General features: G+C 42.0%; 49 protein-coding genes (1 of these 49 only partly in view). 21 read left to right on the top strand and 28 right to left on the bottom strand.

Going from position 1 to position 57,671, the window contains the following annotated elements; genetic code table 11:
* Positions 1 to 26, top strand: partial view of a type I glyceraldehyde-3-phosphate dehydrogenase gene (locus FRX45_RS19140; RefSeq protein ID WP_152270087.1) — the final stretch only. It extends 964 nt beyond the left edge of the window; only the last 26 of its 990 coding nucleotides appear in the window; its start codon lies off the left edge, out of view; it ends in the stop codon at positions 24 to 26.
* A gap of 73 nt (positions 27 to 99) precedes the next feature.
* On the opposite strand, the gene FRX45_RS19135 is transcribed toward FRX45_RS19140, so the two are convergent.
* Positions 100 to 501 (bottom strand): cupin domain-containing protein, encoded by a 402-nt coding sequence (locus FRX45_RS19135; RefSeq protein WP_152270086.1) that lies wholly within the window; start codon positions 499 to 501, stop codon positions 100 to 102.
* 303 nt (positions 502 to 804) lie between these two features.
* Here FRX45_RS19135 and tkt point away from each other — a divergent pair, with 303 nt between their 5' ends.
* The 8 genes from tkt to FRX45_RS19095 all read left to right on the top strand — a co-directional run bounded on the left by tkt (position 805) and on the right by FRX45_RS19095 (position 7,309).
* The gene (gene tkt, locus FRX45_RS19130; RefSeq protein ID WP_152270085.1) at positions 805 to 2,808 is read left to right on the top strand and encodes a transketolase; all 2,004 of its coding nucleotides are present in this window, start codon (positions 805 to 807) and stop codon (positions 2,806 to 2,808) included.
* A 36-nt stretch (positions 2,809 to 2,844) separates the two neighbouring features.
* Complete coding sequence (locus FRX45_RS19125; RefSeq protein WP_152270084.1) at positions 2,845 to 3,312, top strand: universal stress protein; 468 nt, start codon at positions 2,845 to 2,847, stop codon at positions 3,310 to 3,312.
* A 46-nt stretch (positions 3,313 to 3,358) separates the two neighbouring features.
* Positions 3,359 to 4,045, top strand: a complete 687-nt coding sequence (locus tag FRX45_RS19120; protein WP_152270083.1) for an FAD-binding oxidoreductase — start codon at positions 3,359 to 3,361, stop codon at positions 4,043 to 4,045.
* A 23-nt stretch (positions 4,046 to 4,068) separates the two neighbouring features.
* Positions 4,069 to 4,500, top strand: coding sequence for a nucleoside deaminase (locus FRX45_RS19115; RefSeq protein WP_152270082.1), 432 nt, complete (start codon positions 4,069 to 4,071; stop codon positions 4,498 to 4,500).
* Between the two features lie 71 nt (positions 4,501 to 4,571).
* Positions 4,572 to 5,123 carry a DUF488 domain-containing protein gene (locus FRX45_RS19110; protein WP_152270081.1) on the top strand — a complete coding sequence of 184 codons (552 nt, stop codon included), beginning with the start codon at positions 4,572 to 4,574 and terminating at the stop codon, positions 5,121 to 5,123.
* A gap of 224 nt (positions 5,124 to 5,347) precedes the next feature.
* A complete protein-coding gene (locus FRX45_RS19105; protein WP_226805459.1) occupies positions 5,348 to 5,950 on the top strand; it encodes a uracil-DNA glycosylase family protein in 603 nt (200 codons plus the stop codon).
* A gap of 70 nt (positions 5,951 to 6,020) precedes the next feature.
* Positions 6,021 to 6,872, top strand: coding sequence for an isocitrate lyase/PEP mutase family protein (locus FRX45_RS19100; protein ID WP_152270080.1), 852 nt, complete (start codon positions 6,021 to 6,023; stop codon positions 6,870 to 6,872).
* Positions 6,869 to 7,309: a carboxymuconolactone decarboxylase family protein gene (locus tag FRX45_RS19095; RefSeq protein ID WP_152270079.1), complete on the top strand. Its 441-nt coding sequence runs from the start codon at positions 6,869 to 6,871 to the stop codon at positions 7,307 to 7,309. The genes FRX45_RS19100 and FRX45_RS19095 overlap by 4 nt, the downstream gene beginning before the upstream one ends.
* 413 nt (positions 7,310 to 7,722) lie before the next feature.
* Here the strand turns inward: FRX45_RS19095 and FRX45_RS19090 are convergent, their stop codons facing one another.
* From FRX45_RS19090 to FRX45_RS18970, 26 genes are all read right to left on the bottom strand, one after another.
* On the bottom strand, positions 7,723 to 8,877 hold the full coding sequence (locus tag FRX45_RS19090; protein ID WP_152270078.1) for an alpha-hydroxy acid oxidase: 1,155 nt from the start codon (positions 8,875 to 8,877) through the stop codon (positions 7,723 to 7,725).
* 288 nt (positions 8,878 to 9,165) lie between these two features.
* The gene (locus tag FRX45_RS19085; RefSeq protein WP_152270077.1) at positions 9,166 to 11,580 is read right to left on the bottom strand and encodes a glycoside hydrolase family 95 protein; all 2,415 of its coding nucleotides are present in this window, start codon (positions 11,578 to 11,580) and stop codon (positions 9,166 to 9,168) included.
* A gap of 308 nt (positions 11,581 to 11,888) precedes the next feature.
* A complete protein-coding gene (locus FRX45_RS19080) occupies positions 11,889 to 13,397 on the bottom strand; it encodes an ATP-binding protein (RefSeq protein WP_152270076.1) in 1,509 nt (502 codons plus the stop codon).
* Entirely contained in the window at positions 13,394 to 14,431 is a 1,038-nt protein-coding gene (locus tag FRX45_RS19075; RefSeq protein ID WP_152270075.1) for an eCIS core domain-containing protein, read from the bottom strand. Before FRX45_RS19075 ends, FRX45_RS19080 begins: the two co-directional genes overlap by 4 nt.
* A gap of 69 nt (positions 14,432 to 14,500) precedes the next feature.
* Complete coding sequence (locus FRX45_RS19070; RefSeq protein ID WP_152270074.1) at positions 14,501 to 15,274, bottom strand: ParA family protein; 774 nt, start codon at positions 15,272 to 15,274, stop codon at positions 14,501 to 14,503.
* A gap of 9 nt (positions 15,275 to 15,283) precedes the next feature.
* Positions 15,284 to 15,703 carry a hypothetical protein gene (locus FRX45_RS19065; protein WP_152270073.1) on the bottom strand — a complete coding sequence of 140 codons (420 nt, stop codon included), beginning with the start codon at positions 15,701 to 15,703 and terminating at the stop codon, positions 15,284 to 15,286.
* A gap of 60 nt (positions 15,704 to 15,763) precedes the next feature.
* A complete protein-coding gene (locus FRX45_RS19060; protein WP_152270072.1) occupies positions 15,764 to 17,128 on the bottom strand; it encodes a vanadium-dependent haloperoxidase in 1,365 nt (454 codons plus the stop codon).
* Positions 17,129 to 17,282: 154 nt separating this feature from the next.
* Complete coding sequence (locus tag FRX45_RS19055) at positions 17,283 to 18,524, bottom strand: hypothetical protein (RefSeq protein ID WP_152270071.1); 1,242 nt, start codon at positions 18,522 to 18,524, stop codon at positions 17,283 to 17,285.
* 7 nt (positions 18,525 to 18,531) lie between these two features.
* Positions 18,532 to 20,547 carry an eCIS core domain-containing protein gene (locus FRX45_RS19050; RefSeq protein ID WP_152270070.1) on the bottom strand — a complete coding sequence of 672 codons (2,016 nt, stop codon included), beginning with the start codon at positions 20,545 to 20,547 and terminating at the stop codon, positions 18,532 to 18,534.
* Positions 20,548 to 20,560: 13 nt separating this feature from the next.
* A complete protein-coding gene (locus FRX45_RS19045) occupies positions 20,561 to 21,244 on the bottom strand; it encodes a hypothetical protein (protein WP_152270069.1) in 684 nt (227 codons plus the stop codon).
* A gap of 141 nt (positions 21,245 to 21,385) precedes the next feature.
* On the bottom strand, positions 21,386 to 23,395 hold the full coding sequence (locus tag FRX45_RS19040; protein WP_152270068.1) for an eCIS core domain-containing protein: 2,010 nt from the start codon (positions 23,393 to 23,395) through the stop codon (positions 21,386 to 21,388).
* 161 nt (positions 23,396 to 23,556) lie between these two features.
* Positions 23,557 to 24,849 (bottom strand): contractile injection system tape measure protein, encoded by a 1,293-nt coding sequence (locus tag FRX45_RS19035; RefSeq protein ID WP_152270067.1) that lies wholly within the window; start codon positions 24,847 to 24,849, stop codon positions 23,557 to 23,559.
* Positions 24,850 to 24,855: 6 nt separating this feature from the next.
* Complete coding sequence (locus FRX45_RS19030) at positions 24,856 to 31,464, bottom strand: hypothetical protein (protein WP_152270066.1); 6,609 nt, start codon at positions 31,462 to 31,464, stop codon at positions 24,856 to 24,858.
* Between the two features lie 9 nt (positions 31,465 to 31,473).
* A complete protein-coding gene (locus tag FRX45_RS19025) occupies positions 31,474 to 36,327 on the bottom strand; it encodes a hypothetical protein (protein ID WP_152270065.1) in 4,854 nt (1,617 codons plus the stop codon).
* A gap of 24 nt (positions 36,328 to 36,351) precedes the next feature.
* Positions 36,352 to 36,777, bottom strand: coding sequence for a GPW/gp25 family protein (locus FRX45_RS19020; protein WP_152270064.1), 426 nt, complete (start codon positions 36,775 to 36,777; stop codon positions 36,352 to 36,354).
* Between the two features lie 55 nt (positions 36,778 to 36,832).
* Positions 36,833 to 37,123, bottom strand: coding sequence for a PAAR domain-containing protein (locus tag FRX45_RS19015; RefSeq protein ID WP_152270063.1), 291 nt, complete (start codon positions 37,121 to 37,123; stop codon positions 36,833 to 36,835).
* Positions 37,124 to 37,240: 117 nt separating this feature from the next.
* The gene (gene vgrG / locus FRX45_RS19010; protein WP_152270062.1) at positions 37,241 to 39,016 is read right to left on the bottom strand and encodes a type VI secretion system tip protein VgrG; all 1,776 of its coding nucleotides are present in this window, start codon (positions 39,014 to 39,016) and stop codon (positions 37,241 to 37,243) included.
* Entirely contained in the window at positions 39,016 to 39,723 is a 708-nt protein-coding gene (locus tag FRX45_RS19005) for a CIS tube protein (RefSeq protein WP_152270061.1), read from the bottom strand. The genes vgrG and FRX45_RS19005 overlap by 1 nt, the downstream gene beginning before the upstream one ends.
* 2 nt (positions 39,724 to 39,725) lie before the next feature.
* Complete coding sequence (locus tag FRX45_RS23360; protein WP_193311776.1) at positions 39,726 to 39,896, bottom strand: DUF5908 family protein; 171 nt, start codon at positions 39,894 to 39,896, stop codon at positions 39,726 to 39,728.
* A 6-nt stretch (positions 39,897 to 39,902) separates the two neighbouring features.
* Positions 39,903 to 40,376 carry a phage tail protein gene (locus tag FRX45_RS19000; protein WP_152270060.1) on the bottom strand — a complete coding sequence of 158 codons (474 nt, stop codon included), beginning with the start codon at positions 40,374 to 40,376 and terminating at the stop codon, positions 39,903 to 39,905.
* Positions 40,377 to 40,378: 2 nt separating this feature from the next.
* Positions 40,379 to 40,846, bottom strand: a complete 468-nt coding sequence (locus FRX45_RS18995) for a phage tail protein (protein WP_152270059.1) — start codon at positions 40,844 to 40,846, stop codon at positions 40,379 to 40,381.
* A gap of 39 nt (positions 40,847 to 40,885) precedes the next feature.
* Positions 40,886 to 41,857: a hypothetical protein gene (locus FRX45_RS18990; RefSeq protein ID WP_152270058.1), complete on the bottom strand. Its 972-nt coding sequence runs from the start codon at positions 41,855 to 41,857 to the stop codon at positions 40,886 to 40,888.
* A gap of 40 nt (positions 41,858 to 41,897) precedes the next feature.
* Positions 41,898 to 42,911, bottom strand: coding sequence for a hypothetical protein (locus FRX45_RS18985; RefSeq protein ID WP_152270057.1), 1,014 nt, complete (start codon positions 42,909 to 42,911; stop codon positions 41,898 to 41,900).
* A 50-nt stretch (positions 42,912 to 42,961) separates the two neighbouring features.
* Positions 42,962 to 44,356, bottom strand: coding sequence for a phage tail sheath C-terminal domain-containing protein (locus tag FRX45_RS18980; protein WP_152270056.1), 1,395 nt, complete (start codon positions 44,354 to 44,356; stop codon positions 42,962 to 42,964).
* A 54-nt stretch (positions 44,357 to 44,410) separates the two neighbouring features.
* Entirely contained in the window at positions 44,411 to 45,757 is a 1,347-nt protein-coding gene (locus tag FRX45_RS18975) for a hypothetical protein (RefSeq protein WP_152270055.1), read from the bottom strand.
* On the bottom strand, positions 45,757 to 46,386 hold the full coding sequence (locus tag FRX45_RS18970) for a DUF4255 domain-containing protein (RefSeq protein ID WP_152270054.1): 630 nt from the start codon (positions 46,384 to 46,386) through the stop codon (positions 45,757 to 45,759). Before FRX45_RS18970 ends, FRX45_RS18975 begins: the two co-directional genes overlap by 1 nt.
* Positions 46,387 to 47,274: 888 nt before the next feature.
* Between FRX45_RS18970 and FRX45_RS18965 the strand changes: the two genes are divergently transcribed.
* The 9 genes from FRX45_RS18965 to FRX45_RS18925 all read left to right on the top strand — a co-directional run bounded on the left by FRX45_RS18965 (position 47,275) and on the right by FRX45_RS18925 (position 54,144).
* A complete protein-coding gene (locus FRX45_RS18965) occupies positions 47,275 to 48,105 on the top strand; it encodes an ABC transporter ATP-binding protein (protein WP_152270053.1) in 831 nt (276 codons plus the stop codon).
* A 13-nt stretch (positions 48,106 to 48,118) separates the two neighbouring features.
* The gene (locus FRX45_RS18960) at positions 48,119 to 48,892 is read left to right on the top strand and encodes a hypothetical protein (protein WP_152270052.1); all 774 of its coding nucleotides are present in this window, start codon (positions 48,119 to 48,121) and stop codon (positions 48,890 to 48,892) included.
* Positions 48,893 to 48,919: 27 nt separating this feature from the next.
* On the top strand, positions 48,920 to 49,291 hold the full coding sequence (locus FRX45_RS18955) for a GntR family transcriptional regulator (protein WP_152270051.1): 372 nt from the start codon (positions 48,920 to 48,922) through the stop codon (positions 49,289 to 49,291).
* A 14-nt stretch (positions 49,292 to 49,305) separates the two neighbouring features.
* Positions 49,306 to 49,977, top strand: a complete 672-nt coding sequence (locus FRX45_RS18950) for a GIN domain-containing protein (protein ID WP_152270050.1) — start codon at positions 49,306 to 49,308, stop codon at positions 49,975 to 49,977.
* Positions 49,978 to 49,996: 19 nt separating this feature from the next.
* On the top strand, positions 49,997 to 50,176 hold the full coding sequence (locus FRX45_RS18945) for a hypothetical protein (RefSeq protein ID WP_152270049.1): 180 nt from the start codon (positions 49,997 to 49,999) through the stop codon (positions 50,174 to 50,176).
* A 170-nt stretch (positions 50,177 to 50,346) separates the two neighbouring features.
* On the top strand, positions 50,347 to 51,609 hold the full coding sequence (locus tag FRX45_RS18940) for a replication-associated recombination protein A (RefSeq protein WP_152270048.1): 1,263 nt from the start codon (positions 50,347 to 50,349) through the stop codon (positions 51,607 to 51,609).
* 137 nt (positions 51,610 to 51,746) lie between these two features.
* Entirely contained in the window at positions 51,747 to 52,193 is a 447-nt protein-coding gene (locus FRX45_RS18935; RefSeq protein ID WP_152270047.1) for a GNAT family N-acetyltransferase, read from the top strand.
* A 134-nt stretch (positions 52,194 to 52,327) separates the two neighbouring features.
* The gene (locus FRX45_RS18930) at positions 52,328 to 53,311 is read left to right on the top strand and encodes a hypothetical protein (protein WP_152270046.1); all 984 of its coding nucleotides are present in this window, start codon (positions 52,328 to 52,330) and stop codon (positions 53,309 to 53,311) included.
* Positions 53,312 to 53,622: 311 nt separating this feature from the next.
* Positions 53,623 to 54,144: an acyl-CoA thioesterase gene (locus tag FRX45_RS18925; protein WP_152270045.1), complete on the top strand. Its 522-nt coding sequence runs from the start codon at positions 53,623 to 53,625 to the stop codon at positions 54,142 to 54,144.
* A 9-nt stretch (positions 54,145 to 54,153) separates the two neighbouring features.
* On the opposite strand, the gene FRX45_RS18920 is transcribed toward FRX45_RS18925, so the two are convergent.
* The gene (locus FRX45_RS18920; RefSeq protein WP_152270044.1) at positions 54,154 to 54,888 is read right to left on the bottom strand and encodes a lysophospholipid acyltransferase family protein; all 735 of its coding nucleotides are present in this window, start codon (positions 54,886 to 54,888) and stop codon (positions 54,154 to 54,156) included.
* A 131-nt stretch (positions 54,889 to 55,019) separates the two neighbouring features.
* Here FRX45_RS18920 and FRX45_RS18915 point away from each other — a divergent pair, with 131 nt between their 5' ends.
* The 3 genes from FRX45_RS18915 to FRX45_RS18905 all read left to right on the top strand — a co-directional run bounded on the left by FRX45_RS18915 (position 55,020) and on the right by FRX45_RS18905 (position 57,667).
* Positions 55,020 to 55,751, top strand: coding sequence for an SIMPL domain-containing protein (locus tag FRX45_RS18915; protein WP_152270043.1), 732 nt, complete (start codon positions 55,020 to 55,022; stop codon positions 55,749 to 55,751).
* A 180-nt stretch (positions 55,752 to 55,931) separates the two neighbouring features.
* A complete protein-coding gene (gene hxpB, locus FRX45_RS18910) occupies positions 55,932 to 56,591 on the top strand; it encodes a hexitol phosphatase HxpB (protein ID WP_193311775.1) in 660 nt (219 codons plus the stop codon).
* Positions 56,592 to 57,091: 500 nt separating this feature from the next.
* Positions 57,092 to 57,667 (top strand): DUF937 domain-containing protein, encoded by a 576-nt coding sequence (locus FRX45_RS18905; protein ID WP_152270041.1) that lies wholly within the window; start codon positions 57,092 to 57,094, stop codon positions 57,665 to 57,667.
* Positions 57,668 to 57,671 lie beyond the last annotated feature (4 nt).

Raw genomic sequence — 57,671 nt, 5'->3', positions numbered from 1 at the left:
TGATCCGGCAGATCCAGGCTTTATAAAACCGTTTTATCCGCCTGCTTTGATATTATGGACCACCGTAACATTAACCGTGCTGTCTTTCACAGAAGAACTTTATTTTGCAAGAGAAGTAGTGAGCGTTAATAAGAACACCGATTCTTTTAATGCTGTTACACTATGCGGTAAACCTTTATGCAGCGCTATCATCTGTTCTTTTTTCAGTATTACCGATTGTTCATCAGCAGTAAAATTAATTTCTCCTTCAAGTACCTGCACACTAATAATTCCAGCGGCGGTGTGCTTTGCCATAACCGCACCTTCATGCAGGGCAACCAGCACCATTCTTAATCCATCGGTTTTGTATACCGTTATAGCATTACGGTCACTGTTATCCCATGCAGCTTCCTTTTTTATTTGTGTGATAAAACGGCCAATATCAATGTTTACCAATGGCGCATCAAGCACCCTTTCGCCTTCAGGCCTCATATCTGTTGAATCATTGTATTTATCTTCCATAATCTATTAATTTAAATTATCCTATAAATATAAGCTTTTCACTGTCTGCATATACCCCTTTTATAAACGTCTTGTCACTTACCTGTCATTATTCCCGCATTGATGCCTGTATAAAGCAAAAACCAATCCTCTTTTAAAAAATTATTTCTATCCTAAAAAGCAGGCCTCTATTATATTTCACAGGCAATACTCCCAGCTCAGCGAAGCATGCTTTAATGTTAGTATGCGTAATAAGTGGTAACTTTCAGAACAATTACCCCTATACTACACTCCCTTTTTTGAGGACTCTTAAATTCAAATAACATGGAGTTAATAGAACAGTCAGCCATTAATACCGTACGGGTATCATCTGCCGATGCAGTACAGAAAGCCAATTCCGGCCATCCCGGCACCCCCATGGGACTTGCACCCGCTGCGCATGTACTTTGGTCGCACATCATGCATTACAACCCGCAAAATCCGGAATGGCCAAACCGCGACCGCTTCATATTATCCTGCGGCCATGCGTGTATGTTACAATATAGTTTTTTGTACTTAACGGGTTATGCGCTGAGCATGGATGATATAAAAAATTTCAGGCAGTTACACAGCAAAACTGCCGGCCATCCTGAATATGGTTTATGCCCCGGCATTGAAGCTACTACAGGCCCGCTGGGACAAGGCTTTGCCAACGGCGTAGGTATGGCCATTGCACAGCAATACCTTGTATCGCGCTATAATAAACCAGGTTTTGAATTATTTGATTATAGCATTTATTCCATTTGCAGCGATGGTGATATTATGGAAGGAGTGGCTTCAGAAGCGGCTTCAATTGCTGGCCATCTGCAGTTAGGACAGCTTGTTTATTTGTATGATGACAATCACATCACCATAGAAGGAGAAACATCACTGGCTTTTAATGAAGATGTAGCCGAACGCTTCCGCGCATATGGCTGGCATGTGCAATCGGTAGCGGATGGAAATGATATTGAAGCTATTGCCACTGCCATTGAGAATGCAAAGAAAGAAAAGCATCGCCCTTCACTCATTAAAGTAAGAACTCATATTGCTTTTGGCAGCCCCAATAAAGTGGATACCGCTTCGGCGCATGGTTCGCCTTTGGGAGAAGATGAGCTTAAACTGGTAAAAGAAAATTTTGGATTCGATCCTGGTAAAAATTTTGCAGTGGCAGACGATGTATTAACTTTTTACAGGGAAAAAGGCAAAGCAGGCATACAAAAAGAAAAGGACTGGAATGCCTTATATCAAAAATACAAAATACAACATCCTGCCGACGCCGCCGAATACGAATTATTCAGCAGTGGAAGCTTACCCATGGGATGGGACAATGATCTTCCCGTTTTTAAACCCGGTGAAAAAGGCATAGCCACCCGCAAAGCATCAGGCAAAATGCTGAATGCCATTGCCGCAAAATTACCTATGCTCATTGGGGGTTCCGCAGACCTGGCTCCCTCTACTGATACCAATTTAGAGGGATTTCAATCGTTCAGCAGCGATAATCATGGCGGAAGGAATTTCCATTTTGGTATCAGGGAACATGCAATGGGAGCCATTTTAAACGGGATGGCACTCACAAAAGGAATCATTCCCTATGGCGCAACCTTTCTTATTTTTTCCGATTATATGCGGCCGCCGGTTCGCCTTGCTGCCATCATGAAAATAAGACCCATCTTTATTTACACACATGACAGTATAGGGCTCGGTGAAGACGGCACAACGCATCAGCCGGTGGAACAATTGATTGGCCTAAGGTCTGTTCCCAATGTAATGGTAATACGCCCGGCAGACGCTAATGAAACCGTGCAGGCCTGGCGCGTGGCGTTGCAGCATGCAGGCGGGCCCGTTGCCATCATTTTAACCCGGCAGGATGTGCCGGTAATTGATCAGGACAAATACACCAAAGCATCAGCACTGGAAAAAGGCGCTTATATTTTATCTGATTGCGAAGGCGAACCACAGCTTATTTTAATGGGAACCGGTAGTGAAGTGCATCTGCTGCTGGAAGCACAGAAAAAACTACAGCAGGAATCTATCAATGTGCGTGTGGTAAGCTTCCCCTGCTGGGAATTGTTTGATAAACAAAATGAAACGTACAAACAAAATATTTTCCCTAAGCATATCCGTAAAAGACTGGCTGTAGAAGCGGGTTCGCCCATTGGATGGTGCAAATATGTTACCGATGAAGGTGATGTAATAGGCATTACCCAATTTGGTGAATCAGCGCCCGGAAAAGAGATAATGAAAGAATACGGTTTTTCTGTGGCCAATGTGATAGCAAAAGCAAAAGCACTTCTGCAGCAGCATTAACTGGTGCAGTACTTTAAAATAAATTAAATAAACAGTATGAAAAAAGTATTAATTGCGCTGGACTATAATTCCACCGCTCAAAAAGTTGCAGAACAGGGGTATGCCTTAGCAAAATCCATGAATGCGCAGATAACCCTGTTGCATGTTATTTCTGATGCGGCGTATTATTCTTCCGATATTTATTCACCGCTAATGGGATATGACAGCTTTACTGATATCAAGTTCATTGAAACGGCTTCTGTTGAGGAATTAAGAGAGGCTGCATTAGACTACCTTGATAAATCACAGCAGCACTTAAATGATACCACTATTCAAACTGCAGTAAAAGAAGGCGACTTCGGGGAGCAGATATTAGAAACGGCTACAGAAATCAATGCAGATATCATTGTTATGGGTACGCATAGCAGGCGGGGATTAGAAAAAATACTGGTAGGAAGCGTAGCGGAAAAAGTGTTACGTCACAGTACGATACCTTTGTTTATTATTCCAACAAAAAACATTTGAAGAAAAAGAAAAATAAAATCAACCCTACATTTTTAAAACCGTTTTTATGCAAGACTATCCGAACGAAGAGCATATTGTAAAAATCCTGGGATCTGAATTTGTAACACACAATGTAAAGCGGTTTAAGCTGAGTAAACCCAATAACTATGCATTTCAGCCGGGGCAGGCAACCGATATAGTCATCAATCACCCGGACTGGAAAGCAGAAAGAAGACCATTTACTTTTACCAGTTTGAACGATTGGGATCATCTTGAATTTACAATCAAGATCTACGATGACCATAATGGCGTTACCAATGCCCTGGGGAAATTAAAGACAGGTGACGAACTGGTACTCCACGATGTTTGGGGCGCTATTCACTATAAAGGTGAAGGTACTTTTATTGCCGGTGGCGCCGGTGTTACGCCCTTCATTGCCATTTTAAGACAATTGTATAAAGACGCTAAGCTGGGAGAAAACCAACTGATCTTCTCCAACAGGACTTCAAAGGATATTATCCTTAAAGACGAGTTCGAAAAAATGTTGGGCAATCATTTCATCAACACCCTTACACAGGAAAAAACAGCGCCATACGATAGCAGGAAAATAGATCTAGGCTATCTCCGGGAAAAAATAAAAGACCTGTCGCAATATTTTTATATCTGCGGCCCGGATGCCATGGTAGAAAGTATCGGCAGTGATCTGCAGGAACTGGGTGTTGATAAAAGCAGGATTGTAACCGAGGAATTTTAAAAAAGCCTGCTTACCTTAATACTATGAAGAGTGACATTTATTTTATGCAACGCTGTGCGGCATTAGGCGAATCAGCAGCAGCAAAAGGAGAGTCACCGGCTGGCGCTGTTATTACAAAAGATGATGAAATTATAAGTGAAGCCATGGAAGCAGGCAAAAGCAAAAATGATATTACCTGCCATGCTGAACTGGAAGCTATACGGTTTGCCGTAAAAAAAATGGGCACAAATGATTTATCAGGCTGTGTGATGTACACAACACATGAGCCCTGCATCATGTGTTCGTATAGCATAAGGTTTTATAAAATAAAAAAAGTAGTATTTCAAAATGCTGTGCAGTACCTGGGAGGCGTTAGTTCTTCCATGCCATTGCTCAGTACCCGTGAAGTTCCTCCTCATTGGGGAGAAGCGCCTGAAATTGTACACTGGAATCCCTTTGAAAGAAATGAGTTATAAACCGTCCGAAAAGCACTGTAATAGTCTTTATCCCGGCAATTGAATAAAAAAGCATCCGTTTCCGTTGGATCATGCATACAACAAACAATAAAACGATCTGGACCATCGGCCATTCCACTCATTCTTTTGAGGAGTTTACAGCCATGCTACATTCCTTCCAAATTGAGTTGGTGGCAGATATCAGGAGTTATCCCGGCTCCCGTAAGTTTCCTCAATTCAATAAAGAAACATTGCAAATCACCTTACCCCAAAACAATATACAATATATTCATTTGAAGGACCTGGGCGGAAGAAGAAAAGTGAATCCTGACTCTAAAAATACGGAATGGAGGCATCCTGCTTTTCGCGGCTATGCCGATTATATGGAAACAGATGCTTTTAAAGAAGGAATAACAGCACTTGAAAAGCTGGCATCGGAACAACGCACTGCGTATATGTGTTCGGAAGCGGTATGGTGGCGTTGTCACCGGAGTATGGTTTCCGACTATCTTAAAGCGGGAGGATGGAAAGTATGGCATATCATGGGTATTGAAAAGGCTGAAGAACATCCGTATACCGCTCCTGCACGAATTGTAAACGGAAGGTTGAGTTATGCAGGAGGTGAAAGGAGAGAGGTGAAATAATCACATCAGGAACCAAAAGACAAGAACCAAATAAAAATTCAAATTTCAAATCCGAAGCCGGAATTCCGAAATCTGAAAGGACTGTCAGCGGCCAGATGAGCTATCAGCGATACAAGAAAGGAGTACCTGGCCTATCGTTAGTAGTTACATAGTGATAGCTGATACCGAAAATTGATACCTGGCACCTCATATCTCATTATGAATTAACTTTGCATCGAATTTCTTTGGATACACTTGTAATGGATACGCTTTTAGAAAGAATACAACGATGTGAAGTTTGTAAAGATCATTTACCGTTAGGTCACCGGCCGGTTGTTCAGTTGAGTAACCAGTCAAAAATAATTATCATTGGCCAGGCGCCCGGCAGGCGCGTACATGAAACAGGCATTCCCTGTAACGATGCCAGCGGAAGGAAATTAAGGGAATGGATGAATGTAGATGAAGCCACTTTTTATGATCCCGAAGTCTTTTCCATAATGCCTATGGGATTTTGCTACCCCGGAAAAGCCATTTCAGGCGATTTACCTCCCAGGCCCGAATGTGCGCCGCTCTGGCATCCGCGCATCTTAAAAAGTATAAAGGGTAGTCCGTTCATATTGTTAATAGGACAATATGCACAACGTTATTATTTAAAAAAAGGCGGGAAAATCAATCTCACGGAAACGGTAAAGCGCTATAAAGAATACCTTCCCCAATATTTTCCCCTGCCCCATCCTTCTCCCCGGAATCAAAACTGGGTTACAATAAATTCGTGGTTTATGGAAAAAGCTATTCCCGAATTAAGAAATCAAATACAGTTGGCCCTGCATCAACCCAAACCAGGCTGATAATCACAGGTTGCGACAACCCTTTGACAATATAATTTAATTTATTACCACATCTTTTAAAATACTAAAAATGTCATCACCCAATAATACTCCATTGCAAAAGGGAGATAGATTAAAGCAACTGCACCATAATGACAAACTGTTGGTACTACCCAATATTTGGGACCCTTTAGGCGCTTCACTGCTGGAAAGCATGGGATACGCTGCCGTTGCCACCGCAAGCGCTTCCATTGCTTTTAGTAATGGTTATCCCGATGGAGAGAAAATTCCTTTTACTGATCTGTTAACCATCCTGCAAAGGATAGTAAGAAAGGTAGAAATTCCTGTTACGGCGGATATTGAAAGTGGATATGCAAAAGATAATCATACGCTCTCTGAAAATATTAAAAAGCTCATTGATACAGGAATTGCCGGAATTAATATTGAAGACGGCAGCCATGATGATGATTCACTCACTCCTGTAGAACTGCAATGTGAAAAAATAAACCTTGTAAAAAATACCGCTTTGGCAATGGGAGCACCGCTTTTTATCAATGCACGAACAGATGTATACCTGAAAGGGAGTGATTTATCAGCCAAAGAAAAATTAGATGATGCCATTCAGCGCGGGAAGGCGTATAAAGATGCAGGCGCTGACGGTTTCTATCCTATCTTTTTAAAAACAAAAGATGATATGGAAGCCGTTATAAAAGATGTTGCGCTGCCAGTAAATATTTTATTGCTTCCCGGCATTCCGGATTTTGAAACATTACAAAAAACAGGCGTGGCAAGGTTAAGTCTTGGCCCCGGGTTTTTAAAGATCGCCATCAATGCTATGAAAAATACCGCGGAAAAATTATTGCAGTATAAAGGCATGGATGAAGTGAAGGAAAACCCGGTTACCACCGCTTATTTAAACAGTTTAATAAATAACAACAGATGAAAAGAATAAACATTACACAAACAGAGCCCAATGCCTACAAGGGGATGCTTACACTGGAACAGTATATCAGAAATTCAGCGATACCGCACCTGCTCCGGGAGCTGATAAAAATAAGAGCCTCACAAATCAATGGCTGCGCGTATTGCATTGATATGCATACACAGGAAGCGCTGAAGATTGGCGAAACCCAGCGAAGGATCTTTGCCTTATCAGCGTGGAAGGAATCTCCATTGTTTACAGAAGAAGAAAGAGCGGTACTGCAACTAACGGAGGAGGTTACCCTCATTGCAAAAGACGGAGTAAGCGATGAAACCTACAATAAAGTGTTAGGATTTTACGGAGAAAATGTGCTGGCGCAAATTATAATGCAGATCATTATTATCAATTCATGGAACAGGATAGCCGTTTCAACACACCAGATTTTTGGAGAGGGTTGATAAGTTAAATAACGTCATTACGAGACCCTAAATTGATCTGAATAATGCGTAATATTTTTTTAAGGTCGAAGTAATCCGCCAATGGCGGAGGTGGATTATATTATTTGATTGTTTATGGTTGCTTCTTCCGCCGTGGTTCGTGTCCGCACCATAGCCGTCAACTTAAGAAACACCAGCAATAAAATACCCCCAATGGGGTCTAATTTGAATAGCCATCGGTTGCACCGATGGACAAATGAACATCTTTGATATTGAACCCTTGCAGGGTTCAACAAAAATTTCGACATTTTTACCGTGAGTTTCTCTCACGGCGATTCAAATTCAAGCCCGCCCGTACCGGAACGGGCGGACCCTACGGGCTTAGTTGACGGCTATGGTGTCCGCACGAACCACTTAACCGGTAAGCTATGACCTTATTTATATGTTACGAGGTGTTTGGGAAAATCGCTTACTTTTTCGCAGCAAATTTGTTCCATAACCTGCTGAAGCTGCGTTTTTAAAATGGAAATGGTATGATCTCCCCCGTCACTACCCAATGCCGCCACGCCATACATAAATGTTCTTCCCAGGAACGTAAACCCGGCGCCTGAAGCGAGCGCCCTTGCTATATCGGGCCCCGATCTTAAACCACTATCCATCATTACTTTTATTTTATCACCATATTTGTCGGCAATGGATGTAAGCGGTTTTATGGTTGACTGACCTGCATCCAACTGCCTTCCGCCATGATTAGATACGATAATACCGTCAAGACCCAATTGAATGGCTTTCTGCGTATCTGATTCACTTGCTACTCCTTTTAAAACAATTTTCCCTTTCCACATATCGCGGATAGGCGCGATCTTTTCTTCGTTCAACCTCCCCGAAAAAGTTTGATCCATGAACGCACCAAGTCGCCTTAAATCGAGCCCTTTGGGTGTATACGGTTTTAAGGTTTCAAAAGCAGGTTGTCCGTTGATAAGTGTTTTAATCGCCCAATCCGGTTTACCCATAATTTGGAGTATATTTCTGAGCGACATTTTAGGTGGCATGGCCAAACCATTTCTTATATCACGCGGACGATATCCAAAAGTGGGCACATCACAAAGAATAACAAGTACGGGACAATGTGCAGCTTCGGCCCTTTTGATAATATCGTCTCTCAGTCTGTTTTCCGTGGGATGATACAATTGAAACCAGGCCCTGCCTTCGGTAATTTCACTAATTGTTTCAATACTGCTGGTGCTTACCGTACTTAAAATAAAAGGAATATTATGTTCAAACGCAGCTTTCGCTAATATTTCCGGAGCTTTAGGCCACATCAGTCCCTGCAGCCCTACCGGTGCAATCCCAAAAGGCGCATCGTAAGTATGTCCAAATAATTCAGTGCGCATATCAGAACCTTTATGCACATCAAGGTATTGCGGAAGAAGTTCAACTTCTCTGATTTCAGCAGTATTCCGGCGCAGGTTTACATCTTCATTACAGCCGCCGTCTAAATATTCAAATGCAAATTTTGGTATCTTTCTTTTGGCTTTTTCTATTAAATCTTCCACGGAAGGGTAATGAGGGTTGTACTTAAGTTTCATTATTTTATTTCTTGTATATATGTAAAAATGAATGTTGGTGTAAAATTAGTTAACTCTCTTCACAATGAACGCATTTCATATCATGCAGGGCCTCCGGAACAATAGTAAAGTATCACGCCGTAGTTTGTGTCTGCACGAAATACTTAATTAAACTGAAGATCGAAGCATCTGCAGTGATTAAAGCGAAGATAGATGCTTCTTCCGCTTTAAGACGGAAGAAGCATGACAAGCAGTAGTAGTGAATTTGAGCTTTTGAAATAAAGCCCAACAAAGAATTGCTCTCCTCTCCTACTTCAACAATCCACTAAGTGGATAGGTTTTACCAGCAACGGTTTGCAGGCTTATTTCTGCATTACCATATTTTACTTTACAGTCGCCGCCTTTTTTGGAAAGCAGCACGGCATCCGTCAGTTTTCCATCCTTCCATTTCATATTGAGTTCAAAACCGCCTCTTGCACATAAACCTTTTACTTCGCCATCTTTCCAGGAAGCAGGAAGAGCGGGCAGCAGTTCAATAAAGTCTTCATGGCTTTGCAGTAACATTTCGGCAATACCGGCAGTAGCGCCAAAGTTGCCATCAATCTGGAAGGGCGGATGAGCACAGAATAAATTATTATAAGTACCACCACTATTGGTCATTTCCACGCCGCTTGAATGTACAGGATTCAATAAGCGATTGAGCAGTTTTAAAGCATGGTCACCATCATGCAGTCTTGTCCAGAAGCTCACTTTCATGGCCAGCGACCAGCCGGTTCCGCCATCTCCTCTTAGTTCCAGCGATTTGCGTGCCGCCTGTGCCAATGCCGGCGTTTTGTAATAAGATACCTGGTGACCGGGATATAAAGCAAACAAATGCGAAACATGCCGGTGCTGTGGCTCCACTTCTTTAAATTCTTTTGCCCATTCCATCAACCTTCCATCGGATCCAATAGCAGGATCCGGAATTTGATCAATCGCTGATCTTATTTTTTCAATCGTTTCATTCTTTATTCCCAAAACGTCAGCCGCATCTAATGTGTTGGCAAATAAATCGTGGATCACCTGGTGATCATGAGATGGTCCCATGCTGATGCTTGCCTGGCTGCCATCGGGTGCTATAAAATTATTTTCGGGTGAAGCCGCGGGACCAGATACCAATTTCCCCGACACAGGATCTTTTACTAACCAGTCGAGATAAAATGCTGCGGCGGATTGCAATATGGGAAATACTTTTTTCAGATAGGCCTGATCTTTTGTAAATGCATAATGCTCCCACAAGTGCTGGTTCATCCATGCACTGGCGCCAACATGCAATCCCCAACTGGGGTGTTCCCCCGGAGCGGTAAAGCCCCATACATTGGTAATGGGATGCATCACCCATCCTCCTGCATGATATTGCGTTTGAGCAGTTTTTGTTCCGGGCGCCTGCAGCGATGCAATCAATTCGGTTAATTGCAGGTGGGTTTCAGAGAGATTGGTTACTTCGGCCGGCCAGTAATTCATCTGCACATTTACATCGGTATGGTAATCGCAGTTCCAGGGCGTTTGTATTTTATTGGCCCATATACCCTGCAGGTTAGCAGGGAGACTGCCCTGGCGGGAAGAGGACAATAATAAATACCTGCCGTACTGAAAATACAAAGCATATAACTCCTGCTCGTCTTGTGTTTGTTTATTTTTTTGCAAAAGCGCATCGGTAGCCAGTGCTCCATTTTTATTGTTGCCCAACTCAAGTGATACTCTTTTCATATAAGAAGAAAAATCGGCAACATGCTCCCTGCGAAGCATGGCATAGGGCTTGCTGACAGCGGCTGCGGTAAGCTGTTCCAGTTCTGTTTCATAACTGTTATTGGTATAATCCGGGTAATGCAAACGGTAATTAGTAGCCGAAGTTATAACCAGCATTACTTCCGTTGCATCCTTTATCACCAGCTTGTTGCCCGATGTTTGTATACTTCCGCCTTTCAATACCGGCGTTACTATCACTTTGTATTTCATGCCTTCGCCGCCGGCGCCATTGTTCATGGTACCCGTCATCAGCAGTTTGTTTTGCTGCGCTACTGTAGTAAATCTTTCCGGCCGGTTGATATCCAGTGTAAAAGAAAGTGCTTTGGCTTTTGATGCAGATAAATGAACGATCAAAGCCTTTGCGGGATAACTGGCAAAAACTTCTCTTTTGAACTGAATGCCTTCCTGGTCGTATTTCACGGAAGCGATACCATTGATAATATCAAGATCACGGTAATAGTTTTTGTAAGTCGCTTTTTTACCGAAATCAATCCACAGATCGCCGAGGGTTTGAAAACAACCAAAGGGAACCGTTGAGCCGTTACCGTTACCCGACCCGGCTCCCTTGCATACCTGTGTTTTGTTGGTGAGCGCTGTGGCTTCCTTATACTTTCCGGCAAACAATAAATTTCTTATTTCCTGCAAAGAAGCGAATGCATCAGGATTGTCATTGTCCGCCACGCTCCCGCTCCATAATGTTTTATCATTCAGTTGCAGCCTTTCTTTATTCGCATCCCCAAATATCATAGCCCCGATAAAGCCATTACCTACAGGCAGGGCTTTCAGCCATTCTTCGTCATTCTTCCAGCCATCATCCACATCCTTAACCGATGCATCCGCCGGTGTGGTATACCACAGTTTAAGGTTCTGCTGCTGTTGTGCAAAAGTGATCGTTCCCATTAAAAAGAAAATACCAAAAACAATTGTTTTTTTCATGCCGCTTATTTTAATATTCTATAGCCCAAATATAAACAAGGGGAAATGTAAATGCATACAAATAAATAAATACATCGTATATACAACCGAATACAGATTCTTTTCCCGCTTTGAGGCGGGATCAGAATGACAAGCGATAGTAGTATGGATCAGCTTTAGTCGTACAGCCGGCCCGCCTGTCCCGCCAGGATGAACTGTTCGGACGGGACTGGGAAGGGACTACTGCCCGTTATCGCCCACATGTTTGGTGTTCATGAAACACTACAACCTGCGGCAGTGCTATACACCGTGTCTGATAGATAATTCACTTACCGCACAAAAGGCTTACCCTCCTTGCTCAATTCTCTTTTAATACCATGCAGCACATCGGCAAGATAAATAATAAGAGGAGGATGGTTCAGTTTTTTATCTGAGCTTACCATAGCTTCCGGAAAATCTGTTTGGGGGTTATCATTGTTTGCAGCACCGTGCATGCTTGTTTGAACAGATGCTCTTTCTATGGCTTTAAGAGAGGCATAATGTACTACGTTAATGATACTTCCACCCGACATCTCATATTTTTTAACCAATTCGGGAAGATTGTTGTTTTCTTTATCCATTTTATTATCCAACTGTCCCGGTTCATTTGCAAAAACAACATTTCCGGGAAAAGACTTTTCCCATATTTGCACTCTTTCTTCTGCATCGGGAAAAGGAAACTTTAGTATAGCATTGAAACGACGAAGAAAAGCATCATCAATATTACTTTTCATATTGGTAGCCAAAATGATAAGTCCGTCATAGTCTTCAATGCGCTGCAAAAGATAAGACACTTCCTGGTTGGCATATTTATCATGCGCATCCCGCACATTGGTTCGCTTGCCAAATAAGGCATCCGCCTCATCAAAAAACAATATCCATCCTTTATCTTCAGCACGGGCAAAAAGCATTTCAAGATTTTTTTCTGTTTCGCCAATATACTTTGATACTACCATGGAAAGATCAATTTTATATATATCCCTTCCCATTTCATTAGCCAGCAAACCGGCGGTTAATGTTTTCCCCGTTCCGGGTGGGCCATGAAATAATACCCTGTATCCTTTTTTTAACCGATCCTGCATTCCCCATTGCTGCATCAGGGTATTGTTATGCTTCAGCCAACCGGTAATTTCTTCAATCTGGTTTTGCAATTCTTCGTTGATCACCAGCGACTGCCAGCTTCTTTTTTCGCTTATACGCCGCGCCGGGAATGTCATGCTGAAATGTGGTGGAGAAGGTTTGCCATACATTAATATATCGGCATAATCCTGCGATAAAATTATCCTTCCGCTTAACGGGGGCTCACCCTGGGCAAGCTCTTCGAGCCATAATATTTTTTTTCGGCCAAATAAATGCTCCGCGCCAAATAGTTGCTGTACAACCAGTCTTGTCTGCATATCATCGCCTGCCAATAGAAATAAAGCAGTTTCGCCGGTGGGCAAAAAGGCACGGGAATTTTTACCGCGTATACCCCCGATCCCGGGAAAATTGCCCGCATCACTTAATTTGCTTTCAATAGCACGATCAAATAAATCGGGGTGCAGGTATGGTGCAAGCGCTATCACCAGTAAAACAGACTCTCCGGGGCTGAGTTTATTGTTACGCACAAAATTCGCTAAAGGGGCATGCCAGCTATCCGGCTCCGGCAATAAAGGAGCTTCAACCTGTTCACCGGAGGGGAAATAAGGAGCCAACCGGTATTTAATGAGTTTATCTAAGTAAATAAATTCCCGGGAAACCGTGGCTTCACGATATACATTATTCCCTGCTAAACCTGCTTCCGCATTATTACTGTTCATATATCAAATATTTTCCAGCATTTAATCAAAGTAAAAGTAATGTTGCTGTTATCATCTATCGAATATTTAAAACCACAGGCTAAACCTTCATTATTAATAATAGCTTTAGCAATGGCAATATTGGTTTCGGTATTCCACATTAATTTAATACTGGTTCCCGATTGTGTTACCAACAAGCATTCGTTTGAATTGGTGCCGGCAGCAGCACATGTGGTGGTTTGCGTGGGATCGAATGGTACGTTTCTTTGAGTTGCGAGATAATGTCTCGCTAAAATGATGCTAAAAGACTCCCTGTCATTCTCTACCTGGCTTTCGGCCTTAGCGTTGGCAGAGGGCTGCCTTTGAACGGAACCGGTATTACCGCTTTGCTGAATAACGTGTGTGAGCTCATGCGCCAGTAAATGTTTCCCGGCCGGTGATTGGGGATTATATTTTCCGCTGCTAAAATAAATATCACGGCCATGTGTAAATGCCTGCGCGTGCAACTCTTTATTCATTTGAGCGGATTCGGCGCCGGTATGAATATGTACATTACTAAAATCGGCTCCAAACGAAGTGTTCATCTCCCCCAGTGTTTCGGCGGGCAATGGCTGTCCTGCCCCGGCGGTGCTTTCTATCCGCCCGGATAAAGATGAAGAAGCAGCGGCGGCGTTTCCCGTTCCCTGTACTGCCTTGCTTTGCAATCCCTCCTTTTCTTCCTCCTCACATTCAGTACACATGCGTTGTAGTTGGGGGTTTTGCTGTATCTCCTTATTCATCCGCTGTATATTGCTGATCTTTTTTTGTTGTACGATGTCAGCGCCGGCATTACCATTAACTACCGCATCAGCCACCCTATTCGCTTCCTGTTCAAACGGATCGTGAGGCTGGTTTATGGTAAATCTGCCCGGCTTGGTCTGAAAGAACGGGTCTTCTGTCTTTCGCTGAACAACCACATCAGCGTTTCCTGCAAAAAAGGGTTGTGCAGGCCTTTGTTGTTCTTCGTGCGTATGCGGGTTCCTGTGCCGGCGGCTGCGATAACTGCTTCTGAACATACAGCAATATTTAAAACGTTATAAATACCGGGGCATTTTTCTTCTGTGCATCAAACATATCTTTAAAAATTATTTCGCTAATTTTCTTATAAACTCTTCGGCCAGGTTCTGATAATCTTGGGCGCCATGCGAATGTTTGTCAAAACTAAAAATATCCGTTCCTGCCTCCTGTGCTTTTGACAGTTGAATATTGCTGCGGATATGGGTGCGGAATGCTTTATCGCCAAATTCCTGTTCCAGTTGCCGGTATACCTGCCGGTTCATCGTTTTGCGTTCATCATAACGGGTAAGCATAAAGCCTAACACTTCGAGATTCCTGTTTAATTTACTTTTAACGGCTTTGAAATGATGCATAAAGCTACGTAAACCTTTTAAGGGCAAAAATTCAGCCTGCAAAGGCATCAATACATAATCGCTGGCCACCAGTGCATTTACGGTAAGCATGCCAATAGCCGGAGGACAATCAATAAAAATAAAATCATATTTATTTTTCAAAGGTTCCAGCAGCCAGCTAAATACCTGTTCACGTCCGTACACACTTACCAGTTCCAGCTCGGCGCCCGCCAGTTCAATAGAAGAAGGCACCAGGGGCAAACCCGATTTTGTTTGAATGATCACCTGCTGCAGATCACCGCTTTCGCCTGCAATTTCTTTTTTTAGTTCTGTAAAAAGATTTTTTTCAGGCTCATCCAATACACCCAGCGACTGCGATAAATTGGCCTGCGGATCAGCATCAAACAGCAATATTGTTTTACCCATGTGCTGCAGGGCTGCCGCAAGGTTGATGGCGGTAGTGGTTTTGCCCGAACCGCCTTTTTGAATGGCAATTGATATGACAGACATGTTGTTGTTTTATATTTTCCTTTCTTTAGCCTGCTCCACATCAATGCTACTCACCTCCTGCTGGCGGCCACCGGCAGTGTACACCGCAACCACATCCAGGCTATCCGTGCTTTCAATAACCAGGAATCCTTCAAAGCCATGAATAAATGTGAGCCCGAAATCTTTGACCTGTGCGCAGGTTATCCTTTCCACAGCATCGGGATCAAGCCCGTCATTAAAATACTTGGAAATGCCGATGGGAGAAGCGATCTTCTTCCTCATTTTTATTTTTTTAGTTTGAGGATTATGAATATTTACCGCGGTTTGGTAAACGCCGGGAAGAAAAGCATCCGTTGTTTGTGAAGTACCGGGAATATTGGCTGTGCAAATAAATTTTACAGCATATTGAAACCGGTACCTGGTTCGTGAAATGACTGCTGCTTTTGCCATGATGGTATTTTTTTGATGAGAAATAAATGATTGGCTTTATTTATAAATCAGGTGCTCAGCTTAATCATTAAAATAAAACAACGCTTTTTCCCATGTGCATTTGCCAATTTCCGCTCCCAGCTTTTGTCCATCCGCATTGCCCTTAGAAAAATGGATTCCGCCATATAGTCCCGATTTTCCCGCTTGTTCTGCCGCTGCGGTAAATGTGTCCCATTCTAATGTTATATCCTGCTTTGGTGTTGCTCCCTTTTCTATTGCAGAACAACCTTTTTCAATAACAGTACAGCCCCCAAACTGATCACTCCCGGTATAATATTGTAGTATAGTGGCAGCAGCACGGCTAAGTGTACTTTGTACCGAAACATGCTCCGGGAAAGCTGGTGTGGCAATATAAGACTGCCAGTCTTCACCTTTAATCGTTTGTTTGCCATTATGGGGTCCACCCCAGGTCTGTATGTCTTTGCCACGGTACAACTCACGTATAGCTGTAACGGGCCGTACCGAATTATACTGGTGTTTGCATTCCCAGCAGGCAATGGATGCATCGAGCAGGGCATTAGAAAGTGCGAAGAACAATTTGATACAATTGGAGTTGCCGTATTTTTTATTAAGCGCTATATACTGTGCAATTTCGCACCAGTGCCCTGCCGGGGTATAAGTGCCGGGGGCATCGGCCCAGTATTCTGCAATGGCTTTTTGTTTATCCGTTAATTCTGCGCTGATGGTTAAAATTTCTCTCGCTTGGTCTTTAAATTGTGCCTGGTGCTTTTTAAAAGGCGGTTCAGGCCTGAACTGACCGTTATAATTGAGCGAAAACGAATGCACCAGGCCCAAGTGCGGAACAATAAAATGCTGTATTTTATATTTTCCGGTTGAAGTCATTATTTGTAAGGACTGCCAATAGCTCAGATCATTTACTTTGTTCCATGTATTAACAGGCGTATAGCCGGTATAATCGCTCCAGGCAGGCATATGCAATGTTCCATAAGGGTTAGCACCATCGCCGGCACGATATTCGATCACTAATTTAGCCATCATATTTCCTATACCCTGCGGCGTTGTAATATCCAGGGATGTATCAGCAGGATCGTAATCCAGTTCATACATCAGATCGCGAAACATATTCTTGTTGTGCGAAGGCAATGCCAGCCGGAACAATTCCACCAGCACCCTGTAAGCGGCATAGCTGAAAGCTTTCCGGCGATTATCCTTCGTGCACTTTTCTTCGTCATTTATCTTTATATATAAAGCCGTGCTGGTGCTGAGAGCGGCATCTGTATACACGCTCCATGCATCATACATGGCAGTATGCACCATAGCCAATGCCCTGGCTGCCAATGGCGATGCTGTTTTAGAATACCGGATAGCGTCTAAGGCTAACTGGTTCCATTGAAGAACGAGGGGTTTTGATTGGCTTGCTGGCATGTTGTAATGTTTTTTTTTGACATCATAATGATTATGCATTCTAATATCATTATCCTGATTAGTTAGCCTTTTTTTGTCTATTCTCTTCAACCCTGCATTTAATCGCTTTTTATTCTGTTATCCTGTACTTTTTCGCAACCAGTTAACAGAATATCTACATAAAACCACCCTTGCTAAACCAGTCAAATAAGGGTTTGTTTAATTTTTTCAATTTTCCCGGTGCTACCTTAAATAACATAAATGCTTCTGCAAAAGCTTCTGTTGCACTTGTTGCAGCATAAGGCGTTAAAGGCCTTTTGTTTTTTATTAACCTTTTGAATTGATCAATTACAGGACCTGCCAGTATTTTATCCAGTTCCTTATCAGCGTCATCCTTCTTTTTTTCAGCAGCTTTTAGTTTTTGCTCAATGGGGCGTTTCGCGTCTGCTGTTGTAGCGGCATCATACTGTCGTTTAATACGCCCATATTCTTTCTTTGTGTCAGTTGCTCTTTCAATCGCAAGCCTTTGTTTGCCAAATTCCATGGCATGTCCAATTTCATGTATTATAGTGTCGGCACCTGTTCGAACATTATATCCCTGTTTACTCTTGTCTTCCCCATCATCTTTCATACAATCATACATGGTTATGGTATACTTACGATCTACCACATCTGTTTCGTGTAATCCGCATTTGTTATAATCTTCGGGGAATTCGCATTCATAGTCGGCATTTTTAGCTATAAGCTGGTTACATCTGCTTGTCCAGCGGATAAAATGGTAATTACTGATAAGCGGAATCTCCTTTTCTGTAAGTTTTCCCAAAGCCTCTGCGAGCAAACCAATATCTTCCGGGCTCCAGTCTTTATCTCCGCTCTCCATAAAAATATTATACTTCTTTTTAAGCATCTCTTTTGTCTGCTTTGTTGCATCAATCCCTGCAAGGGAATAATATTCGGGATGCTCAGAAAAATTTTTGCGTGCAAGCTCAACATGCAGCCTGTTTTTATAATCCCTGTTGTAATACAGTGCCAGCATGGCGCTAATGCCCGCTTCGCAAACAAATTTGCGGGCATCATAATCCTGCCTGATCTCATTTTCAATTTTTTTTCTTTGTTTGCCCAGTATCTCATCCAGCATTACTTCCCGGTTAATGTGTTCCACAACGCCCACCTTGCCTGGAAGCAGGTCGCCTGTTTTTTGTTTTAAACAGTCTTCAACGGACACGTTTGTAAGCGGGCTCTTTTGTATTACGGGCGAGGAATTTTGTTGATGAAGTATATGCGTATCAGCATACATTGTTTGAGGAGAGAAGAAAGGCTTGCTGTTACTAAAGAAAGGAAGACTTTTTTCTTTGGCAGAGCGCAGATACTGATTGGCAGGCGCTGATGGTTCTTTATGATAGTTGAATGATTTCATATTCTATTTAATCAGGAAAAAGGCATAAACCCCAGGTGAAACGGTTGGTTCCATCATAGATCAAATCAGTTCCTGTATCGGGGCGCTTCCTGCACTCAGCCGCCTGCTGAAACAATGTTTCAGCAAAATCCACCCATTTATAAAAAGGTTGCGTACGATCTCTGCGGTATCCGCGTGTCTCAAAAATGGCAAGCTGCTTTTCCTCCCCTTTAGATGGCACTTTTAATTTACCCATGCTACTGGCGCCGCGATGTGGCGGAGAAAGCAGGTCTATATCTTTACTTATTATGCTCAACAGCCACTGATTTATTGTGATATTGGACTGAGGAACATTTTTACCACATTTGCTGGCATCAATATGCGGAGGAGGTTTTACCTTCGATGCACAGTCGTGGATATCCTCTTTGTCTTCGGTTGACAAGGCCGTAATTTTCCCATCCTGAAAAAGCGCCATCATATTATCAAAATGACCCCAATAGCCTTCCGCAAACAAAGGATCGTTTGCATCAAGCTTGAGTGTTTTGGGTATCACATTGTTTGCAATGATATATTTGAACAATGTTTTCTCGTCTGCACCCAGTAATGAATTAAACATTGAGGAAAAGCTGGTACGATGCATAAGACGAAACCTGGCTTTTACAGGCGATACGTGCGCTGGCGTAGAAAGTACTTCCTGCCCCCGGGTTATGTAATTAACAATTACCTGGAGAAAACCGCGAAGGTTGTCTGTATTTACGGTTGCCCCAATTTTTTTGTTTGCTTTTTTGGCTGCATCCAAAATACCATTCGCATCATTAATAACCGGATCAATAAACTCCGGTTTTTCATGTTCTCTCAATAAAGATTCGTATTGTGAAAGGGCCAGCCCTTCCGAAGACTGGATAGCGGCTACAAACTCGGGATCCCTGATATCAACTTTCAACTGTTCTCCTTTCTTCAGCGGGATTAGTTTCTCCATCCGCTTCTCTTCGCTGAATGTAAACATTTTTGACCGGCGATGCTCCTCGTTCCATGAGAATACCGGATCTTCCCCAAAGCTGTTATTGATCGCCCTCACTATATCAACTGCTTCTTGTATCTGAGCTTCCAGTTTAGACCAGGTGCGAAATGGTGCTGTCTCAAACTCCAGTACACTGCCTGTATCTGTCTGCATTTCCACCCCGGTTTTCCCTTTGTGAAAATACTTTCCAAACTTCCTTGGGAATTTCCGGTCCTGGTTCGTGGTTATTTTATTTCTTGTTTGAAATTCAAACCCCATTGATCGCTGAATTGCAGGAGCTGTTTTACGGGCATCAATCTCAGTGTTTTTTTTCAGAGCAGGCTGCTTCCGGATAAGTAAGGAAGCTCCCTGCTGAATGGTGTGCGTTAATTCGTGAGCAAGCAAATGCTTACCGGTTGTGCTATTGGTATCATATTTACCGGCATTAAAATAAATATCATGTTCATGCGTAAAAGCCTGCGCCTGCAAATCTTTATTCATTTGTACTGCCGAACTATCATTATGGATACGTATACCCGAAAAGTCAGCGCCAAATGCATTTTCCATTTGAAGTTTCGTAACATCGGAAAGCGATCTCCCATTACCTTTCGAAGCATATAAATTACTTTCAATAGTGGGAGATGCTGTAACTGCTGACGTTTCATCCATTTTCGTCTGCAATTTTTCTTCTTCCTCACAATGGGTACATTTTGTTTGAACTAAAGGAACGATCGAAGTAGCAAGTGGCTTTGTCTGAACAGTTTCATTTTTAACAAGCACACCAGGAGCGTTTAATCGCTGTACTACTGTATCGGCCATTGAATCGGCTTCCTGTTCATACTTATCATTGTGCTGACCAATGGTTAACTTTGTTTGCAATTTAGCGCTGCTATTTATACCGTAAGCTGTTGGTGATTTGAAAAAAGAAGGTTTCCTGGCATTGTTACTTCCAAAAAAATTTCCTTCCGCCTCCTTTGAAAAGAAAGACTGATTTGCCTTTTGCATCCTGGCAACAGATGCTGTTTTTGCTTCAGCGGTTTTCATGCTACAACATTCATTAAAAGCGACCCGATATACCAATGGATGTATTTACTTTCTCATCTGCCGGCTTATCGGGATTGGTATTATAATCAAATTTTATATCGAGGTTTACTCCTTTTCCTACAGGTATTTGTATATCCAGTTTTAGTTCACCATCCTTAAGAAACTGGTACGACTTCATACCTATTCCAGCACCGTAAGAAAGAATATTTCCCCATTTTTTATTTGCACCCATAAAACCGAAACTTGTTTGCAAAAGATTACGGCCTATTCCGTATCTCAGAAAAGTATTCCACATGAGTTCATTATCGCCAGGATGTAAATTCGCTGCCTGGTAAAACCGGTAAGCGTTGTTTTGCAGATTTTCATCAACATCTAATTTTAATTGGCCTGCAAAACATCCGAAATCCGGAAATGCAGGATTTGTAATGCACCTGGCTGCGCGGGGGGTACGAACTGGTGTAGGCGGCGATGGCGTAGTGCCTGGTGAAACATCTTTTGTTACTGGTTCATCAGGTTTTTCCTGGCGCTGGATACTGTTTTCTTCCGGCTTACAGGCAACACATTTTGAAGGTTTAAAGAAAGCGGATGCGCCATTGCTTTCGCTAAAAAAACTCCCCTCCCCTTCTTTTAAGAAGAAAGGCTGATTTGCCTTTGCAGCACTGGCAACCGTTGCCGTTTTTGGTTCAGTCGTTTTCATATTTGCGCTCACTTCAGTAACGTAGCGTTTAATCTTATTTACCAGGTGTATTCCTATTCGCTGGTTAGCGGAGACACTAACCGGGCGGCGTTATGCTATTCTGTTTTAATTAACCAATACCTAACTTCAATTCGTCTAAAACTAAGGACATACGCCAATCAATGCTGTCGGTGCTGTCACGGTAGTGCTTCCATTCGCTCCGGCTTTGCGTGTAGTTAGTGTGGAAGCATCGGCGCCAAGTGAATGCACCTGGAAAACGGTGGCGAACCTTCTGAAGCTTCCTGTGCCTACTTTATATTCATAAGGAATAAACAGGCCAATTATCCCCGGAGCAAATGGCGGCAGGCCACCACAATGACCGGAATAAGCGCAATCGCCCAAAACTGATTTTGTTCCTTTGCCCGCTATCACTGTAGTGGTAAGGCTTTTATCTCCGCAAGGGCCCAATCCCGCAGGAGAGCAATGTCCACCTTTAAAAGTATTACATGAGTATGCACCTGATGTAGCTATCCCAACAACGTCTAATTCACGATAAGTTACCTTATTGAAATTTACATTATCAGGCAACAGGAAAACATCCGCGAGGATCCCGGAATCAGGTAAGTTTAGATGATGTTTAACAGAGCCGCCTACATTGTCCATATGCACATCATCGGGAGCGATTATTGTAAAATCAATAGTGGCAGTATCAGCCGTTACAGTAACCGTTTGCGCTGTATCCGGAGCACTGAATAATACAGTGGCGCCAACATTAGCAGACAAGGTTCCGGCAGTTGTGGCCCATGCAGTTGCCACGTTCCCGGAAGAATGCGTAAGGTTCACTTCTTCCCCAACGCCAACGGTAGTTCTGGCACGGGAACCCGGGGAAGTTACTACCGTTTCGCTGGTAATTACAGGAACTGGTGGCGCCGCTATCATAGTAATATCCGCTCTTTGATTATTTGCCTGCGCACCAAATTCATTTGTTTCACCCCGGGCAAATATTTCAATCATATTATCGGGTACACCATTATTTCGTAATTCATTGGAAACCGATAGCGCCCGCTCGCACGACAGCCGCCAGTTCATTTCATCAGCCCCAGGCGTACTTGCATATCCATCAACACGTAAAGTATCCGTGCCACCGCTTGCCTGCCAACTGGCAGCAAACAGGGCAATATCATTTCGTTGTGGTGCAGATAAAGATGTTGAAGATGTAAGGAATAAAGAAGTTAGCGCAACTGTGCCCCCGGAACTGGTATTGGCTACATCACAAGCCATTGGCGGAACTTTTGATAGATCTCCCAGCCGCTGAATTTTAGGGGATATGCCTCCTCCCTGTTGCACAACATGCGTTAACTCATGCCCCAACAATCTTTTACCGCTATCCGTAGCTGGTGAATATTGCCCGCTATTGAATACAATATTATTCCCGGAAGTATATGCCAATGCATTAATGGATTGGGCTGATTTTGCGGCAACGGTATCCGTATGCACTTTTACATTACTGAAATCATAACCAAAATGCGGCTCATAAACACTGCGTATCTTTTCGGGTAATGGTTCCCCGCCGTTGTTCAGACTTCCAACATAATTTTCTAAAGCGCTATCCGCTGTTGTTTCATTGCCATTCGTTTCTTTACGTTGCATTTTCTTTTCTTCCTCCCGGCATGCGGTGCACTTCCGATGGATATTATTATCATCATCCTGTAGCCTTGCATCGCTTTCAAATATAGGTTTACGTTGCACTTTCCTTAATGCTTCCTCATCCTTTTCTTTCTTCTGCAATTTTTCTTCTTCTTCGCAATGGGCGCATTTTGCCTGAACCCAAGGGCTTATTGAAGAAGTCAGCGGTTTTGCCTGTACGGTTGTGTCCTCTTTTGTAAGCACACCAGGCGTTGTCATCCGTTGCATCACTTTATCCGCCATGGCATCTGCTTCCTGTTCGTATTTGTCGTTGGGCTGACCAATCGTAAGCCGGCCGGCCGGCGAAGCAGATTTTGTCTGCAATACCCCCTGACCATTTACACTATACAAAGATGACGATTTAAAAAAAGCAGCTTCCCTTTTGCCTTCTTTAAAAAAAAGTCCATCCCCTTCTTTTGCGAAGAAAGGCTGATTTGCCTTTGCATTGCTGGCAACAGTTGCTGTTTTTGGTTCAGCCGTTTTCATATTTAACGTATATAGCGAAGCGTTTAATTATATTTTTTCCGGTTAGTGGAGACACTAACCGGGGTGGTGATATTACCACTGACTACTCAATTCACATCCCGACTACTCACTTTTCACTTCTCACTTTTCTCTCTCACCTCTCACTATTCACCTCTTACCCCTCATCTCCACTCCACCCACAACATATCTTTCATCCAGGGCAGCTTAATAATTCCCATATTCCAGGGCAGTTGATCTAGCAACACATCTATTGAAGCGCTTTCTATCTGCAGATACCGTTTGTCATTCCTTTTAAAATACTTTCCCTTTCGTTGCAGAAATCCTTCGCGCAGTCCATCTGCTGAAGTATTTTGCAAAACCGGCCATTGTTCAATAACCGCTATCAGCATTCTGTCTGTTTCATCTAATTCGTTTTTATTTAGTTCAACATCCCTTTCTATCGGCATTGCCAGCGGCCAGTTGCATAGTATTTTGGGAACAACCAATTCATATTCTTCCGCTTCCTCTCTGCCCGTAGCGGCATAATGTAAAAGGTGAAGCGCTTTTTGTTTTGATTTATCGTCTTCAAACTTACCTTCTTTCACCCATTGCAATCGTTTAAACAACGTGGAAAGAAATGGATGTATCAATACTATTCCCGCATACTGTACAAATAATCCTTCTTCATCAATGCTTTCTACCCGTAGTTCACCGGAACCTATTGTGATGTCATTGATTTTCCGAACTTCTTCCACCAATCGTTTTGGAGTAAGTCCTTTTTCTAAACCGGCAGATAAAAATATCAGCCGCTCCCATAATTTAACCTTGTATGCGCTCTCCTGCGTGCCTGTTGGTGCGGGCTCCCCTGATCGGGAAAACATTTGCTGTAAGCCATTTATTACATTGGCCAGGCCAGGCCGATCTTCGGGAGCCAAAATAGTCACCAGTTGAATCAGAAACTTTTCACTGTGCTGCCATACGATCCTGTGGCTAACAGCCGGTTGTTGTTTGATGATTCCTCTTAATTCGGTCACGCTGTTATAGTCGGCAGCAAGCGCTTCCAGCACCTGGTTATACCATGCTTCATTTACCTGCAGCGTATTCCAGGGCAAATAACCGTTTTGCATATAAAAGAGCCACTGCCTGCAAATACCAATTGCTTTTGCTTCGTGGCCAATCTGCTTTCTTTCCCGGGCTTGGCCTATTTGAGCATACAATTGTTCCTTTATTGTTGAACGTATATCTTCACCCCAGTCATCCCGGTTAATCTCATCTTCTGAAACTTCGCCCAGGTTAATTTCCAAATGATCAATATGAATCATTTCATCATCGTGCGACAGTTCGTTAAAAACATTTTCCAGCACTGGCAATACCTTATTCCGGTAATGCGCACTCATTGCTTGTTGCATGCGAAATGCACCGGATTTTTTATTGATCGCCAGGCTAATGACCTGTTTTTTTATGATGTGTTGCATAACAGGTTACTTTGCATTTCCCAAAAAAAGATTATGTATTTCTGTCTCATTCAGGCCGGGTTCAAAGGCCATGATCTCAGCAAAGCCCCAGTAATCATATAAAGCCTTCATATCTGTTTCTGCTTTTCGCAGCTTTTCAATAATTCTTTTTAATTCGCCGGGCTTAGGCTTATCCTTACCATTAAAAAAAATCTTATCTAAAAAATAACAAATACTCGTTTGCAGCAGTTCCCGCACTTGTTTTTTTGTGAGCCTTTTCCCCATTTTTTCAGGATTATTATTTTGCAGCACTTCAATTATCAATTTTGTTAGTCTTTGCTGCGTTGGATAAGGATCCAGCAAAAAACGCTGCACTTTTGCTGCTACAGTATTATTGTCCGATTTTTCAAATATATCATCTGCAACCTTCCTGTATTTAGCAAGGCGGCTGTTTACCACCTGGCGTTTCTGCCTGCCTGGTTCGGGATTGTTCCCTGATAAAGCAGTTGCTGGTTTATTTTCTTTTCTGGTGATGGCGGATTTTTTAACAGGCGAAGTTTTTATTTCTTTTATTGCATTCAACGGCTGCTCTTCTATGTTTAATAGGGGGACACCCGGAACATCCGGATTATCGGTTTCACTTTTTTCACAGGGTTCAAATTTGTATTGATCACAGTTTTGATCATACCAGCAATAGAGATCATTGATCTGAGACAAATATGTATTCTTTCTTTCTGTATTATCCGCTTCATCAAAACAAGGTCCGGCATGCTGTATATCATCTCCGCAGGGAAGACATACCATACAATCATCCAAACATTCATAGTTGCGGTCAAATAAGAATGCAAGAAAATCACATACAGAGAAATCATCAACACAATTTTTCTTTTGTGCAAGCCAGCGGCCCCAGCCCTTATATTTTGTTTCGAAGCAACAAAAATCGTGTGGCGCCAGCCACAATATGCGCAGCAATATATGTGCAGGAGCTTCGCGGTATAAAATATTTTCAAGCAACGCCCTGTTCTCTTTTTTGCGGAAACGTTCCGGCCAGGCAGGCAATACGATGGTAGCAATAAAAGAATACCGGTCGGCGCCCGGAACAAAACAGATATCCTTTTCTTCCGTGCACGGATCATCGGCCTGAGCAGGCCATACAAAACGACATCCTGTTTCATCTTCACACTGCTTATTGTATTGTTCGCAACGGCAATCTTCCGGGTTGCACCGCGGGCGTAGCAAAATATGTTCTACCAGGTGCAGCCCTTCGCTGTTGATCCGCTCTCCGGCACGGGTTACTGCTTCACAAGCCATCTCGGGGCTGGTATAACATTGTGGGTTAACCGCTACTATTTCACTGCTGTGCCAGTTGCGGATAGCTGCTTCCTGCCAGTACCAGGTAATATTTTCATCGGCTATCACCGTATTCCTGCTGAACTGAATGGCAATGCCATAGGAATAGCATTCACAATCAAATACAGGCTGGTAATAGCTGTAGTTCAGTAACAACCTGGTAATCGTTTGTAAAGCTTGCTCCGCTTCCGCGCATGAGGCATAGCAACAATCACCTTTCCATGCAATATAACAGGTTGATTCACCTTCTGCGGCTTCACTGCCGCAGCCGCAGGGCTTTTCTTCCAGCATGTCTTCACTGCAGGTATTGAAGCCGGGTAATTTTATTTCTATACAGTAGCTGTAATTATTGCCACCGGTTTTTACATCCATCGTTTTTTTTACCGGATAATAGCAAACGAACAACTGCAACATTTCTTTCCATGCTGTAAGGGTTATATTTTTCTGAACTGAGGCGGCAACTATTTCATTTTGATCGTTCCTTAAAACTATTCTTCCTTCCTCTTCCTTATAATTATTGTCTGAGTCAACGCATCCGGTTAAAGCTGCTATCCTGTCGCTTATACAATTATTGTCCCCGTTATTGATAAGAACAGCGGCAAACACAACTCCATTGCCATTTCTCAATACAACTGCATTGTCATTATTTTCAGTTTGCCATGCTTTTTTTTGTACTGTTTCCTTAATTGACTGGTACAATTTCAATAATGCCTCATCTCTTTTTTGCGGTGTATCATATTTGCAGGGATGATAAATAAACCCGGTGCCGCAGGCCACATAAAATGAATAACAGCAGTCTTCTTTTCGCCTGTACATATGAAAAGCGTTCCCGGTTTGTGAAGTACAAATGAGTTTTTGCACGCCTTCCCTGCCCCAGGCCTGCTCTTCCGTACTAAAGCGTTCAGCGCTTTCTGCCAGCACTTCCCTGAGGTAAACGCGGTATATGGTTTTATCATCAGCACACCAATCACAATCCGCGTAATAGTTGCCCGGGTACCACAAAAGCATGAGGAAAAAATCAAATTCCTTCTTTGCTTCTCCGGAACTGGTATAGAATTTTAAGCTCTGCCATTTTTCAGTCCCCTGCTCCGGAGATAACAATGTGAAATAATATACATATGGCTCATTTTTCTTAACACAATTATCCGTATGGGTTTCACCGGGATTTTGTTCACAGGGAAAAAGTTCATAAAACCGCTCTGACTTATGCTGCACCATCCGTATGGGATATGTAAGTGCCATTTTCACTAGTGCAGCTATCACCACATTATCCGTAACGCCCAGCGCATCTTTCGTTGCTGCAGGTACAAAAACAATACTGTCGTTATTGCCGAAGCTATCTGCATTATGAATAGGAGTTTCTGTAAGACTTATGGATTTTCCATAATTGACCGGATCAGATGCCATGTGCAGCAGCAACAGGTAATTTTCGGTAAATGCTTTTTCTGCATCGTCACTGTTTTGGTAGCCTTCCGTGCTTTCAAAAAGAATCAGCGGTTTTCCCGTCGAAGGACCTGACAGATAAAATTGATTCAGACATTTAAGCTGGTAGTGATACCAGGTGATCTTTGTGACCTCATCTTTTCTTTTATTAATGATATCGCCACCCATACAAATTTGCAGGTAGCCGGCACCGTATTTAAACAATTTAACCAGGTTCTTTAATTCCAGTGCAACACTATTTTTATCAGCAAAAGGCTTGCTATAAAAAGCAAAAGGCCGGTCTTTGTCTACCAGCCGGTACACAAACAAGCCCTGTTCACTAACAGGATCTATACGCACACTACCAGAGAACGCGGCAGGATCAGTACTTTCTGAAAGGCGTTGTATTTCTCTTTGTTCCAGCAATAGCTTATCTATAGCAGTTTTTAGCCTGGTTATATCTCCAGGATCCTCTTCAGTAATTAGTTTTGCAGAGCTAACAGGTATATCATCCCTATGCGCCACTAAAAAAAGCTCATGTTTGACGGCGTCAACGCGTAAGGTTGACAAGGCATTATAAAATAAGGTGGCGGCGGCAAGCGCCTCTTCCGGATTTGTGTAATCATGTACACTATAAAATAAATACAGGTTATTTTTCTCATACCCCAGACTATAATTGAATTTCCAGCGATGGGGCTGTTTCTCTATTGCGATAAAGTAACGATTCTTTTTTACAATATTAAGGACCAGAAGCTGAATCTGCCCCGCTTCTGCTTCTGTATTGCTTTCAATTATACAAACAGCCCTTACGCTTCCCTGATCTGCTATCCGGATAGTAAACTTACCGGTTGCAGTGTTCCGGAAAATTTCATAGTTCTGCTCACTGGTTAATAAGCCCAATAATACAGCGACATCTGCGAGTGCTTCAGCAGCATCATTAAATTCATTTACGGATTGAAATTTGAAGTTATTTTCTTTATCTAACAGGTCATAGGTAAATCGGTCAGGTTTTCCGACGATGCTGTTATTAATGTCAATTTTAAAAGCATCTGTATTAATAAAGGATAAGGCACCGGTGCTTTTTACATCATAAACCAATGCGCCCAGGGGAGCAGCACCTTCACCATATTCCCATTTTTTACGATCGTCAATTTTCGTTATTGTTTTCAATACTGCTTTTCGCGCTTCTTCTTCAGAGGAATAAAACGCTATTGATCTGCGAACCTGCTTTCCACCGGAATCATTTAATCGTGGAATATATATATAGGCGCTTTCAAATACTGCGGCCGCCGGATCTTTTGGTATAAACAGTCCTGTAATGTTACCGGCAACAGCCATCGCGTCTTCTTTTGCAGCATATTGAAACGGGAAAACCGCTGAGAGGTTTGGCGCGTAATGCAGGGTTAGTTTATACGCATTATCATATTTGATAAATTCAGGTTGATAATTTTCCTTATCGGGTAAAGCTGTAAACAGGGCTCTGGCTGCCATCAATGCTTCGTCTTTCGTATCAAATTTTTCATCAATCCTGAACCAGGAAGTGCCGGCAATTTTTAATATCACTTCAAACTGCTCTTCATATTCAGCTACTTCAAAATTGCAAAGACTACGCCGCTTCCAGTTAGCGATTCCGCTGGCGGCTTTCACTTTTTTTTCGAAGCCGGAAACATTATCATTGTTCCAGTTGTTCTCTAAGTAATCGAAGGCTTTACCCCTGTTGCTGCTGAGATCTGCGTAATGCGTTAAAAATATTTCTTTGCTTTTTATACCGGATGATGCTGCGTCCCGGTTATTGGAAAAACCAAATGACAATAGCGCGTAATCGGTAAATTGTTCGGCAAACCTGGAGAGCAGGTGATTTAAAAATTGCTGCCTGCGTTGCACAAACAATTCCTTGTTTTCAACAATCAGTTGCAGGTATTTTTCAAATGTGAGCAGGTTGAGCTCAATATCAAATGAAAAATTACCGGTTGCAGAAACAAAGGAACGATAGTTCTCACTAAACGTTCCGATGTATTTTACTGAACTGGCATTTTCCGCAGCCTCCTGCAAATTTTTAAAATATTTTTTACTAATCAGGGCTATTTCATCAGAGCTGGTAAGGATATAATAGTAAACACAATCATCGGCTTTAGTAACATACACACATTCGTATTGTTCAAATACAAGGTCGTTCTTCAACTGGCTGATAACTGTATCCCTTTCGGCCACGGTGGCAAAAGTATAGGGTTCGATATTATCCGGCGATAAGTCCTTTAATGTATTGTTCTCTTTAAGCTCAAGCAATTTCATCTTATCTACCGGCAGCACCAGTATAGTGCCCTCTGTGCCCAAAGCATTTGCATTGCTTTCATTGCTATTAAAACGAAGCAGTTTCTGCAGGTCGGGAACGGATGAAAGCTGGCTGATAAAATAAGTATGATTTTCCCCGTCATTATCTGATGCCGATAAAGCGAATAAAGAACGCATATGCTGCAATTGGGAAAGATAATTGGCTAACAACTGATCGAAAAACAAAAGATAGGCCTTCAACTGATAGGCCTGCGCTTTTCGCGGGGAGGAAGCATCATCCGGCAGCCCGCCTTCCGCAATGCCATATACCCTTGGAAATTCATTCTGTATGGAATAATAATCACCCAGGTCGTTCCTGTACACTCCCTTGGGAATTTCACTGTCGAGATAAGGCGATGGCGGTTGATGCAGCACTTTTCCGTTATGTGCAAAGCCGATCTCAAAAAGGCCTTCAAATTTTTTTACATCTATAAATACGGGCATGCCATTCCTGCTAAATTGAAATCCCGAACAACCCAGTGAAAATTCCGGAACATGATTTTGGGGAATATGGTATTTCCAGCCCTTAACAGGATATGTAATACCAGCATTACAGGTTTGCAGGCGAAGATTCCGAATTGCGTTAACCCCTTCTACGTCAAATAAAACATGATATACATCCGACAAATGAATCTCTTTTCTCAGCTTCAGTTGTTCCAGTTCTTCGGTATCCGCAAAACCATGGCTTTCGGTAATGTTATAAGGGCGTCCGGCAAAAATTTCATCTATTGATTTTTGTTTTTCCAATAACTGCGGAAGCGTATAAAACCGGGGAGCGGGGGAAAAAAAATCGCTCAATCTTTCTACTGCATCCATATATACCTTTTCAGCATCGGCGCCCTCTTCCAGCTCTATATCGGCGCATATACCTGTTTCCTGTTTACATAAGAAATAAATATCAATAAAATCTTCACAAAGGTTCCTGTGCGCCATCAGTGCATCTTTGATCTTACCTTCCATGTCCTTCAGATACTTTTTCTTTGCTTCAGGATCGTCTTTGTATATTTTTTCAACGTGCTCTTCCAGGTCAATATACACATGATACAACCCATTCAGATAATCTGTGCATTCCTGCCCGCTGGGTAAAGCGACAGCCGTTGCCGTTAGTACAGGACCAGGCTGGCGGGGAGGGCGACAGAAATCAATCTCATCTGTTGCAACTTCCAGCCAGGCATTTTTAACTCCTTCTATATCTATGAGCAGCTTTCTAAAATCGGTAATGGTAAGCGGGTTACAGGTCAGTATTTGTGCAGGTGTGAAAAAATTGTTATCCTGCGACTTATCGTCCGGGTTCGGGGTAAGCAGATCTTCTACCGGCAGGTTGGTACGATACCCGAGATCGAGCAATGCATAGCACAACATTTCAAGGATAGTGATACCAGGGTCGTGCACATTATGATCTGTCCATATCTTACCACCCAATCTTCCCAGGTAATCAATACCTTCCGTTCTTAGCTTATCAAAATCCAGGTAATCCGGGAAGCCCGAATTTTGTTTGCCAATAAGTGTAATATTTTTTGATTCTTCTGCCATCCCAAATGATTATCCTATGATGTCTTTTATGCAATAGTCAACAACCGGTATTCTTTTATTTTCACAGCAATCCATTTCCAGGCCCTGTTCATTATGGCATTTTTGCCATTCCTCACAATCATTACCCACTATACAAACATCAATATCACCTGCAATTAAAATACTGCGCGGCGTTTTAGGACATACCGGACTTACCAGTTCCTCCTCTTTTGTTTTATCCGGCCAGGGATCATCATCATGCCGCATAAGCAAATCAATAATATAATCCACATAATCTCTTGTTTCTAAAAAACGTATAACTTCAGACCGGCCAACACACTGGCCAAACCGTAGCTTATCATATTCCCCAATTGCCCAGGGCGCTAAAAATTCACGGAGGTCCTGTTTCAGCTTTTCTTTATAGTAATTTTCATCTTTGCCCGCGATCAATTTTACTTTTAAACAGAAATGTACTTTTTCATATCGTGGATTCATCGCCCGGAAACGCACAAAAGCTGAACTGCGTTTTTTACAGTATTCCTGTATATCATCAAGCATGCTTACCGGAACCCGCGGCTCAAAAGATTGGGCGGCTTTTAATTGGTTTAAATCGGGAATAACTGCAAGCAGCACATAACCGGGAGCAATGGGAAAATCGTTTTTGTATTCATGCGCATTCAATGCGAAACTGTGATTGATGCATTTTACTTTAAACAATTGAGGAAAAGCTTCCAGCACTAACCGTTCATAATCGAATTTTTGTATCGCCCTTCCTTTGTGTCGCAGCAATTCGCTTACCCTCACATAAAAATGCCCTTCAGCTTCCGGCACACGACCACCAAAGGAATCAAAAGGCTGACTTAATTTTTTAACATTGGCATCGGCCTCATTCAGTTTGGATATAGCGCCGGCCGCCAGTGGCTGAGAAAGACGCAGTTTGTCATTTCCTTCCTCATTGGTGAAGGTAGCACGGACAGCCTGGGTGTATATACCGATGGTTTCGCTAACGGTTTTGCTATTTTTAGGAATGGACGCCTTAATCCAATGCAGTTCTTTGGTAAGGATCGTATTATCCTTTGTCATGTTTTCAGGCAATGCAAATTTTACTATGCCCGAAGTGGTTAAACCATCTGTAGCATCATCCAATACTTCAAAGCCTTTGCGGAGTAATTTCCATTGATTATTATCTAAGTAATACCAGTTCACTTCTTCTATATCCGACTCCGAATCGGCCGTAGCTTCCGCTAACTGGAATAATACATTTACATTACTGCCGGGTTCCAGGTCTTTTAAACCAATAAACAAACTGCCCTCATCACAGTATGTGGGAAATAATGTGGGCTGTAATGTTATCTTTTCTGCTTTATATGTACCATCAAAAGGATAGAGATGAATCAGATCAATATCAGCAATAGTAGCTGTGGCAGTATAATCAAGGGAGATGTTTTTAATGATAGGCGTCCACGGCTCATTAGGGATCAATACGGTTAATGGCTTAACTATTTCCCCGGTAAAAATATCAAAAATACCCAGGAATGTTTGAAGCACGGCCAACTTGTCTTTTGTGTCTATCGTTTTCTGCAGTGCGTTATCAGCAAGCGTTTTACTGCCATGAACCAGTGGAATGAGTGTATCTCTCTCCCCATCGCTTACACTATTAACAGGTGGTGGCGGTGGAAAGCCAATTGCAGCATCAAAAGTTGTATTTAATGCATCTACTATATCCTTAGCAACCTGTGCGGCATCTTTAGATTTGAATATTTCGTCTTTCAGTTCAACAATTGCTTTGCCAAGGCTTCTAAAGACGATAACCGTATTGCCGTCTTTTCTATACACGGCCCCTTCAAGAATGGAATCAGGATATTTTCCCAGGGCCATCATCTGCCGGGCTAAAATAAATGGATAGTCTTTGTGCAAAAAGTCCTGTTCCTGCAAATTGATTTTAATAAATCCTTTTCTGGTATCTGATTTGAAAACAGCATCTGCAGTATCAGTCAGAACAAATGCCGGGTTAAGCTGCCCCGGAAAATCAGAAGATTTCAAAAGTATGCCCTGGTTATAGAAAGGATCCGGTGCACACGGCGGCGGAGACGCCGGAGTAAGTTTGGGGATTGCGGGAGGAGGAACAACATCAAATAATTTTCTATTGAGCACTTCGTCAACCCAACTGCCATTTTGAAGCACGGAAACTTTAATTTTAAAATTATCCTGGTCCAATCCAAATACCTGGAGGTTTACATCTTCCACCACGTAGGCATTATAATATTCCCTAAAATCATTGGGTTTGTCTTTCCAGTTTAAATTAACCCTTACCGAATTCCATTTCTTGCAAAAAACTTCACCCGATCCTATATAAAAATTGGGACCCGTTTGATTGTGAAGACAATAGCTTTTTGTTTTGTCATTAATCAATGCTCTTATTGCTATTTTATCGGCATTATTGAAAACCGGGTTATTGCTATTGTCTTTTATATCTAAAAAAAGTTCCAGCTCATTTTTTGCTATTACTTTTTTGAATCCGTTTGCAGGAGTGATGAGACTTTGAAGATAGTTTCTGGCTTTAACAGAGATAACCGGCGCTGCGTCGTTAACAAAAGCCTGTGTAATGCAAGCCGTTGGATTGACCACACTAAAATCAACAATGTCTGGCCGCGTTCCAAACGGATATACAAGGCCATTTGCATCCTGTACGCTCTCGTCATTCTGTACAACAAAATTTTTGAGCCCGCATACGCTTACATCAATCCTTGTTGCATCGGGCGGGTTGTTACTTAATTTATCCAATATAGTTACATTCCGGAAAAAATGATATAAGGATACAGTATGCATATCGGAGAATGATGCTTTTAACAAACAACAATTATCGGTATCTCCTTTATTTTCTATCCTTTCTTCCAGTTCATTACCTGTAAATACCAATTTTATTTTATCATCCAGTTCAATTTTAACCAAAGGCAGGGTGGTATTAAAATCCTCCTTCAACTTTTCTTTGTTATAAAAGCCTACAGCAGGTTGATCGGGTGTAAGCGTGACATTGATCTGCAAAAGAAATTTACCTGCAGCAAGTGCAGGGCTTATAGTAATGGCTAAAGCGCCGGTTGGTTCAATCCATTCCTGCTCCCCGCTGAATAACAGCTTTAAAGCTTTCCGGGGTTTAAACAGTTCATCCAATACAGTTCTTTCGGCAGGCAAAGCGGCGTTGTAAAAAATATCCCAGCGCGCTTTTTTTATAACCGCATCATATTGCTTTATTTCTTCCGGGCAATAGCATACTTTCCTTTCGCGGATAAGAAAAATGCGCAGCTTTTTTTCCAGTTCTTTACTGATCCCTTTTTTTACTGCATCCACAACCAGGTGCTCACTGATATAATAATACGTTTCATTCAGCGCCGCAACAATGTCATTGTAAAAACCGGGGGAATCAATAAAATCAGGATATTTTTTTTGCAGGATGGTTGCCGTTCCCGGCGTACCGGGTGTGCTTTCCTCGCAGCAGTTTTGCGATGGTGGTGTTTCCGCTATGGTTATCTTATTGCAGTAATCATCTTTTAATCCGCAGGCTATTGTTATATCTATTGTTCTTTTTCCTTCTTTCATTAGCAACACCGGTGATGCGAGGATAAACCCTATCCGGGCATTGGGATATGGCTGGGCCAACGATTTTTCGGGGTCGGTGTATTTGCTGAGCTTAGCACCCAGTGTTGCAAAACTGCCGGGATCAGTATCCTTAAAATCTTTTATCAGCCCATCCGCCTTATCTGCATTGGGCGCCATGTATACGCCTTCTACATAAGTATGTTCAAATGCATTCTGATTATTAAGAAAGAGCGTGCGCTTATCCGCTACCTGTGCTTTGTTCACAATCATTTCTTCATCGAGCGCAAAGCGGATTTCTGATTTGTTATTATCTTTCCCGTCTTTAACTAAGAGTCCTTTTTTCAGTAAATATTTATCCAATTGTTTTTGGATTTCAAAAACGATATGCGCTTTATCTGGCACTGCTTCACGGGCTTTTAATTTCAGAACCTGTTTGTAAAAAAAATCAAGATGCTTTTTAGTATATGTATTCAGATCTCCCTGCAGGTGTTGAAACAATTTCAAAAAAGCAAACAACAATGCTAAATGAGGCGTATGATTCTTCTGCAACTCTTCTTTCAGCGGGAAAAGGCTTTGTTCCATACTTTGCGCAGCAGTACCGGCAATAATGTGAATAGCATCCAAAAAGAAAGGCAGGAGGCTTACAACCTGATCTCTTAAAGAGATAAGCCGTTTGCGTTTACTTTTACCTTGCGGTTTACAGTTTTCTTTTGCGTTCTCCACAGTCAAATCAAGGTTCCACACTTCGTTTGCAGCAAGACGGGCAAAATCAACCGGTTTTATGCAATAATATTTTACCGCTACATTATTATTGCAGATCATTTTTTTTAACGGCTCCCGCAGTTTGTCCTTAATCAGTTTTTCAACAACCAGTTCTACCGGAAGTCCGCTCCCCTTTAACTGCAAATGCCAGCCATTGATGCGGTTAATAACCTCCTGAAATACATAGTGAAGCAGCAATTGCAATCCGGCTTTGGAGGGATGCCTGCTGAATGTTTTTTTATAGTGATCAATTTTTTCGGTAACAGCGTTTATATCATATTTAATAATGGCTGCCAACGTAAACGGAATACTCTTTTGAAAAAATGGCTGCCAGTCGCTTACATTCAGCTTTTCATCGTAATAATTAACATGAGGAGAAAGTTGTACAAAGTAATGCAGTAAATCAGCTATGTTGCGCCCGTCAATTTTTGGTGAGGCAGATAATAAGTCATCCATCACCCGCTGCTGCTGACTTACACCGGGGTCGTTTTGAAAAGGATGTATAAGGTTATTGCAATCAAACATGGTTCAGTAAAGTTGTTTTTGCTACTACACCGGCTTTAACGCTTCATTCTTATAATAATCATACACATAATTAAACCGCGAATTGGTTCCTGGAATGGTATATTCCACATTAATGATAAACCGCCCTTCCATCAAATCAAAAGAACCATCGGGCGTTACTTCAATTTTGTCTACTACGATGCGGGATTCATAAATTAAAATGGAGGATTGCACCCTGTCTTTTATAAAACCGATCATGGAACTACTGAGCGGCTCAAACAAATAATCATTGAGGTTGCATCCGTACCGGGGTTGCATCACCCTTTCGCCCAGGCTGGTAGACAAGAGGATGTTTAAACTCTGTTTAATATCTTCTTCATCGCTCACCAACGCTACCGTGGCTGCATCCCTGTCGAAAGCGGGGGGAAAAGCCCAGCCTGTTCCAAGAAATGAATTGAATTGTTGGTTCATCTTTTTGATTTAACACTTTAATTGTTTCACGCATCTTATCACTTATCACTTTCCATCATCCTCCAATCTGCACCGTTGGCAAACCCATCACAATTACCCCGCCATGCGCTGTAAGGTCACCCTGTCTTGCTGCCGGTCTGCCGCCAATGAGCACGGTGGCCGATCCTTTTACAATGGTATCGGGCGGACCAACACATACCAACAGATCGCCCACTACTGCCGCAGGAAGACTGCCAATCAACACTGTTGGCACGCATGGCCCGCTTATTGGCCCGCCTACATGTGGCACCACACCAGTTACCATTGGGCAGGTATGCATATCAGATAGTCGTGCTGCGGAAGGCATAGTTGGGTGATATTTATTGTTTATAGTTTATGGTTTGTAGTTTGTGTCCACCTTGTAACCTGTAACCTGAGACCCTCCATCCCCGGGTGCCGATCTGATACCTCACCACCTCACACCTCAATTTATCTTCACCAATGACCCACTGATCTCTGTAATGCCCTGCGCTTTCAATTTAGCCAATGCGCCTTCCAGGCTTAAATTGCCATCTGCCTTAACACCCAGCGATGCAGCACCTATTGTAAGTGATGCAGCGGCGGATAAAGTGAGGTTCACGCCTGCTTTTATTTCCACGTTCTTAGGACTTTCTATTGTAATGCCCGAAGTTGCCATCGTTATTTTATTGCTGTTCTGATCTTTTATTTCAATCTTCATTCCCTGTTCGTCTATGGTTATACTATTGCCTGCCGGGGTATCAATGGTTATGGTTTTAGTATCATCGTTAAACTGCAGATGCATTTTGCTGCGGGTGGTAAATCCTTTTTCATGATTTACATCCTGCGCGGTAATGGGAGCCGGTTTGGCGCTGCTATGCAACATGCCCAGTACTATGGCATCGCGCGGATCATCATTAATAAAACCCACAATTACCTCATCGCCAATTTCTGGTCTAAAAAATGCACCCCGGTCTTCTCCTGCGTCCAAACTGGCAATTCTTGTCCATATGCCCTGGTCATCATTATCAATTACCGGAATTTTTACCCTTATCCGGTCTTCTCCATCAGGATCATTTTGCAACTGAACTACAATGCCAATCTGCAGTCCGTGAACAGCTCCTGCCAATCCTGCAGCCGGTGCATCTCGCATATCCTGATGAATAAAAGCATATCTCTCTGGATCAAGCCCGAACTGCACATGCGTATCCCACATCCCATTCCCCATCTCCTGCTTCACCGCTGTTACATAAGCCTTCCCTTTAAAGCGTTCACCAACACCCTCAAGCTTTACCATATCACCGGGTTTAATACCGGCAAAACCTGTAAATTTTGCGCGTCCCCTTATTTTCGCCAGTCTGCTGCGCAGCATAATGCCATCTACCCAATCCTGCAGTTCCTGTTCCAGCGCATGACCGCTATGTTTCATTTCGTAAGCATTGAGATTGATCGCTTCGGCCAATTGGCTGCCTGCGATATTTCCATGCTGTGCAAAAGCAGCAAACTCATCGGCTTCAGCTTCAAATAACTGCTGGTTGGCATAATCCCACGATGCGGCCTTTACATTTTTCCATTGAGTGCGGGCATCCATCTCCGCCTCAAATTCCAATATGGATGAACCATAGGTTACCTGCAATACAGGTTCGGTTGTGGTGTCGGGTTTCGAAATTTTTATCACCCCATCATTTACATTCACCAGCATGGCATTGGCTTCGGCGCGCAGTAACATAAAATCCCAATCGCTGAGGTGATGCTGCACCAGGTGCTTATGCGTAAATTTTGTTTCTGCAACATCGGCCTGCAATCCGTTGTATCGTCCGATCAGTTCATCAAAGAGCCGGTTATCTTTCATATTTTCATAATAGCGGCTATGCCTGCCAGTCGTCATCTTTACTGCTTCATCGCGGCATTCAATTTGCAATTCGCCATCACCATTTTCTTTTACCCTGATGGTGTGGCGGATGATGATACCTTTAAAAACCTGTGTATCATCTCCATCGAGCCCTATTTTAATCAGGATCTTTTTACCCGGAATAAAGTCATTGCTATTGCTGATCTCAAATGATTTATCGCTGGCTTCGCCGTCCCGTAAAATAATTTTAGCAGCGGGAATGCGGTTGATCTCCTTAGCTACAGATAGCGACAATACCTGGTAAGAAGGATTGATTGCCTGATCATCTACCAGGATACTGAAAGTAGCAACATCGTGCTTTGAAGCATTGGGAATTAATATTTCTTCCATTATGTTTCATTTTTATCAAAGGGTGGAAAAAAAAGGCCGGTTCCTGCTTTTATATTACGGACATGGGTAAGTGCATTTGCCTTACCTACCTGCAAAAAATATTTTGAATCGTTGTATATCCTGAAGGTCATGAGGTCCAAACGGTCGCCCTGCTGCACTATGCGCTGATGGGTAAGATCGGCAGATTGCTGCCTTTCTTCGGCCAATCTTTCCTCCCTGGCTTTATAGTTTAAAAAAGTAGCGTTTAGTCTTGCCCGTAATGGCTCTCCATCCTGGTTGAACAGGGTGTGGTTAATATCAAGGTTAGACAGAATGCAGCGGAACCGTATTTCAGAACCCCATATCAATAATAAAAATTTAGGGCGATGAATTTCTCCCTGGTATTTATAAACACTGTCTAAGAACTTTCTGATCTGGCCATGCACTTTCATTGTTTTAAGAGAACTATCCTCCCCTCCGTATCCTTCCATGGTTTGAGTGCCATCCAGAATGAATTCCAATCTTAATTCTTCCGGCACGGTTGACCGGAACCGCAGGTCGGTTCCATGGCTGCCATGCCCACGCCGCTGATCAAGATCAATTTTTAAATTCTTAGTAAACGATTCAGGATTGATGGGCGCCATAAAAGCGGGTTGCAAACGGCTGATCCCTTCGCCGGGATCAACAAAATTCCTGTCGAGGAAAGCATATATCCTGAGTTTTTCCATGACTATCGTTCTATTTTATCTTTTAATATGGCTAACACTTTTTCCACGCAGCTATTGATCATTTCTTCATTAGGGGTAACTGCATTATTGGTGGTAGGCTGTAATGCATCGCCTGCTGTTGTTTCCTGCGTAACAGTTGCTTTTATGACCAGCTCCCGAACTTCAATTGGCATGATGTATCAATCATTTAAGATGAGATAATTATAATTCAGTTCCAGTGTTTCAATTAATACTTCTCCCCGCTCCGCGTTCAATTCACCTATTTTCCAGCTCCGGGGCCATACATTATTAATTGTCCAGTGCATGAGTGGCTGATGTTCTTCATTTAAAAGTTTAATGTGCACTGTAGGGATCGGCATTACCTTTTCATCGTCAAAAACCTGTTTGAACCATTTTGTTATCCCCGATTCGGTTGGTGTTAATACCCCTCTTTTTAAAATAAGCGGGCCGTACTTTCTTCTTAACGGTATAACATGTTCAAAACGGTTTTCGCCTCCTTCTCTTACCGTTTCCGTATCTAAGGTGGAATCCAACCCCGTTACCGATTGAAAACTGATATCTAACGCCTGCGCTTCCCTTACAAATTCAACACGAAAATGAAAGTTCACCGTTTGATAAAAGTTATCCGGGTTTCTTGTTTTTTCAACTGCCATAATTAATCAACATTCATTATTTCCAAGCCTTCATGTACCAGTTCCATGGTTTCGATTGCCACCTCATTGGCATCCGCTTTAAGATCGGTTGATTGTATTTTGGAAGGCCACGCATTCTGCAGTTTCCAGGTAATAATGGCTTCATGGTTTTCATTCAGCAACTTAATGGTAATGGTTCGGCGATACATAGAGCCTGTTTTATTTCCCTCCTGGAATAAATAGGTTTTACGCCATTCTTTATAGTAATCGAAGTCGCCTTCAAACGTACCTCTCTTTAAAGTGATATTGCTGAACTTGGTTAAACCAGGTTGTTTGCTTTTATTGTATTTCTTGCTGTTCCCTTCCCGGTATTCAATTACTTCCGTTTCAAAGTCGAGACCGCTGGCTTCTGTGAAGCCTATTCTGAAATCATCACCCCACTCTACCTGGAAATGAAATTTAGGAATGGGGTAATCTCCTTTGGCTGCCATAATTTTTAATTTTAAAGATGAAGTGAATGGGTTTCTGCATTATTTACACCTGTTTTTGGGATCTACTTCTTTAATAGCAGATTCAAGGCTTTGTTTGCAGGCGAGCAAAGCTTCTTTTTTCTTATTCTCCTTTAATAATTCCTTAGCGAGATCTTCCGCATCTTTTTTATCGGCTTTGTACTGATCATCTATACAATTATAATACGGGTCTTTACAGATGGGGAACAGCAAAACAGGCTCAAGGCTACAGGCGCCAAGACAGCTATCTTCCTGCGCAGGTGCGGTTGCATTTTTGTTGCTACCGGCTTTTGCTCCTGTTGGTGCACAAGGTTCAGCATTATCATCATCACACTGTACATCACAGTTGAAACCGGTTTTCCATTCAGTAATAACGGTAGCCAATCCGTATTCAACTGAAATATTTTTATTTATGCGACAGGCAATCTTAATAGCCGCCATAAGCATTTTAATCAGTTCATCCCTTGTGGCAATAACAATTTCCAATTTCTTTCCATATTCTTCCAGGCATTTTATTATGCCAACACCTGCACCAAGTGCCGGGTTATTTAAACATTTTATACAATTCTGCAAGCGGTCGTATTTTGTTTTTACCAGGTCTACCTGCATATAAAAATCACGTACCATGCAATACAGGGTTTTAATGGCCTTTACAGCCAGCCCGGTATTGGTGCTCACTTTATCAACCTGGGTAAGCAGCATCTCCAGTTGATCGCATATCTTTCTGGCCAGCTCATTGGCCTTAGTCAGCTCATCATACCATATTTTTAATTTATCCCTCCGGTCTGCAATAACCGCCAGTTCATCCTTTAGCTGTTTGGCTTTCTCTTCCGACTCGCTGTATTTTGTTTTCACCACTTTCAGTTCATCCTGCCAGCTATCATAGCAGCAATCGCAGCCCCGTGGATCATCAGGATCTTCCTTATCGCAGCATTCTTTGATCTTAGCATCCCAGGTATCCGCTAATTTCTGATAAGTATGTTCCGTAAGCATAATAATTGATTTAATTGTTTATGGAATAATTCATCTGCTGTCAACCGGCAGTGGTTTCATCATTACATCCGCTGTCATTGCAAAAGGTTTCCTTCACTTCGTCGCATATATCACAAATCTCTTCTTTGCATTTTTCCAGGCGGGGTTTACAATTATCATCTTCTGTAACACAACCACATTTAGGACAACAAATAAATTTTGTAGTACATATCAGCCCTTCAAAATCACTCCTCTTATTGTACAGTTTGTTAGCAGATTTAACAGTTTCCTGAACTGCCTTTACAAGGTCTTCCTGTATTTTTTTCAAAGCATTTTCTCTTAATTTCATAGTATCCTGGATATGCTTTTCAAAAGTTTTGGAATCATCCGAAAGCGTTTTCTGCAATGGATCAAGGGTACCCAGGTTGGAAAATACCTGGATGCCGATCACATCGGAAGAGGCTTTGAAAAGATAATCCACATCAAATCCAAGGGCTTTGGGCATACAGATCAGCTCATCCAGTACCTCTTTGGCATCGCTGCATTCATCAGGTCTGTTGTCTGTTGAAGGTTTTGCATCGCAATTGTTTTGCTGCTCACCGGTTAAAATGGTCATTTGCGTGCAATTGCAACTGTCATTTTTGCAATCTTCCAGTTTACCTGCTGCTGTACGCAAGTCGCCTAATTTTGTTTTTACATCTTTTACGGCCTTGAAAATATTCTTCAGGCTGGCAGAAAGCTCATTGCCCCACTTAATGTAGCTGCTAACATTTTCTTTGACCAGTTCGTTGGATTGAAGCAGCCCGGCGCCTACACATATTTCAGTATTGCGGTAGCGGCGGTAATTATCCTCCGTCCACACAAACATGCATTTCTTTCGTTCATATAAAGTAGTTTGCCCGTAGTAATTGGTTTCATATGTAGTAACCTCGCCTGCTGTTGCATATAATTCGTTGCAGTATTTTTTCCTTTCGGTGCTGATTGACTTTTGAGTGGCGGTATCGTTCTCTTCACAATTGCCGCAGTCATCATCCTGTTGCCTGTAACCTTTTTTGGAAGATGATATGATTGACATGTTGAATGATTTTAAGAGTAAAGAATCATGTTCTGTTATGTGTGGGAATATTATTCCTGGAGCATCTTATGCATGAAACGCAGGATAATGAATTCGGCCGGACGAACTACCGCCATGCCTATTTCTACAATCATGCGCCCTTCCCATATATCTAATTCCGTCATGGTTTCACCCAACCCTACTTTCACAAAATAGGCTTCGCGGGTAGTGGTGCCCATCAGCGCCCCGGCCTTCCATTGCTGGGTGAGATAATTTTCGATCATTGATTTTACACGGATCCACGTATTGCGGTCGTTGGGTTCAAATACAAATCGCTCAGAAGCATTTTTTGTAGATTCTTCAACCATATTGAAAAATCTTCTTACAGAAATATAGCGCCACTCATTGTCATTACCCGCTAATGTTCTGGCTCCCCAAATAATGGCAGGCCCTCTTCCTGCGAAACTGCGGATAACATTTATGGATTTTCCCGCAAGCGTATCTACGTTCAGCCCTTCCTGTTGTTTGTGTGTTACCAATATTTCCGGACGAATAGCGAAATCAATACCTACATTAGCGGGTGCTTTCCAAACGCCTCTTGTATTATCCACTTCGGCATATTTTCCAACTACAGCGCCGGAAGCGGGCATCAGCATTTCAATATCACTCACAGCACCTTTAGCCATAAAATAATAAGCATTGTTTTTTGCTTTTAATTCGGTAAGCGTTCCACTCAAAGAACCATCGCCTACACCAATAATGGTTACGGCATTTTCGTCATCGTACTGGTAATCCAGTCTTGTATAGATGCGGGGATAATAAACAGCAGCGTATTTTACGATATCAATGGTACCAAAATCAAAATCGCGGAGTACCTGTATATTGTCAACAGTAGTATCGGGGTCCATCCATACATCCAAGACAGCAAAGCGGTCTTTCAGTTCCGCACATTGATCCATGGCTTCTTTATATAAAGCATAATAATTGCCGGCGCTGCTCATGTTTAAACCATCGGGGAACAATAATAGTGTAACCTCATTTACTTTTTCAATTTCATCCAGTCCTCCCTGCAGCGTTGCCTGGTCAATTACCCCGCCCCCGCTATAGTCGCCTACTGAAACGATATAACAAGGGCCACCCCCGTTAATAAAAAACAATTGCAGGGAATAATACATCAGGTATGGCGATGGAGCAGTTACCTTACCCTGCACATCAATTCGCCCCCCCTGTGTGGTATCTATCGTTATAGTGATGGTTGTTTCTGGCAGAGGACCTCCAAAAAACTGTTCATATTCCAGCATTGAGGTAATGCGTTTGGGGATATTGATCAGATCGGCCGGCTCTTTTAACTGTGCCTTTTGGGTGTACCCTATAAAGGCAGGAATTGCCGTTTCAACCGATGCAATGGAAGGAGGGAGTTTTGGAATTTCTTCAATATAAACTCCGGGGGTTTTGTATTCTGGCATATGAAAAGGTTTTTATGTTTATAAATCGTTTTCGAAAATCAGGCTCGCACATTATTATGGTAACAGCGGAAACAGGGCGGATTCTGCAACCAAAATGTCTGTATACTGTTTACCATTTTCTGTTTTTATCAATTCAAAAGGGAGTGGGTTGGGCAGGTAATACGGAGTGGTATCGGGTTTCTTCAATAAAAAAGGGGTAAAGCTTAACGGGCGGGGCAGAAGGGAAACTAAATTATCGTTTTGCGGGAACAGGAAATCGGGATGCTCGTTTTTCAGTTTTTTCTTTTTGTCATGGATATATCGCCAGAAAGAAAGCCGGCTCTTCATTCTTATTTCAAAAACAGGCGCAGGCACAATGCTGCTGTCGGGCATTATACGGGTAAGTAAAAAACCATTGTTATCTAATAAATTGAAGGCGGGATCTGTTACCTTAGGATTTATATTGATCAGCCCGCAGCTTTCCCGCAAACTATGGGCATCATTAAAAAACAGGAAACGGCTGGTTTTCGTATTCCCATTGCTGTCTGTTACTTCAAGGGTATAAAAAATATTTTCATCAGCGGCAAAAGCCGGTACCGTGGCAATATCTCCCCTGCTAAAATCAAGCACAATTTTCCGGAGCGGCACAATGCTTTCAAATGCAATTGTTTTTTTTTCTGTACCATATTCATCTCTTGAAAGCACAACAGCATTACCATCTTTATCCTTTAATACTACTTCGGCACTGGTTATATTGTCGGCAATGTTAAAAGCATAAGAAAACCGGAGCGGAAGCAGGATCCTGTCATTTTCACTTACAAAATGATCACCGCTTACATGCAACCATTGTCCGTTTCCATCTTTATCGGTATAAAACGAACGGATGTCGTTTGGGCCAAATAAAGCCTGTTCGCCCTGCTCATACACAAGCGTAGTATCAAAGGGAGAAATATTATTGGATAATACAGGGTAAGGTTTGGAACCGCTAACATTTTCATTAGAAAAATAATAAACCGCATTCGTCAGTTTTTTCATTTTAGCGTTGGTATATGCATCCCAGGCACTATCTTTTCTGATGATCAAAAAAGAAATATTCAATGCATCGGGCAATGGAATTTTGGGTGGATACACTACCGTTCCATCAGGGAGCGTTTGTTTTTGTACTTCAACCGCTACCTTACAACCGGCATAAGAAGGAAGCAATTTTAAGTGATAATCTCCGAATGTTTTACGTACACTGTCCGGCAGCTCAAAACGCAGCTCGCTGTTAATATCCCTGTCGCCCCGTTTAAAACGGTTAAATAAAAAGTTGATCCTGTCGGTTTGTGCCGCCAGGTCAAATACCGTTTGTCCATCGGGTTGGGTAAGATAAAACTCGTGGAGCAGTTTTACTTCAAATAATATTTTATAAATAACCCCCATCAATAACCGATTGGCATTTTTGTAAGATTGGTTTCGATTTCTTCGATCAACGGCACTTCTCTCAGCACCTTACGTTCGGTAATGGCTACAAGCCGGAGTTTATACAACACAAAAGGCATCTGCTTACCACCCAGCGTACCCCATAAATGATTAACCTGTTCAAAGCTGAGTGTATACATTTCGTGGCGGATAGTGAGTTCCAGCAGGTCTTCGCTAGTAAAGGAAGATGTACCTCCCGAAACAGAACCGCCTGCAGAAAAGGCGTTTTTACTCTGGAAAAAAGCGATGACCAGCGACAGCCTTTCCAGCGCGTCTGTGTAACTGTTATTATCCGCCGATTTGTTGCATGCTGTAATAAGCAGGTATAGATTCAGAAAAACAGGTGGATTTTCATACAGGGCAGGATTTGCAAATTCCTTTTTAACGAATGGAGCGTTCTTTAATGTACTTTCTTCTTCGATGTTCACCAGTGTAAAAACAATCTTATCATCTAAGTTCACGCCACTGGTGGAGGATTCAAAAAGCCCTATATTTTCTATTACCACTATATCTTCCGCAGTGGTATACCCATGCGAGGAAAGATAGGTAACCAGTTCCCGGCGCAGTAAACCAAGTGCTTCGTGTATCATACCAGATGCGTTTCAGTGGTGAAGAATGGGTCCATTATCATAGCACAAAAAAATTACAGGTATCAATCAGCAAATTCCCGGAATCTGCTTTTCCCGTGATGTGATATGGATTTTGTTACCAGATTAGAATAAAAGGAGTGCGGAAGTTTGTTTTCGGTATGCGGAATGGTGTTTCCGGACTAAGGTAAACAGTTTCTATATTGAATGCAATAACCTTTTTGTGGTATTTTTGTTACCTCATGTTCTTTTATATTATTAGCATTGCTGTCCTACAGTGTCTATGCATTTTTTGCATAGGAGGATCATAGGAGGCACATAGGTACACATAGTTTTTCTTATTCTTTCGATTGTGGCTATTGCGTTTATCTTCTTTTTCTTAACGCATAGAATCATAGGCACATAGGAGCACATAGGTTTTTTCTTTTCTACTGTGTGTCTACGGGTTCGTTTTCTTTTCTGATCACATAGAATCATAGGCACATAGGAGCACATAAATTTTTTTCTTCTACTGTGTTTCTATGTTCCTACTGTGTCTATGTGTTCGTTTCTTTTCTTATCACATAGGAGGATCATAGGCACATAGGAGCACATAGGTTTTCCCTCCTACTGTATTTCTATGTTCCTACTGTGTCTATGTATTTGTATTGTTACTGGTTTATAGCGCCGGTGTCTGTTCTGGGATAAACTGTATCGGTCATGAAATTAAGATACTAAAAGGGGGAAAGGCGGTAGCAAGGCAATTTATACCATGTAAATAATTGATTAATAATTATTTATAATAATAATCGCGCACCCGGATCAAAAAAATGTTTAATAAAAATTTGGAAAGCTCAAAAGCAGTATTATATTTGCAGTGTACTAATACGATAGTACACTAAATCACTAAATATGGTTTCTGTTCAAAATCTTCACTTTGCCTATCGCAAAAAAAAAGTGTTCACCGGGTTGAGCCTTCAGTTACAACCGGGTTTTATTTATGGTTTACTGGGCAAAAACGGCACCGGTAAATCCACGCTCTTACGCAATATTGCAGGAACGCTTTTCCCTGATACGGGAAGTATTGCTGTAGCCAACGAAGTTCCGGGTAAAAGAAAGCCCTCCTTTTTGCAGGAAGTATTTATGATAGCAGAGGAGTTTTTCCTCCCTGATATCACTCCGGCAAGACTGGCAAAGTACAATGCGCCATTCTATCCCAAATTCAACTACGATCAATTTAACCGCTACCTCAGCGAGTTTGAAATACCGGTTGATAATACGATTCAAAGCATGAGCTACGGGCAAAAGAAAAAAACACTTATCAGTTTTGGATTGGCCTGTAATACTGCTTTATTGCTCATGGATGAACCCACCAATGGGTTGGATATTATGAGCAAGAGCCAGTTTCGCAAGGTAATTGCAAGTGCCTTAGACGAAAACAAATCCATTATCATCAGCACACACCAGGTAAAAGATCTTGAAAACCTTATTGACCGCATTACCATTATTGACGAAGGAAAAATCCTGTTTGATCAAACCATTGAACAGATCACACATCAACTGAACTTCAAAATTTCCTTTGATCCCGAAGAAATTCAGCAATCACTATACAGCGAACCTTCATTAAAAGGCAATGCTATCATCACCCGTAATACTGCGCATGAAGAAAGCCGCCTGGATCTTGAAATGCTGTACAAAGCCATTATTGTAAACCGCGACAAAATTCATTCTGCTTTTAACTGATAAAGACATTAACATGAACAATTCATTTAGTTTCTCAAGGCTGGGGCTGCTCATAAAAAAACAATGGTTCGACAATGCGAAGCTTTACAGCTTGTCTATACTGGCACTTATAGGTTTGCTTGCCATCATATTTATTTTTTGGGCTATTGCAAACGAAAACCGTTATGATGAAGAAGATACTTATATTGTTTTCCTTATCCTTCTTTTTGGCGCAGGGTTAATATTTGCCAGTACTACCTTCGGTGCATTAAGCGATAAAGCCAAGGGTACTTATTGGCTCAGCATTCCAGCTACACATTTGGAAAAATTATTTTGTGGTATTTTTTATTCTCTTATTGCTTTTTTGGTGGTTTACCTTGTGAGTTTTTTCATAATACAGCAAATCACTTTTGCTTTTATCCGGATCAATCCCGATAACGATATCCGGTATATGAGCAACCTGAAAGAACCTGCAATACTATTTTTCTACATTTTTTTGGCGCTGCAGTCCCTGTTCATCCTGGGCTCCGTGTATTTTGAGAGGTTTGCATTTATAAAAACCATACTGGCAGCATTGTTTATCATATTTCTTTTTATGCTGGCAGGCATATTCTTCGCGAAAAATTTATTGCCTCACAATATTAGTATGCGGGGGTTAACCAGCTTTGCAGTATATGGCGATAATGAAATGAAACTATACCGGTTAGCACCCTGGATTGAGGATGCGGTTATAGCATTCGCGAAGTTTATATGGGCGCCTGTTTTTTGGGTAGCAACTTATTTCAGGCTGAAAGAAAAAGAAATATGATCGTGTACCTATTAAAAATTTGTAACCATGCAATTCAAAGATAGTCAGTCAATATACCTGCAGATAGCAGATTACGTGTGCGAGAAGATCCTGCTCGGGGAATGGAAGACGGAACAACGCATTCCATCGGTGAGAGAGCTGGCAGTGCAATTAGAAGTGAACCCCAATACCGTTATGCGCACATTCGATTTTTTACAGCAACAGGAGATCATTTATAACCAGCGGGGCATTGGCTACTTTGTAACTACCAATGCCAGGGAACATGCCCTTGGTTACCGGAAGGAAGAATTTCTGCAGAAAGACCTGCCCGGTGTATTCAGGAATATGTACCTGCTGGGTATGAATACAGAAGAATTGAAACCCCGGTTTGAAAAATTCATTAAACAAAACTTTTCATAACACAATACCACGGTATGAAAACAAGTAACAAAATATTATTGAGCTTATTCGTTCTGCCATTTATAATAATACTTTTTGTATATGCTTCCTTATACGCGAAGTATAAAAACGGTGAATACGTTACAGAACAGCAGGTAGAAAATGAAAGAAGCGCGCTTACCATAGTAGATCATTTTACCGAGATAGACCTGGGCGGATTTAAACGGGGCCATATTTCGATAAAGTATTCCGACAGCTTTGCCATACGTGTAGACAACTGGAATAAAGATCAAATTCAATTTCAGTCGGAAGCCGGTGTTTTAACGCTGCGCTCAAAAAATCAGCACGGCTATTTGCCGGTTACTGTATACTGTCCTGGTTTTATAAAGCTTTCCATTGATTCTGCGAATGCTGAAATTGATCCTGTTGCCCTAACGGGCGCCACAATGAATATCGGCGCTGAAGGAGATGTAACATTCAATGGATCGGCCGACAGCTTAACGGTGAATGTTAAACGCAGTGGTGCAATTACCCTGGGTAGTACTGCCGATGTAAAATGGCTTAATCTCCAACTGGCTGATGGCAGCAGGTTCAACAATGAGCAGGGCAGTATACAACAAATCGGGAACCTGTTGCTGGAAGACAGTGCAACGCTGAATGTGAATGGCAAGACCATGCGCATGATTGCAGAAAAAACAATCCTTTAAAATATTAATATATCAAATCATGAAAAAGAATTTTCATTCCATTTTAATGCTTATTTCACTGATAGCATTATGCATCGTACTGCATCATACCTTACATGCCGGAACGGAACCCGCAAAAGACCAGGCTGTAAATGAAAGATTGATTACGCCGCCCGCAGCCCAGTCCTTTCCATCTGCTTTTTTTATGGGATTGGAATAAGCGCTTTTTGCACCGGCAGTATTACTATACTAAAACAAATGCTATGCGAAGTTTCATTACTTCGCATTTTTATTTTCCTGCCAGGTGTAACACCTGCTGCACCCGGTTTCCCCCTCTCCATAAATTCACTTAACCATCGAATTGAACTTATCACTTATTTTTGCTCCACTATGGCAGCTCCACTGGCAGAACGGTTACGACCACAATCATTAGACGAGCTTGTAGGACAGGAACATCTTACCGGACAGGGAAGCATATTGCGTAAAGCCATACAACAAGGCAAAATCCCTTCCATGATCTTATGGGGGCCGCCCGGTGTTGGCAAAACAACCATTGCTAACATTATCGCACATACGCTTAATGTTCCCTTTTATACGTTGAGCGCCATAAGCGCCGGTGTAAAAGAAGTAAGGGAAGTAATTGAAAAAGCAAAGCTTCAGCCCGAAAGCATTTTGTTCATTGATGAAATTCATCGCTTTAACAAAGGTCAGCAGGATGCTTTGCTGGGGGCTGTAGAAAAGGGCACGATCACCCTCATTGGAGCAACAACCGAAAATCCATCCTTTGAAGTAAATGCGGCCTTACTGAGCCGATGTTTGGTGTACGTATTAAAGCCACTTGATGAAACCGCTTTAAAAAAATTACTGACACTGGCTATCGAAAAAGATGTGGTGCTCAGTAAACGCAAAATAACATTCAAAGAAACTGCCGCGCTTTTGAATATTTCAGGTGGCGATGCCAGGAAATTACTGAACCTGCTGGAATTGGTTGCAGACGGCGTTCCCGGGAATGAATCCATATCCGTAACGGATGACCTGGTAATGGATATTGCCCAAAAACGCATTGCACTGTACGACAAAAGCGGGGAACAGCACTATGATATTATTTCAGCATTCATTAAATCCATCCGCGGCAGCGATCCCAATGCAGCCGTTTACTGGCTGGCAAGAATGATTGAAGGCGGAGAGGATGTAAAATTTATAGCAAGAAGATTGGTCATTCTGGCAAGCGAAGACATTGGCAATGCCAACCCCAATGCACTCTTGCTGGCTAACGCCACGTTTGAAGCAGTTAATAAGATCGGCTATCCAGAATCCAGGATCATATTATCGCAATGCACCACCTATCTTGCTTCATCACCCAAAAGCAATGCAGCATATCTTGCTATAGATGCAGCATTGACTGCGGTTAAACAATTTGGCGATTTACCCGTGCCCATGCATATACGCAATGCGCCCACCAAATTGATGAAAAACTTAGATTATGGAAAAGGCTACCAGTATGCGCATGATTATCAGAAAAATTTTTCGCCACAGGAATATTTGCCCACCGAGGTCAAAGGCACCGCTTTTTATAATCCGGGCAAAAATGCCAGGGAAGAAGAATTAAGAAAATGGCTGAAAGAACTTTGGAAAGATAAATATGGGTATTGAAGATTTGAAATTTAAGATTTGAGATTTATCCACCCCGGCGGACAGGCTTGCCTGCCGCAGGCAGGTTTGGTTCTTGTTATTTGGTTCTTTACTTCGGATTTCGAACTTTGTATTTCGTTATCATATATCAAATTCCTATGGTGCTGCAATGGACACTTAAAACATTTGACGAACTCACTGTTCATGAGTTGTACAAAATTATGCGGTTGCGCATGGAAGTATTTATAGTGGAACAACAATGCGCTTTCTTAGATGCCGATGATAATGATCAGAAAGCGTGGCACTTATGCGCATGGAAAGAAAACAAATTAGTGGCTTATACCCGCATATTCGCACCCGGAATAATGTATAAGGAAGCGGCGATCGGACGGGTGGTTAATGCTCCACCGGTACGCGGAACCGGGGTTGGCAAGGCATTAATGGAACGTTCTGTTCTTGCTGTATATCAATTGTTTGGGCGCATTCCCATCAAAATCGGCGCCCAGTTATATCTTAAAAAATTTTATGAAAGCATGGGATTTGTCCAGGACAGCGATATCTACCTGGAAGACAATATTGAACATATTAAAATGATCCTGCCTTAAAGTAATTTCTCTTACACATCTGCTTTATCTCATTCATTACCCCCGGATCTGCGCCTTTTTCTGCCATACTATTTTACAGCTTACTCCGTTAATTAGGTCAGTCCAATACTTTTTGAAAGCTTAAATCCGCTCTCATGACGCAAAAATTACCCAACAAAATTTTTCGTGCCTGTATCATTACGGCCATTAGTTTATTTTCAGTAAAATCGTATAGCCAGTACATCTTTTTTGATAAGCCGGTATACGAGATAGGCCTCAATATAGGACCTTCCAATCTTCTTGGCGACCTGGGCGGGCGCTATGGCACGGGCAAAACATTTCTGAAAGACAACAACATCCAAATGACCAAGCTGATGAAAGGTGCTTATCTCACCATTCGTCCGAGTGAGCTTTTTGGTATAACGCTTGCCGCAAATTTTACTACACTTGAGGGAGCCGACAGTATCATCGTGGATAAGGGCGGTCCTGAACTTGCCCGTAAGAACAGAAATCTTTCAGCCAGGATACCTGTACAGGAAGTTACCTTAACCGGTGAAATATATCCCACGGTGTTTCTGGAAGATGATGACAAGGATTTATATCACAAATTCCGGCCTTATGGCGTGATCGGTATAGGCGTTTTTCATTTTAACCCGCAGGGCCAATATACCGCATCCAATGGCACAAAAACATGGGTTGACCTGAAACCTTTGCGCACTGAAGGTCAGGGCATGCCTCAATATCCCGACAAAAAAGAATACAGCCTTACACAGATTAATATTCCTTACGGCGTGGGTATACGCTATTATTTTTCCGATAAAGTAAACGCCGCATTTGAAATTGTAAACAGAAAAACCTTTACCGATTATATTGATGATATAGGAACGGAGTTTATTGCCGACAGCGATTTCGACAGCTATTTTGGTGCGGGATCAAGAACGGCAACCATTGCCAAACAAATGCACAATAAGGCGCAGCAGGTAAGCCCAGGCACCAGAATTCCCTATTATAATGCAGGAGATAAACGTGGCACGCCTACCAGGAACGATTCTTATTATTCCGCAAGCATTAAAGTGGGTATTCGTTTGGGTGGCAACGGGGGCTCATCAGGTATTTTACGCTGCCCTATGATTTTTTAAAATCAATTGACAATCCATATCCTGAAACTAAAAAACTAAAGCCATGAAGAAAACGATTTCAACCAATATTGTTGCTATAAGGGTTATGCTTATAGCCATACTGATCATTTATACCTTTATTGCTAACGCATAAAGAGATCGCATTTACATTATTTATACATGAAGCATTTGAGACGTAAAAGGTAAGGGACAACATCCCTCACCTTTTATTTTTTACGAAAAGCCCGCCATTTACATACATGCAGCTTAAGCGCTCTTTCCCGGATAATCAGCACTTGGTACCAACCCTTATCTTTGCGTAAAATTCATTAATGGAAATAATCTTAAAAAAGGCCAGTGAATCATTGGTAATGATGACGGAGCTGGTACTGCCTAATGATACGAATGTATTTGGAAACCTTATGGGCGGCAGGCTCATGTACTGGATGGATATAGCTTCAGCCCTGTCTGCCCAAAAACATGCCAACGCGCCGGTAGTGACCGCTTCTGTTGATAATATTTCTTTTGAGGCGCCTATTCTGCTTGGGAATGTTGTTTATATCGAAGCTAAAGTAAGCCGGGCGTTTACCACTTCTATGGAGGTACATATTCGCGTATGGGGCGAAGATCTGAAACGGCAGCACAAATACAAAAGCAATGAAGCCTATTATACTTTTGTGTCACTCAATGCAGATGGAAAACCGTCGCCCGTTCCTCAACTTACGCCCCAGTCCGAATACGAGCAGAAATTATATGAAGGAGCCATGCGAAGAAGGCAGTTGAGATTAATATTAGGTGGTAAAATGAAACCCAATGATGCATTTGAACTTAAGGCGCTTTTTGCCGAAGAATAGTTTCACAATTTAGTTTTTATACTCAGCACTTTGTTCTATGGCATCCATCAGTTGACCGAGCATGTCATCCAGACTGTCGTCATAATTAATGGTAAGCGGCGGCTTAAAACTCACTGTTAAAAGCACTCCCTTCTGCATAAGCTTCAGGTTTTTTTTATGAAAAGCCTTATTAAAACCATCAATCACGATAGGTATCACCACGCAATGGCTTTGCTTCACCAGGAAAGCTGTGCCTTTTCTCCCGGGCGCAAAGGGCGTGGTAGTTCCCTGCGGAAAAGTAATTACCCAGCCCCGGTTTAGCGCATTCAAAATTTTTTTGGTGTCGGAAAGATTTAACCCTTTTCTTACTGTCTTATCCTCTTCCACCCAGGTACGTTTAACCGTTAGGGAACCCGCCAAAGCCATTAGCCTGCTCATGAAAGTTTTTTTCATGGTGTCTTCCGCCGAAACAAAATACACGTTTGTAAAAGGATTAAGCAGGTAATAAGGAACACCCAGTTTGTTTTCTTTTCTCCACTTTACCGCGCAAAAAATATGCAGGAAAGCAATCACATCCATAAAATAGGTTTGGTGATTGCTCACGAATAATACATTATTACGGGGCAAATTTCTGAGATGTTCTGTACCTGTAATTTTAATACGGTTCATAATCGCCAACCCGGGGTACGACAGGCAACCAATGATAACATATACGACCTTTCGTACCAGTTTTACATAGCGCAATCTTTCAAAAAATGAACCCATTAGTAAATGTTTATACCCATGATTTGCTTTGCAATATAGGCTATTTGTAAAAACTTTGTTAACCCTCATGCAACGCTCCTGTATAAATATGTAATCAACAAAAAGATCACATCCTGTATAAAATTATAATCATGAAAAAATTTGTATTCGCATCCGTATTAGCCATTGTTGTAAGCGCCACCACCGCGCAGGTAAATAATCCGGCATATAACAATCCCTATCCTAAAACGATTAATGTAACAGGAAGCGCAGAAATGGAAATTGTTCCCGATGAGATATATGTGCAGGTGAACTTAAGGGAATATGAAAAAAAAGGTTCGGGCAAAATAAATATGGAAACCATCAAAAAACAGTTCCTGCAATTGTGTAAAAATGCGGGCATTCCGGATTCTCTCATAAGCATTGCAGCCTACCAGGGGGCAGATCGCTTATACTGGCTGAATAAAAAGAAAAAGACCCCGGACATGATGGCAACCATCAGTTATATCATCAAATTCAACAGCATACAAAAGATTGACGCAATTGTTGAAAAATTAGATGATGAAGCAACCCAGGGATTTTTTATCGTGAAAACCTCGCACAGCAATATGGATGCATTTCGCATGCAATTAAAAATACAGGCTGTAAAAGCAGCAAAAGATAAAGCCATTTATCTTTCGGAAGCTATTGGTGAAAAAGCGGGAGTAGCTGTTTCTATCCAGGAACCGGTAGATTATTCCGTAATGCCCGTATATAGAAATGCTGCTGCCAATGTAAAGCTTCGTGAAAATGATCAATATGCAGACAACGCGGAATATGCTGATATTGATTTCAAAAAAATAAAACTGAAGTTTGAAGTGCAGGCTGTTTTCGCATTGCAATAAGCTCAGCCGGATAGCCGCCAGAAATAAATAATGACTGGCGGCACTTCCCACCCTCTCACCTTTTACATCTCACCTCCCCTCTTGGGCTGTCTGCTTTCAGCGATCAGCCATCAGCTAACTTCTCACTTTTCACTATTCACCCCTCACCACTCACTATCCCGATTCCTTTATATTTGCAGGATGCAAACAGATACCGTAATTTTTGATATGGATGGATTACTCATTGATTCTGAGCCCTTGTGGGAAGAGGCGGCAGCAGAAGTCTTACAGGAGTTCAATATTCAGCTAACAACAGAACAATTTCATAATACCAGGGGTTTACGCACGGAAGAATGGATTGCACACTGGCTCCATCATTTTAAAAAAGACCTGCGTTTTGTGAATGATGCAATGGAGATGATCATTAAAAAAGCGACTGAAAAAATTGACAGTCATGGCACAGGAATGCCGGGAGTGCAGGAAATATTCGCTCTTTTGAAACAGCATCATTATAAAATTGGCCTGGCTACTTCTTCTCCAATGGCAGTAGTACATGTGGTAGCCGGCAAATTAAACATCGGGCATTACCTGCAGGCTATGACCTCCGCTCAATTTTTAAAATTTGGTAAACCCCATCCGGAAGTTTACCTCGCCTGCGCTGCAGAATTACAGTCTTCTCCCATTAAATGTATTTGTTTTGAAGATTCATTTAACGGTATGATCGCTGCCAAAGCTGCGCGGATGAAATGCGTGGTTGTACCCGATCAGCAAATGCGCCATCAACCCAGATGGAATGCTGCCGATTTACAATTAGAAAGTTTGCTGAATTTTGGAGAGAACGAGTTAAAGCTGTTCCATTAACCTGCCAATGACAGATAAAATTAAATCCGAATCCAGAATTTCGAAATCCTAAAAGATACAAAGGACCAAATAACAAAAAACAAGAACCAAATAAAAATTCAAATATTAAATTCGAAGCTAAATAACAGCCTCAATTCTTCAATAAAATATGCGGGGCTATTGGAAATGAGCAGCAGTTTAAAAGCATTTATTGAAAGCAGGCAAGTCCAATTAAAAGGAAACTATTGGGGAAAAAATTGGACACCCGGGGAAATGCTTCGGTGATGGTAAAATAAATTATAGAATTATTTTCATCCCATGCTAAAATTTTTATCCATCCTAAAACTGCTATCATTTTTTCAGTAGTTGCGGCATCACGCCTTTGTAACAGGCATATCCAATCACAAATAGCTTTTGTTGCAAATACTATGCTTTCCCTATTTTAAAGATTTCCATTTATGAATAGTTAAAGCAATGTTTTGTGGCATCATTTTCTGATTATAATGCATAAACGCTTATTTATGTCAGTAAATCTTTTAGAAACTGTTATCAAAAATCTTGGTTATAAAGCCCTGCATAAGGTAGATCCTAACGAACAGGAGGTTAAACTATTTGATAGCCTTTCGGCTGATGAAAAACTTTACCAGGCCGCAGTACCGGCTACGTTAACTGCCTTTTCGTTATTTGCTGTAACAGGCAAAGGCTATGAAAAGATTATGAACTCTGTTCTGAAAGAGCAGCACCCGGATATTTTCGGGGGAAAACAGCAGGAAATGGCAGAAAAAATAGCGCAGTATTCGGGCGCAACAGCAGATAAAGCCAAAGAAGTAATGAGCAGCGTTGCACAGGAAGCCATGCGTATTGTTCAAAATGAAAAGGATAAAGGAGTTTCCATGGATAAAATTAAAAACAACATGGATGATCATCGGCAAACCATTTTGCAATATTTGCCGGCTTCCTTACAATTGGGCGAATTGCTTGATGATGGCAGCATGGACGACCGCACTCATAAAATGGAAGGACCCATGTCGAACCTGGCCCATATGTTTGAAAAAAAACTTCCCGGTGGTGAAAAACCGCCTGAGAAAAAAGCATAGCATA

This window comes from Agriterribacter humi (assembly GCF_009192765.1).
Taxonomy (GTDB): domain Bacteria; phylum Bacteroidota; class Bacteroidia; order Chitinophagales; family Chitinophagaceae; genus Agriterribacter; species Agriterribacter humi.
This window is presented reverse-complemented; position numbering and strand designations above follow the sequence as displayed.

What these genes read in the sequence shown, in the direction of transcription:
- FRX45_RS19090 (WP_152270078.1), bottom strand. Translation starts at nt 8,877, where the DNA reads ATGAAACTTAAGTACAACCCTCATTACCCTTCCGTGGAAGATTTAATA.
- FRX45_RS18985 (WP_152270057.1), bottom strand. Translation starts at nt 42,911, where the DNA reads ATGTCAATCATATCATCTTCCAAAAAAGGTTACAGGCAACAGGATGAT.
- FRX45_RS19120 (WP_152270083.1), top strand. Translation starts at nt 3,359, where the DNA reads ATGCAAGACTATCCGAACGAAGAGCATATTGTAAAAATCCTGGGATCT.
- FRX45_RS19050 (WP_152270070.1), bottom strand. Translation starts at nt 20,547, where the DNA reads ATGAAAACCGCTGAAGCAAAAACAGCATCTGTTGCCAGGATGCAAAAG.
- FRX45_RS18950 (WP_152270050.1), top strand. Translation starts at nt 49,306, where the DNA reads ATGAAAACAAGTAACAAAATATTATTGAGCTTATTCGTTCTGCCATTT.
- FRX45_RS18970 (WP_152270054.1), bottom strand. Translation starts at nt 46,386, where the DNA reads ATGATACACGAAGCACTTGGTTTACTGCGCCGGGAACTGGTTACCTAT.
- FRX45_RS19055 (WP_152270071.1), bottom strand. Translation starts at nt 18,524, where the DNA reads ATGAAATCATTCAACTATCATAAAGAACCATCAGCGCCTGCCAATCAG.
- FRX45_RS18905 (WP_152270041.1), top strand. Translation starts at nt 57,092, where the DNA reads ATGTCAGTAAATCTTTTAGAAACTGTTATCAAAAATCTTGGTTATAAA.
- FRX45_RS18935 (WP_152270047.1), top strand. Translation starts at nt 51,747, where the DNA reads ATGGTGCTGCAATGGACACTTAAAACATTTGACGAACTCACTGTTCAT.
- FRX45_RS19080 (WP_152270076.1), bottom strand. Translation starts at nt 13,397, where the DNA reads ATGAACAGTAATAATGCGGAAGCAGGTTTAGCAGGGAATAATGTATAT.
- FRX45_RS18945 (WP_152270049.1), top strand. Translation starts at nt 49,997, where the DNA reads ATGAAAAAGAATTTTCATTCCATTTTAATGCTTATTTCACTGATAGCA.
- FRX45_RS19030 (WP_152270066.1), bottom strand. Translation starts at nt 31,464, where the DNA reads ATGGCAGAAGAATCAAAAAATATTACACTTATTGGCAAACAAAATTCG.
- FRX45_RS23360 (WP_193311776.1), bottom strand. Translation starts at nt 39,896, where the DNA reads ATGCCAATTGAAGTTCGGGAGCTGGTCATAAAAGCAACTGTTACGCAG.
- FRX45_RS19045 (WP_152270069.1), bottom strand. Translation starts at nt 21,244, where the DNA reads ATGAAAACGACTGAACCAAAAACGGCAACGGTTGCCAGTGCTGCAAAG.
- FRX45_RS19115 (WP_152270082.1), top strand. Translation starts at nt 4,069, where the DNA reads ATGAAGAGTGACATTTATTTTATGCAACGCTGTGCGGCATTAGGCGAA.
- FRX45_RS19005 (WP_152270061.1), bottom strand. Translation starts at nt 39,723, where the DNA reads ATGGAAAAACTCAGGATATATGCTTTCCTCGACAGGAATTTTGTTGAT.
- FRX45_RS19000 (WP_152270060.1), bottom strand. Translation starts at nt 40,376, where the DNA reads ATGGCAGTTGAAAAAACAAGAAACCCGGATAACTTTTATCAAACGGTG.
- FRX45_RS18915 (WP_152270043.1), top strand. Translation starts at nt 55,020, where the DNA reads ATGAAAAAATTTGTATTCGCATCCGTATTAGCCATTGTTGTAAGCGCC.
- FRX45_RS19075 (WP_152270075.1), bottom strand. Translation starts at nt 14,431, where the DNA reads ATGTTCAGAAGCAGTTATCGCAGCCGCCGGCACAGGAACCCGCATACG.
- FRX45_RS19095 (WP_152270079.1), top strand. Translation starts at nt 6,869, where the DNA reads ATGAAAAGAATAAACATTACACAAACAGAGCCCAATGCCTACAAGGGG.
- FRX45_RS18940 (WP_152270048.1), top strand. Translation starts at nt 50,347, where the DNA reads ATGGCAGCTCCACTGGCAGAACGGTTACGACCACAATCATTAGACGAG.
- FRX45_RS19135 (WP_152270086.1), bottom strand. Translation starts at nt 501, where the DNA reads ATGGAAGATAAATACAATGATTCAACAGATATGAGGCCTGAAGGCGAA.
- FRX45_RS18920 (WP_152270044.1), bottom strand. Translation starts at nt 54,888, where the DNA reads ATGGGTTCATTTTTTGAAAGATTGCGCTATGTAAAACTGGTACGAAAG.
- FRX45_RS18990 (WP_152270058.1), bottom strand. Translation starts at nt 41,857, where the DNA reads ATGCTTACGGAACATACTTATCAGAAATTAGCGGATACCTGGGATGCT.
- FRX45_RS18965 (WP_152270053.1), top strand. Translation starts at nt 47,275, where the DNA reads ATGGTTTCTGTTCAAAATCTTCACTTTGCCTATCGCAAAAAAAAAGTG.
- FRX45_RS19065 (WP_152270073.1), bottom strand. Translation starts at nt 15,703, where the DNA reads ATGGCAAAAGCAGCAGTCATTTCACGAACCAGGTACCGGTTTCAATAT.
- FRX45_RS18925 (WP_152270045.1), top strand. Translation starts at nt 53,623, where the DNA reads ATGGAAATAATCTTAAAAAAGGCCAGTGAATCATTGGTAATGATGACG.
- FRX45_RS19025 (WP_152270065.1), bottom strand. Translation starts at nt 36,327, where the DNA reads ATGTTTGATTGCAATAACCTTATACATCCTTTTCAAAACGACCCCGGT.
- hxpB (WP_193311775.1), top strand. Translation starts at nt 55,932, where the DNA reads ATGCAAACAGATACCGTAATTTTTGATATGGATGGATTACTCATTGAT.
- FRX45_RS18955 (WP_152270051.1), top strand. Translation starts at nt 48,920, where the DNA reads ATGCAATTCAAAGATAGTCAGTCAATATACCTGCAGATAGCAGATTAC.
- FRX45_RS18975 (WP_152270055.1), bottom strand. Translation starts at nt 45,757, where the DNA reads ATGGGGGTTATTTATAAAATATTATTTGAAGTAAAACTGCTCCACGAG.
- FRX45_RS19060 (WP_152270072.1), bottom strand. Translation starts at nt 17,128, where the DNA reads ATGCCAGCAAGCCAATCAAAACCCCTCGTTCTTCAATGGAACCAGTTA.
- FRX45_RS18980 (WP_152270056.1), bottom strand. Translation starts at nt 44,356, where the DNA reads ATGCCAGAATACAAAACCCCCGGAGTTTATATTGAAGAAATTCCAAAA.
- tkt (WP_152270085.1), top strand. Translation starts at nt 805, where the DNA reads ATGGAGTTAATAGAACAGTCAGCCATTAATACCGTACGGGTATCATCT.
- FRX45_RS19020 (WP_152270064.1), bottom strand. Translation starts at nt 36,777, where the DNA reads ATGAACCAACAATTCAATTCATTTCTTGGAACAGGCTGGGCTTTTCCC.
- FRX45_RS18960 (WP_152270052.1), top strand. Translation starts at nt 48,119, where the DNA reads ATGAACAATTCATTTAGTTTCTCAAGGCTGGGGCTGCTCATAAAAAAA.
- FRX45_RS19035 (WP_152270067.1), bottom strand. Translation starts at nt 24,849, where the DNA reads ATGCAACACATCATAAAAAAACAGGTCATTAGCCTGGCGATCAATAAA.
- FRX45_RS18995 (WP_152270059.1), bottom strand. Translation starts at nt 40,846, where the DNA reads ATGGCAGCCAAAGGAGATTACCCCATTCCTAAATTTCATTTCCAGGTA.
- FRX45_RS19040 (WP_152270068.1), bottom strand. Translation starts at nt 23,395, where the DNA reads ATGAAAACGGCTGAACCAAAAACAGCAACTGTTGCCAGCAATGCAAAG.
- FRX45_RS19100 (WP_152270080.1), top strand. Translation starts at nt 6,021, where the DNA reads ATGTCATCACCCAATAATACTCCATTGCAAAAGGGAGATAGATTAAAG.
- FRX45_RS19085 (WP_152270077.1), bottom strand. Translation starts at nt 11,580, where the DNA reads ATGAAAAAAACAATTGTTTTTGGTATTTTCTTTTTAATGGGAACGATC.
- FRX45_RS19070 (WP_152270074.1), bottom strand. Translation starts at nt 15,274, where the DNA reads ATGTCTGTCATATCAATTGCCATTCAAAAAGGCGGTTCGGGCAAAACC.
- FRX45_RS19110 (WP_152270081.1), top strand. Translation starts at nt 4,572, where the DNA reads ATGCATACAACAAACAATAAAACGATCTGGACCATCGGCCATTCCACT.
- FRX45_RS19015 (WP_152270063.1), bottom strand. Translation starts at nt 37,123, where the DNA reads ATGCCTTCCGCAGCACGACTATCTGATATGCATACCTGCCCAATGGTA.
- FRX45_RS19125 (WP_152270084.1), top strand. Translation starts at nt 2,845, where the DNA reads ATGAAAAAAGTATTAATTGCGCTGGACTATAATTCCACCGCTCAAAAA.
- FRX45_RS18930 (WP_152270046.1), top strand. Translation starts at nt 52,328, where the DNA reads ATGACGCAAAAATTACCCAACAAAATTTTTCGTGCCTGTATCATTACG.
- vgrG (WP_152270062.1), bottom strand. Translation starts at nt 39,016, where the DNA reads ATGGAAGAAATATTAATTCCCAATGCTTCAAAGCACGATGTTGCTACT.